At 67.0% G+C, this 53,581-nt stretch carries 57 protein-coding genes; 29 read left to right on the top strand and 28 right to left on the bottom strand.

The annotated features are described in order from the left end of the window. The 3 genes from VGI62_RS21315 to VGI62_RS21305 form a co-directional block, all read left to right on the top strand. Positions 1-136: YbjQ family protein (locus VGI62_RS21315; protein WP_331506592.1), on the top strand; the 136-nt coding region annotated here is incomplete at its 5' end. A 14-nt stretch (positions 137-150) separates the two neighbouring features. Next, the gene (locus VGI62_RS21310; RefSeq protein ID WP_414695718.1) at positions 151-555 is read left to right on the top strand and encodes a RusA family crossover junction endodeoxyribonuclease; all 405 of its coding nucleotides are present in this window, start codon (positions 151-153) and stop codon (positions 553-555) included. Further along, positions 552-761, top strand: a complete 210-nt coding sequence (locus VGI62_RS21305; RefSeq protein WP_331506589.1) for a DUF2007 domain-containing protein — start codon at positions 552-554, stop codon at positions 759-761. Before VGI62_RS21310 ends, VGI62_RS21305 begins: the two co-directional genes overlap by 4 nt. 71 nt (positions 762-832) lie before the next feature. On the opposite strand, the gene VGI62_RS21300 is transcribed toward VGI62_RS21305, so the two are convergent. The 4 genes from VGI62_RS21300 to VGI62_RS21285 all read right to left on the bottom strand — a co-directional run bounded on the left by VGI62_RS21300 (position 833) and on the right by VGI62_RS21285 (position 5,147). Next, a complete protein-coding gene (locus tag VGI62_RS21300; protein ID WP_324362073.1) occupies positions 833-1,120 on the bottom strand; it encodes a DUF1153 domain-containing protein in 288 nt (95 codons plus the stop codon). Between the two features lie 165 nt (positions 1,121-1,285). Continuing rightward, complete coding sequence (locus VGI62_RS21295; RefSeq protein WP_331506588.1) at positions 1,286-2,662, bottom strand: flagellar hook protein FlgE; 1,377 nt, start codon at positions 2,660-2,662, stop codon at positions 1,286-1,288. A 115-nt stretch (positions 2,663-2,777) separates the two neighbouring features. Next, the gene (locus VGI62_RS21290; RefSeq protein WP_331506587.1) at positions 2,778-3,458 is read right to left on the bottom strand and encodes a flagellar hook assembly protein FlgD; all 681 of its coding nucleotides are present in this window, start codon (positions 3,456-3,458) and stop codon (positions 2,778-2,780) included. 6 nt (positions 3,459-3,464) lie between these two features. Then, complete coding sequence (locus VGI62_RS21285) at positions 3,465-5,147, bottom strand: flagellar hook-length control protein FliK (protein ID WP_331506586.1); 1,683 nt, start codon at positions 5,145-5,147, stop codon at positions 3,465-3,467. Positions 5,148-5,564: 417 nt separating this feature from the next. Between VGI62_RS21285 and flgK the strand changes: the two genes are divergently transcribed. The 5 genes from flgK (at position 5,565) to VGI62_RS21260 (ending at position 11,342) form a co-directional block, all read left to right on the top strand. Next, complete coding sequence (flgK, locus tag VGI62_RS21280; protein WP_331506585.1) at positions 5,565-7,673, top strand: flagellar hook-associated protein FlgK; 2,109 nt, start codon at positions 5,565-5,567, stop codon at positions 7,671-7,673. A 28-nt stretch (positions 7,674-7,701) separates the two neighbouring features. Beyond that, a complete protein-coding gene (locus tag VGI62_RS21275; protein ID WP_331506584.1) occupies positions 7,702-8,631 on the top strand; it encodes a flagellin in 930 nt (309 codons plus the stop codon). Positions 8,632-8,692: 61 nt separating this feature from the next. Further along, positions 8,693-9,877: a tRNA 2-thiouridine(34) synthase MnmA gene (gene mnmA, locus VGI62_RS21270; RefSeq protein ID WP_331506583.1), complete on the top strand. Its 1,185-nt coding sequence runs from the start codon at positions 8,693-8,695 to the stop codon at positions 9,875-9,877. Positions 9,878-9,913: 36 nt separating this feature from the next. Beyond that, entirely contained in the window at positions 9,914-10,105 is a 192-nt protein-coding gene (locus VGI62_RS21265) for a hypothetical protein (protein ID WP_331506582.1), read from the top strand. Positions 10,106-10,148: 43 nt separating this feature from the next. Continuing rightward, positions 10,149-11,342 carry an acetyl-CoA C-acyltransferase gene (locus VGI62_RS21260; RefSeq protein WP_331506581.1) on the top strand — a complete coding sequence of 398 codons (1,194 nt, stop codon included), beginning with the start codon at positions 10,149-10,151 and terminating at the stop codon, positions 11,340-11,342. A 21-nt stretch (positions 11,343-11,363) separates the two neighbouring features. On the opposite strand, the gene VGI62_RS21255 is transcribed toward VGI62_RS21260, so the two are convergent. Further along, entirely contained in the window at positions 11,364-12,035 is a 672-nt protein-coding gene (locus tag VGI62_RS21255; RefSeq protein WP_331506580.1) for a DUF3617 domain-containing protein, read from the bottom strand. Between the two features lie 80 nt (positions 12,036-12,115). On the opposite strand from VGI62_RS21255, the gene VGI62_RS21250 reads away from it, so the two are divergent. After that, positions 12,116-12,382, top strand: a complete 267-nt coding sequence (locus tag VGI62_RS21250; protein WP_331506579.1) for a GNAT family N-acetyltransferase — start codon at positions 12,116-12,118, stop codon at positions 12,380-12,382. 185 nt (positions 12,383-12,567) lie between these two features. Here the strand turns inward: VGI62_RS21250 and VGI62_RS21245 are convergent, their stop codons facing one another. Beyond that, entirely contained in the window at positions 12,568-12,849 is a 282-nt protein-coding gene (locus tag VGI62_RS21245) for a hypothetical protein (protein ID WP_331506578.1), read from the bottom strand. Between the two features lie 302 nt (positions 12,850-13,151). Here VGI62_RS21245 and VGI62_RS21240 point away from each other — a divergent pair, with 302 nt between their 5' ends. Next, complete coding sequence (locus VGI62_RS21240) at positions 13,152-13,487, top strand: YidB family protein (protein WP_331506577.1); 336 nt, start codon at positions 13,152-13,154, stop codon at positions 13,485-13,487. A gap of 19 nt (positions 13,488-13,506) precedes the next feature. On the opposite strand, the gene uvrB is transcribed toward VGI62_RS21240, so the two are convergent. Continuing rightward, positions 13,507-15,756, bottom strand: coding sequence for an excinuclease ABC subunit UvrB (gene uvrB / locus VGI62_RS21235; protein WP_331506590.1), 2,250 nt, complete (start codon positions 15,754-15,756; stop codon positions 13,507-13,509). Between the two features lie 129 nt (positions 15,757-15,885). Between uvrB and VGI62_RS21230 the strand changes: the two genes are divergently transcribed. Then, positions 15,886-16,278 carry a hypothetical protein gene (locus VGI62_RS21230; protein ID WP_331506576.1) on the top strand — a complete coding sequence of 131 codons (393 nt, stop codon included), beginning with the start codon at positions 15,886-15,888 and terminating at the stop codon, positions 16,276-16,278. A gap of 23 nt (positions 16,279-16,301) precedes the next feature. On the opposite strand, the gene VGI62_RS21225 is transcribed toward VGI62_RS21230, so the two are convergent. Then, on the bottom strand, positions 16,302-17,228 hold the full coding sequence (locus VGI62_RS21225; RefSeq protein WP_331506575.1) for an alpha/beta hydrolase: 927 nt from the start codon (positions 17,226-17,228) through the stop codon (positions 16,302-16,304). Positions 17,229-17,288: 60 nt separating this feature from the next. Next, on the bottom strand, positions 17,289-17,453 hold the full coding sequence (locus tag VGI62_RS21220) for a hypothetical protein (RefSeq protein ID WP_331506574.1): 165 nt from the start codon (positions 17,451-17,453) through the stop codon (positions 17,289-17,291). A 45-nt stretch (positions 17,454-17,498) separates the two neighbouring features. On the opposite strand from VGI62_RS21220, the gene VGI62_RS21215 reads away from it, so the two are divergent. Beyond that, positions 17,499-17,837 (top strand): PadR family transcriptional regulator, encoded by a 339-nt coding sequence (locus tag VGI62_RS21215; RefSeq protein ID WP_331506573.1) that lies wholly within the window; start codon positions 17,499-17,501, stop codon positions 17,835-17,837. Then, on the top strand, positions 17,837-18,802 hold the full coding sequence (locus tag VGI62_RS21210) for a hypothetical protein (RefSeq protein ID WP_331506572.1): 966 nt from the start codon (positions 17,837-17,839) through the stop codon (positions 18,800-18,802). Before VGI62_RS21215 ends, VGI62_RS21210 begins: the two co-directional genes overlap by 1 nt. Before the next feature lie 30 nt (positions 18,803-18,832). On the opposite strand, the gene VGI62_RS21205 is transcribed toward VGI62_RS21210, so the two are convergent. Beyond that, entirely contained in the window at positions 18,833-19,027 is a 195-nt protein-coding gene (locus VGI62_RS21205; protein WP_331506571.1) for a hypothetical protein, read from the bottom strand. Positions 19,028-19,422: 395 nt separating this feature from the next. Here VGI62_RS21205 and VGI62_RS21200 point away from each other — a divergent pair, with 395 nt between their 5' ends. Then, positions 19,423-20,367 carry a cell wall hydrolase gene (locus VGI62_RS21200; protein WP_331506570.1) on the top strand — a complete coding sequence of 315 codons (945 nt, stop codon included), beginning with the start codon at positions 19,423-19,425 and terminating at the stop codon, positions 20,365-20,367. Positions 20,368-20,411: 44 nt separating this feature from the next. Here the strand turns inward: VGI62_RS21200 and VGI62_RS21195 are convergent, their stop codons facing one another. After that, positions 20,412-21,353, bottom strand: coding sequence for a GlxA family transcriptional regulator (locus VGI62_RS21195; protein ID WP_331506569.1), 942 nt, complete (start codon positions 21,351-21,353; stop codon positions 20,412-20,414). Positions 21,354-21,433: 80 nt separating this feature from the next. On the opposite strand from VGI62_RS21195, the gene VGI62_RS21190 reads away from it, so the two are divergent. The 6 genes from VGI62_RS21190 (at position 21,434) to VGI62_RS21165 (ending at position 28,069) form a co-directional block, all read left to right on the top strand. Then, entirely contained in the window at positions 21,434-22,132 is a 699-nt protein-coding gene (locus VGI62_RS21190; RefSeq protein WP_331506568.1) for a DJ-1/PfpI family protein, read from the top strand. Positions 22,133-22,144: 12 nt separating this feature from the next. After that, a complete protein-coding gene (locus VGI62_RS21185; RefSeq protein ID WP_331506567.1) occupies positions 22,145-22,729 on the top strand; it encodes an AAA family ATPase in 585 nt (194 codons plus the stop codon). 79 nt (positions 22,730-22,808) lie between these two features. Beyond that, positions 22,809-23,759 (top strand): aldo/keto reductase family protein, encoded by a 951-nt coding sequence (locus tag VGI62_RS21180; RefSeq protein ID WP_331506566.1) that lies wholly within the window; start codon positions 22,809-22,811, stop codon positions 23,757-23,759. Positions 23,760-23,956: 197 nt separating this feature from the next. After that, the gene (locus VGI62_RS21175; RefSeq protein WP_331506565.1) at positions 23,957-25,711 is read left to right on the top strand and encodes a c-type cytochrome; all 1,755 of its coding nucleotides are present in this window, start codon (positions 23,957-23,959) and stop codon (positions 25,709-25,711) included. A gap of 59 nt (positions 25,712-25,770) precedes the next feature. Next, the gene (locus tag VGI62_RS21170) at positions 25,771-26,418 is read left to right on the top strand and encodes a YbhB/YbcL family Raf kinase inhibitor-like protein (RefSeq protein ID WP_331506564.1); all 648 of its coding nucleotides are present in this window, start codon (positions 25,771-25,773) and stop codon (positions 26,416-26,418) included. A gap of 46 nt (positions 26,419-26,464) precedes the next feature. Continuing rightward, complete coding sequence (locus VGI62_RS21165; RefSeq protein WP_331506563.1) at positions 26,465-28,069, top strand: MDR family MFS transporter; 1,605 nt, start codon at positions 26,465-26,467, stop codon at positions 28,067-28,069. 11 nt (positions 28,070-28,080) lie between these two features. On the opposite strand, the gene VGI62_RS21160 is transcribed toward VGI62_RS21165, so the two are convergent. Continuing rightward, on the bottom strand, positions 28,081-29,538 hold the full coding sequence (locus VGI62_RS21160) for a coniferyl aldehyde dehydrogenase (protein WP_331506562.1): 1,458 nt from the start codon (positions 29,536-29,538) through the stop codon (positions 28,081-28,083). Positions 29,539-29,717: 179 nt separating this feature from the next. On the opposite strand from VGI62_RS21160, the gene VGI62_RS21155 reads away from it, so the two are divergent. Both VGI62_RS21155 and VGI62_RS21150 read left to right on the top strand, forming a co-directional pair. Continuing rightward, complete coding sequence (locus VGI62_RS21155; protein ID WP_331506561.1) at positions 29,718-30,074, top strand: UrcA family protein; 357 nt, start codon at positions 29,718-29,720, stop codon at positions 30,072-30,074. A 92-nt stretch (positions 30,075-30,166) separates the two neighbouring features. Further along, positions 30,167-31,312 (top strand): GlxA family transcriptional regulator, encoded by a 1,146-nt coding sequence (locus VGI62_RS21150; protein WP_331506559.1) that lies wholly within the window; start codon positions 30,167-30,169, stop codon positions 31,310-31,312. Positions 31,313-31,319: 7 nt separating this feature from the next. Here VGI62_RS21150 and nadC read toward each other — a convergent pair whose 3' ends face one another. The 4 genes from nadC to VGI62_RS21130 all read right to left on the bottom strand — a co-directional run bounded on the left by nadC (position 31,320) and on the right by VGI62_RS21130 (position 36,950). Further along, entirely contained in the window at positions 31,320-32,165 is an 846-nt protein-coding gene (nadC, locus tag VGI62_RS21145; RefSeq protein ID WP_331506558.1) for a carboxylating nicotinate-nucleotide diphosphorylase, read from the bottom strand. After that, positions 32,162-33,688, bottom strand: a complete 1,527-nt coding sequence (locus VGI62_RS21140; protein ID WP_331506557.1) for an L-aspartate oxidase — start codon at positions 33,686-33,688, stop codon at positions 32,162-32,164. Before VGI62_RS21140 ends, nadC begins: the two co-directional genes overlap by 4 nt. Next, positions 33,688-34,773: a quinolinate synthase NadA gene (gene nadA / locus VGI62_RS21135; RefSeq protein ID WP_331506556.1), complete on the bottom strand. Its 1,086-nt coding sequence runs from the start codon at positions 34,771-34,773 to the stop codon at positions 33,688-33,690. The genes VGI62_RS21140 and nadA overlap by 1 nt, the downstream gene beginning before the upstream one ends. A gap of 182 nt (positions 34,774-34,955) precedes the next feature. Then, on the bottom strand, positions 34,956-36,950 hold the full coding sequence (locus tag VGI62_RS21130) for an ATP-binding protein (protein WP_331506555.1): 1,995 nt from the start codon (positions 36,948-36,950) through the stop codon (positions 34,956-34,958). Between the two features lie 231 nt (positions 36,951-37,181). Here VGI62_RS21130 and VGI62_RS21125 point away from each other — a divergent pair, with 231 nt between their 5' ends. Beyond that, entirely contained in the window at positions 37,182-38,345 is a 1,164-nt protein-coding gene (locus VGI62_RS21125; protein ID WP_331506554.1) for a cell wall hydrolase, read from the top strand. Here the strand turns inward: VGI62_RS21125 and VGI62_RS21120 are convergent. Then, complete coding sequence (locus VGI62_RS21120) at positions 38,318-38,806, bottom strand: N-acetyltransferase (RefSeq protein WP_331506553.1); 489 nt, start codon at positions 38,804-38,806, stop codon at positions 38,318-38,320. The two genes, VGI62_RS21125 and VGI62_RS21120, sit on opposite strands and share 28 nt — an antisense overlap. A gap of 6 nt (positions 38,807-38,812) precedes the next feature. Beyond that, positions 38,813-39,826 (bottom strand): thioredoxin-disulfide reductase, encoded by a 1,014-nt coding sequence (trxB, locus tag VGI62_RS21115; RefSeq protein WP_331506552.1) that lies wholly within the window; start codon positions 39,824-39,826, stop codon positions 38,813-38,815. Positions 39,827-39,859: 33 nt separating this feature from the next. On the opposite strand from trxB, the gene VGI62_RS21110 reads away from it, so the two are divergent. The 4 genes from VGI62_RS21110 to VGI62_RS21095 are packed head-to-tail and all read left to right on the top strand — an operon-like array spanning position 39,860 to position 42,842. Further along, positions 39,860-40,057, top strand: a complete 198-nt coding sequence (locus VGI62_RS21110; protein WP_331506551.1) for a hypothetical protein — start codon at positions 39,860-39,862, stop codon at positions 40,055-40,057. A 50-nt stretch (positions 40,058-40,107) separates the two neighbouring features. Next, the gene (gene pseI, locus VGI62_RS21105) at positions 40,108-41,172 is read left to right on the top strand and encodes a pseudaminic acid synthase (protein ID WP_331506550.1); all 1,065 of its coding nucleotides are present in this window, start codon (positions 40,108-40,110) and stop codon (positions 41,170-41,172) included. Between the two features lie 4 nt (positions 41,173-41,176). After that, positions 41,177-41,857: a DNA alkylation repair protein gene (locus VGI62_RS21100; protein WP_331506549.1), complete on the top strand. Its 681-nt coding sequence runs from the start codon at positions 41,177-41,179 to the stop codon at positions 41,855-41,857. Between the two features lie 40 nt (positions 41,858-41,897). Continuing rightward, positions 41,898-42,842: a hypothetical protein gene (locus tag VGI62_RS21095; protein ID WP_331506548.1), complete on the top strand. Its 945-nt coding sequence runs from the start codon at positions 41,898-41,900 to the stop codon at positions 42,840-42,842. Here VGI62_RS21095 and pseG read toward each other — a convergent pair. The 4 genes from pseG to VGI62_RS21075 all read right to left on the bottom strand — a co-directional run bounded on the left by pseG (position 42,839) and on the right by VGI62_RS21075 (position 46,172). Then, complete coding sequence (pseG, locus tag VGI62_RS21090) at positions 42,839-43,873, bottom strand: UDP-2,4-diacetamido-2,4,6-trideoxy-beta-L-altropyranose hydrolase (RefSeq protein WP_331506547.1); 1,035 nt, start codon at positions 43,871-43,873, stop codon at positions 42,839-42,841. The genes VGI62_RS21095 and pseG overlap by 4 nt on opposite strands. A gap of 204 nt (positions 43,874-44,077) precedes the next feature. Next, on the bottom strand, positions 44,078-45,073 hold the full coding sequence (locus tag VGI62_RS21085; protein WP_331506546.1) for a mitochondrial fission ELM1 family protein: 996 nt from the start codon (positions 45,071-45,073) through the stop codon (positions 44,078-44,080). An 11-nt stretch (positions 45,074-45,084) separates the two neighbouring features. Continuing rightward, on the bottom strand, positions 45,085-45,558 hold the full coding sequence (greA, locus tag VGI62_RS21080) for a transcription elongation factor GreA (protein ID WP_331506545.1): 474 nt from the start codon (positions 45,556-45,558) through the stop codon (positions 45,085-45,087). Positions 45,559-45,791: 233 nt separating this feature from the next. Continuing rightward, positions 45,792-46,172: a nuclear transport factor 2 family protein gene (locus VGI62_RS21075; protein WP_331506544.1), complete on the bottom strand. Its 381-nt coding sequence runs from the start codon at positions 46,170-46,172 to the stop codon at positions 45,792-45,794. A gap of 72 nt (positions 46,173-46,244) precedes the next feature. Between VGI62_RS21075 and VGI62_RS21070 the strand changes: the two genes are divergently transcribed. Further along, on the top strand, positions 46,245-46,877 hold the full coding sequence (locus VGI62_RS21070; protein ID WP_331506543.1) for a glutathione S-transferase family protein: 633 nt from the start codon (positions 46,245-46,247) through the stop codon (positions 46,875-46,877). Between the two features lie 81 nt (positions 46,878-46,958). Here VGI62_RS21070 and VGI62_RS21065 read toward each other — a convergent pair whose 3' ends face one another. The 3 genes from VGI62_RS21065 to VGI62_RS21055 form a co-directional block, all read right to left on the bottom strand. Further along, the gene (locus VGI62_RS21065; protein WP_331506542.1) at positions 46,959-47,459 is read right to left on the bottom strand and encodes an ATP-binding protein; all 501 of its coding nucleotides are present in this window, start codon (positions 47,457-47,459) and stop codon (positions 46,959-46,961) included. Between the two features lie 9 nt (positions 47,460-47,468). Next, on the bottom strand, positions 47,469-48,257 hold the full coding sequence (locus VGI62_RS21060; protein WP_331506541.1) for a glucose 1-dehydrogenase: 789 nt from the start codon (positions 48,255-48,257) through the stop codon (positions 47,469-47,471). Positions 48,258-48,429: 172 nt separating this feature from the next. Continuing rightward, positions 48,430-48,594 (bottom strand): hypothetical protein, encoded by a 165-nt coding sequence (locus VGI62_RS21055; RefSeq protein ID WP_331506540.1) that lies wholly within the window; start codon positions 48,592-48,594, stop codon positions 48,430-48,432. A 237-nt stretch (positions 48,595-48,831) separates the two neighbouring features. Between VGI62_RS21055 and VGI62_RS21050 the strand changes: the two genes are divergently transcribed. After that, positions 48,832-49,080 (top strand): hypothetical protein, encoded by a 249-nt coding sequence (locus tag VGI62_RS21050; protein ID WP_331506539.1) that lies wholly within the window; start codon positions 48,832-48,834, stop codon positions 49,078-49,080. A gap of 141 nt (positions 49,081-49,221) precedes the next feature. Here the strand turns inward: VGI62_RS21050 and VGI62_RS21045 are convergent, their stop codons facing one another. From VGI62_RS21045 to VGI62_RS21035, 3 genes are all read right to left on the bottom strand, one after another. After that, a complete protein-coding gene (locus tag VGI62_RS21045; RefSeq protein ID WP_331506538.1) occupies positions 49,222-49,650 on the bottom strand; it encodes a hypothetical protein in 429 nt (142 codons plus the stop codon). Between the two features lie 88 nt (positions 49,651-49,738). Next, complete coding sequence (gene carB, locus VGI62_RS21040; RefSeq protein ID WP_331506537.1) at positions 49,739-53,029, bottom strand: carbamoyl-phosphate synthase large subunit; 3,291 nt, start codon at positions 53,027-53,029, stop codon at positions 49,739-49,741. Between the two features lie 269 nt (positions 53,030-53,298). Beyond that, positions 53,299-53,505: a cold-shock protein gene (locus tag VGI62_RS21035; protein ID WP_324947934.1), complete on the bottom strand. Its 207-nt coding sequence runs from the start codon at positions 53,503-53,505 to the stop codon at positions 53,299-53,301. Positions 53,506-53,581: the final 76 nt, after the last annotated feature.

Here is a 53,581-nt window from a genome sequence, read left to right as displayed (position 1 = left end):
TCAACTCATGGTGGATCACGCCCAGGCCGCCGGAGCAGACGCCGTGCTGGCCATGCGTTACGACGCCAACGACATCATGGACGGCATTACGGAGGTGCTGTGCTACGGCACTGCGGTGAAGGTCGAAAGGATCTAGGGCCGGGACCGGGCGTGGACGAGGCCTGGACCCAGCACGGAAAGGTGCGCGTCCGCGAGTCGGGCGGCGCCATGGAGGTGGTGGTCGATGGCCTCACCACCCAGGCGAAATACTATAAGCCATTGATCTACGAGTTCTTCCGCAAGGCTTGGCGGGGTTCGCGGCCGGCCTGGGGCGAGTTCGCGGTCGAAATCCGCATGGAATATGTCGGTGACCCGCCCTGGCTCGATCTCGACAACCTGGCCAAGGCGATCCTCGACGCCATCAAGGGCTACGCCTTTCACGACGACGCCCAGGTGGCCCGGCTGCTGGTCGAGCGCGCGCCCGGCGACCGCGAGCAGATCCTGGTCAACGTGCGCCGGCTGCCGGGGACCAGCCAGTCCGCCCCGCTCCACCCGCACGGGGAGTTCCGGCGATGATCGCGGTCCTGGAGACCCACGACGCCGTGCGGCTGCATTTCCTCAAGACCGTGCTGGAGGAAGCCGACCTCCACCCCTTCGTTTTTGGCGCCACGCCCTATCCGGGCGCTCTGCCGAGCCTGCTGATGGTGCCGGAAGGCGAGGTCGACATGGCAAGGCGCCTGATCGACGAGGTCGAGAAGTCCGCGCCGCCCGATCCCGAATAAGAAACGGCCGCGCCCTGGGAAGGGGCGCGGCCGCACTTGACGCGAACCTCTCTTGGGGGATCAGCGAGAGGTCAGCGGTACTGCTGAATCCGTGTCGTGCGAAGGCCTGCGAGGCCATGACGATCGATGGAACGCTGCCAGGCCAGGAACTCCTCCGAGGTCAGTCGGTAGCGTTCCAGGGCGTCCTCGAGCGAGAGCAGGCCGCCACGTACTGCGGCGACGACCTCGGCCTTGCGGCGGATCACCCAGCGCCCGGTGTCAGCAGGAGGCAGATCCCTCAGCGTCAACGGCGCGCCCGTGGGCCCAATCACGTAGGACTCCCCACGGCTGTTCGTGCGCGTCTGCTGTTGCTGCAACATGGCTTTACGTCTTTCCCACCATCACTGTTGACGCGCAGAATAGACCGCGGCTCCTAACAGCCGCTGAATCGTGATAGTGAACGAACTACAAATCATTTGGTTTCCCATGTACTAATTCGGCACAATGCTGATCTTAATCTAAGTTAACCGATATTAAGACTGTGGTTACCGGATGATGTTGATCAATTCGTCCAGCATCGTGTCGGCTGTGGTGATGATCTTCGACGAGGCCGAATAGGCCTTCTGGGTAGTGATCAGGCCCGTGAACTCGGCCGACAGGTCTACGGTCGAGGCTTCAAGGCTGGAGGGGGAGATCTTGCCTGCCCCGCCCGTGCCGGCGGCCTTCAGCGTCATCTGGCCGGAGGGCAGGGTGGCCATGTAGGCGTTACCGTTCGCCGCCTGCAGCCCGTCGCTGTTCGGAAAAGTGGCGACGGCGACCTGGGCGATCTTGCGGACCTGGCTGTTGTCGAACAAGGCCGACACGACGCCGTCGGCTCCGACCTGGACGCCCACGATGTTGCCGACGCCAGCCCCGTCCGAGCTCACCGAATTGACCGTCGAGGCCGAGGCGAGCTGGGTGAACTGGCTGAGGTCGACCTTCAGGGTCTGGCCGGCGATGCCCAGGCTGGTCGCCCAGGCCGGCGAGGTCCCCCCCGAGGCTCCGAGCGTGAGGGTCGGCGGAGACCCCGCCGGGCCGAACAGGGTGGTGTTCGCCGGATCGATGGACCCATTGGAGTCGAACGCCACCACGCCGGCCGCGATCTGGCCGTTCGGGCCGGCGCCGGAGACGTCGCCGGGGGTGACGGCGTAGATTTCGGCGTTCCAGGTGTTCGGTGTGGAGGTTTTTTCGAAAGCCAGCGCGAACTTGTGGGTCGCGCCCATGGAGTCCACCACGCTGAGCTCGATCGGCGCGGCGTCAGGGGGCGTACCAGTGCCGGTGGCGGCGAAGGCGGCCATGCTATTGGTGGCGGCGTTGTAAGTCGCTGCGGCCGCAGACACCGGCGTCGTCTGGTCGAGGTTGGCGCTGATGCCCAGCGAGGTTGTCGGCTGCACCGCAGCGCCGAGGTTCTTGACGTTGATTGCGCCCAGCTTCGACAGGTCGGACGGATCGACGCTGAAGCTCCCGTCCGCCTGCACCGGCCACCCCTGCAGGTAGAGACCCGCGTCGTTGACGAGATATCCGTTGGCGTCCGGCGCGAATGCTCCTGCGCGGGTGAACTCCCGAGGATCGGTGGCTGTAAGGCCCTCCCCCTTTGTGCTCACCACGAAAAATCCGTCGCCGGAAATCGCCAGGTCTGTCGCCGACGAGGCGGATTGGATCAGGCCCTGCTGGCTGATGAGCTGCTTGGAGACCCCCTGGACCCCGCCGGCGGAATATTCGCCCTTCACCGCCTGCGACGTCACCATGGTCGCGAAATCGACCTGGTTGCGCTTGTATGAGGTGGTGTTGACGTTGGCGATGTTGTCGGAGATCGCCGCCAGCGCCGAGGAGTTGGCCACCAGGCCCGAAACCCCGGCTAGCAATGCCGAATTGATGCTCATGGTTCGTTCCGTTCTTTCCTGGGAGCCGCTTGCTGCAGCCGCCCGGCGACGCCGAGACGGCGTCCGGGTTGATGGGATGTGCGTCCGCGGCTCATGAGCCGGTCGTTGGCGTGGTTCATGACGTCGCGGCCTGGTTGATGGCGGTGACCTTCGACCAGTCGACCGAGCCGCCGTTGACGGTGATCGAGGTCGCGCCGCTGTCTTGGAGGACGCCGGTGACGAGGCCTTGGACGTATGTGGTCGAAGCGATTGCGGCGCCGCCGGCGTCGGTGGCCGTCACCCGCAGCGTATAGGTCCCGCCATTCGGGAGCTGGTTTCCGTTGAGGTCCTGGCCGTTCCAGGTGAAAGCGTGGTCGCCGGCCTTCATGTCGCTCGGAGCCTCGGCGTGAACCAGCTTGCCGTTGGCGTCGAACACCTCGACTTTGAGGTCCGATGCGGCGGAGCCGAGGTTATACGTCCATTGCGCCTGGCCGCCGCTGAGGTTCGCCGTGTCGCTGACCGCGCGGACGTTCTTGCCGATCAGGCTGACCGCCGTGGAGACGCCGTTGGAGGTGTTGTTCACCAGCTTCTGGAGGAGGTCGTTGGCGTTGAGCTGCTGCTCGACGCTGGTCATCTGCACCAGCTGCTGGGTGAACTGGTTGGAATCCAGCGGCGCGGTTGGATCCTGGTTCTGCAGCTGCGTGGTGAGCAGGCTGAGGAAGGTGTTGAAATTGTCCGCAAGGCTCGCCTTGCCGAGCGCGGTCGTGTCCGCGGTCGTCGTGGGCGTCGCGGCCGGGTTTGGGGCGATGACGGTCATGGGTCCTCAGATCCTGATGTCCACGCCGGAGGCTGCGCTCCGGCTGGACAGGTACGGGCTGCTGGGCGCGGCGTCGGCCGTCGTGTCGAGCGCCGCCTGGAAGGCCCGGCCGCGGAAAGCCGCGCCGGTGTTGCTGTCAGAGTCCTGCTGGCCCGGCGCGCGGCCGCCCTGGCCTTGTCCCTGGTCGGCCGCCACATCGAACGAGAGCCCACCGGATAGGTCGAAGCCGGCCTGTTCGAGCGCGTGCTGCAGTTCGCCGGAGCGGGATTTCAATTCGGCAGCCGCCTGGGGGTTGTCGAAAGCCATGGCCGCGCTCATCCGGCCGTTAGCCCCGATCTCGACGCGAACGTCCACCTTGCCGAGGCCGGCCGGATCGAGCTGCACGTCGAAGCGAGTCGACCGGCCGTCGAGCTTCTTGGCGATCTGTGCGGCGAGGTTGGCGACTGTCTGCGGCGAGCCGCGTACGGCGATAGCGGCCGCGTGGATCAGGCTCGCGGGCGCAGTGTTCGCAGCTGTGTCGAGGGCAGCGGGGGCTTGCGGGGTCGACTCCGGGCCTGACTTGCCGTCGACGGCCGCAGCTTCGGGCTCGCGGGGCAGGGCGTCGTCCTTCGCCTGGCCGCCGACAGGGGCGCCGGACGCATTGGCCTCCTTCACCGGGGCGTTGGCGTTGGCGTTTAAAGTGGGCGCCGCGTCCGATTGGGCGCCCTGGACACGCGACGCCGCCTTGGGCGCTGGCGCCTTGTCCTTGCCGTCGGCAGGCGCTGTAGGTTCTGTCTTGACCTCGGCGCTCGCCGCGCGGGCGGGCGCAGCGGCGATGGCCGCGGCGGCGGTTGGAGAAGCGGCGAAAGGCAGATCCGGCGTGGCGGCCTGCGGCGTGGCCTGAGATGCAGGCTGTGACGAGGCCGGAGCGGCAGGTCGCGACGGGGCCGAAGCAGCAGGCTGCGGCCCCGGCAGGCCCGCGTTTGCAGCCGCGGCCTGAGCGACATCCGGCCTGGGAAGCGAGGGCGACACCCCTGGCGCCGTCACCGCAGCCTTCGCAGTGGCGCTGGCGTCAGTGGCGAATTCGCCGACGTTGGCCGCCTTTGGCTGGCTCACATCCGCGCTGGCCGGCGCAGTGACGCCGAGCAATTTGGCGAGGGTGGCGACGGCCGCCTGGCCGGGTGATTTCGTCCCACTGTCTCCCGGCGCCTCCGGGGCCTCTCCCCCAGTCTGCGGAGTGGAGGTCGCCGCCGCGGGAACGGCCGAAGCCTGAAGCATCAGGGCGAGGATCGCATCCGGCGTTGCAGCCGCGGCCGTGGTGGACGCCGCCTCAACGGTGGATGGAGCGGGCGCCGCATCAGCATCCTTGTCGTCTGTGGTCTTGGCCTCGCCTGTCGCCTTGGCGTCGCCACCGGCCTTTCCCTTACTGCCGTCAGCGGGGTCGGCCTTTCCCTTGCTGCCGTCAGCGGGGCCGGCCTTTCCGACGAGTTTGCTCAGCAGGGGGACGTTTCCAGCGCCCGCAGCGAGCACCCCGTCGGCTTTGGCGCCTTGCGTCCCGAAAAAGGCGCCCAGCAGCGCCTCGAAGCCGGTGAGCGGACCGTTTGCGTGTGCGCCCTGGACCCCCGCGCCCGCGCCAACACCCGGAGCCCCGCCGGAAGGGGACGCGCCGGGCGACGGCGGTGCGGCGGAATTGATCGCGGGAGCGGACATTCAGAACGGCAGCCTTGCGCGTCGGGGAAGATGACGATGGGCTGACGCGTGCTGCGTCGGGGATATTCGCAGGGCTCGGAGCAACCTTTGCGCCAACTGCGCAAGTCCTTGCTTTTACGAAAGTAACGACCTTCGGGGTCAGGAAGCGGCGCACCCGCTGGGCCGGAAATTGCCGGGCGGATTGCGGCCTGACGGGCGTTTCCTGCCGCCCTCAGAAAATTTTGTCGCCCGGCCGATCAAAGAGGGCCTTCTGATCTGGCGCCGGTCTTGCGCTCTATTGCGTGAGGTCATCGGACCTAGAGACCGACTATGTTGAAAATAAACGATATTTCGACCGATCTCACGCGGGCTCGCCTCAAAGGCTCGGCAGATTCCGCCGGGTCGGGCGTCAGCCTTTGCCGGGCGGAGGCTTAAGGCATGTCGCTGACCATCGCGCTCCAGACGGCCGCCTCGGGCCTCCAGGCAGCCCAGGCCAGCCTGCGCGCGGTTTCGGACAATATCGCCAACGTCAACACCCCCGGCTATGTCCGAAAGACTGTCGTCCAGCAGCAACTTGTCGTCGACGGCGCAGGGGCGGGCGTCGACATCAAGGGCGTCCAGCGCGTCACTGATCAGTATCTGCAGTCGGCTAGTATGACCGCAAACTCCGACGCCAGCCGCTACGACGCCGTTTCGCAGTACCTGGATAACGCCCAGAGCCTGTTCGGCGACCCGTCGGGCAGCGACTACTTCTTCAACCTTCCGGACGACATTGCCGCCAACTTCGCCAGCGCTGCGAACGATCCGTCATCCACGCTCTTGCGGACGCAGGCGCTGAACTCTGTCGGGAATTTCCTGAGCGAGGCCGACCGGATCAACGGACAGGTCGCCGCGCTCGGAAAGACAGTCGACACGCAGATCGCCGGCGACGTCACCCAGGTGAACACCCTCCTGGCGCAGATCGACAAGCTGAACACCGACATCGCCCGGGCGCGGGTCAGCGGCGGCGACTCCACCGGTTCGGAAAACCTCCAGAGCCAGGCGCTTGACCAGCTGACGGCCCTGATGAACGTCAAGGTGAGCCCGCGCGACCAGGGCGGCGTCACCGTCCGCTCGTCCGAGGGAGTGCTGCTGGCCGGCGATGGCGCCTCGACGCTGGCGTACAACACCAGCGGGACGACCCCGGGCTATGTCTCGGTCACGACCCCTGGAGCCTCCAGCGGCTCGCAACCGATCAACATCGCCAGCGGCGAGATTCGCGGCCTTCTGGACCTGCGCAACGACAAGCTTCCGGGCATCGCCGACGAGCTTGGCGAGTTCGTCTCGCGCACCGCCCAGCAGCTGAACGCCGCCCACAACGCCTCTACGGCGTACCCGCCGCCGACCACGCTCAACGGACGCAACACCGGCCTCGATCTACCCACCGCGGTCAGCGGCTTCAGCGGCCAGACCAGCGTTGCGATCACCAATTCGTCGGGCGTCGTGCAGCAGCAGGTGGCGATCGATTTCACCGCCGGCACGATGAGCGTCAACGGCGGGGCGGCCGTCGCCTTCACACCCGCAAGCTTCCTCACCACCCTAAACACGAGCCTGGGCGCGCAGGGGACCGCCACCTTCGCCAACGGCGCGTTATCGATTTCGGCCACAGGTTCGAACGGGGTGGCGATCGACGAGGGCACATCGCAGAAGGCCGCGCAGGGCTTCTCGCAGTTCTTCGGCCTCAACGACCTGATCACCGCAAGCGGCGTCTCGACCTACGACACGGGATTGTCGCTGAGCGATCCCAACGGCTTCACGCCCGGCGCTTCGATCACGCTGCGGCTTTCCACTCCGGACGGCAAACCGCTGCGCGATGTGACGGTGGCCGTCCCGCCGGCCGGGAACCCGACCATGGGCGACCTGGTCAATGCGCTGAACAACAACACGAGCGGTGTCGGCCTCTACGGGGCGTTCACCCTGGACGCGCAGGGAGGCCTGAGCTTCACCGGCAGTTCCCCGCAGAACGCCCAGCTCTCCGTCGTCCAGGACACGACCCAACGTGGCGTCGGCGGGCCCTCGATCAGCCAGTTGTTCGGTCTGGGCGCCGGGCCGCGTTCCACCCGGGCGGCCAGCTATTCGGTAAATCCGGCGCTGAGCGCCGACCCGACGAAGCTTGCATTCGGCGCCCTCGACCTCAGCGTGGCCGCGGGCCAGCCGGCGATTTCGCCCGGCGACGGGCAAGGCGCCCTGGCCCTTTCGCAAACCGGCCTCAGCCCCACCCTGTTCAAGGCGGCGGGCGACCAGAGCGCAGTCAGCATGACGCTCGCGTCGTACGCCGCACAACTCGGGGGAGCCATCGGCCGTGATGCCGCCACCGCGGACTCGCAGAAGACCAACGCCACGGCGGTCAAGAGCGAGGCCGACACCCGCCGCTCGTCCGTCGAGGGCGTGAACATCGACCAGGAGCTCGTCAGCCTCACCACCTACCAGCAGGCGTACAGCGCCAACGCCAGGATGATCCAGGCCACCAAGGATTTGTTCGATGTCCTGGCCGGCCTCATCACATGACCCGCCTTAAGCCCTGAGAGATCGGACCATGATCGATCGCGTTTCAACCGCCGGAAATTACTCAGCCATCCTTGCGAACCTGATGGCGGCCGAGAACCGTCAGACAGACGCGGAGAACCGCGTCTCCTCGCAGAAGAACGGCGACTCCCTGAAGGATTACGCCCCGCAGGTCGAGACCCTCACCGCGATGAAGTCGGTGGACGCCCGGATCACCAATTACCAGTCCGCGAACACCCAGATCGCCGCCAAGCTGACTACCCAGGACGGCGCATTGAGCGCCACCGCCGATGCCGCAACCGCAGTTCGCCAGGCGATCACCGAGGCCCTGGCAAACGACAACGCCGACGCTTTGATGCAGACGGTCCAGGGCCAGTTCCAGAGCGCGGTCACCAACCTCAACGCCCAATACGACGGCAAGTACCTTTTCGCGGGCGGCCAGGTCGCCACCAAGCCCGTCTCGGCAACCACACTCAGCGATCTTACGTCTGGCCCGCCAATCTCGAGCTTCTTCCAGAACGACAGCTTCAAGGTCCAGGCCAAGCTCGACGACTCCACCACCGTCACCACCGGTCAGCTGGCCAGCGACCTGGGAACCAACATGCTGACCTCGTTCCAGGCGTTACAGGCGTTCGACACCGGCGGGTCGGGGCCGCTTAGCGGCCAGCTCACTGCGTCCCAGCGCACCTTCCTTCAAAACCAGCTCGCCGGCTGGGACCAGATCGGCCAGGACTTGACCACCGCCACGGCGCAGAACGGTATCCTCCAGAACCAGGTCGACCAGGTGGCTACGAACCTGGTCAGCCAGAAGACCACGCTCACCGGAATGATCGGCGGGATCACCGATGCCGACATGGCCAAGGCCGCCACGGACCTCTCCAACGCTCAGCTCTCGGTCCAGGCGACAGCCCAGGTGTTGCAGGTCATGCAAGGCTCATCGCTCCTGAACTTGCTCAGGTAACCGCGCGGCGTTCTGTCTCCACACACTCCCCACAAGGGGGCGGGAACGCTATATGGGCGCCATGAACGCCCCCGTTCTCTCCGCTGGAACCCTTAGCGACGGCCTGATCGCCGCCGCGCGTGAGGCCGTGCGCCTGCCTGCCGGGACCCGCATCGTCGCGGCCATGTCCGGCGGGGTGGACTCGACCGTCACGGCAGCCTTGCTGGCCAAGGCGGGCTACGACGTGGTCGGCGTCACCCTGCAGCTCTATGACCACGGCGCCGCGATCCAGAAAAAAGGCGCGTGCTGCGCTGGCCAAGACATCCATGACGCGCGGACCGCGGCCGAGAGCCTGGGGATCGCGCACTACGTCCTCGACTATGAGAGCCGGTTCAGGGTCGAAGTCATCGAGGAGTTCGCCGACGCCTACCTGCGCGGCGAGACGCCGATCCCTTGCGTGCGTTGCAACCAGACTGTGAAGTTCCGCGATCTGCTCGACGTCGCCCGCGATCTCGGGGCTGAGGCGATGGCGACCGGCCACTACGTGCGCCGTGAGGTCGGTCCTGTGGGGCCGGAGCTGCACCGCGCCGTCGATCCGGCTCGCGACCAATCCTACTTCCTGTTCGCCACAACCGCAGAACAGCTCGAATACCTGCGCTTCCCACTGGGCGGTCTGCCGAAGCCGGCCGTCCGCGCCGCCGCCGCCGAATTGGGTCTGGCGGTTGCCGAAAAGCCGGACAGCCAGGACATCTGCTTCGTGCCTGAAGGCCGCTACACCACGGTCATCGACCGGCTGCGCCCTCATGGCGCCGAGCCCGGCGACATCGTGCATCTCGATGGCCGTACGCTTGGCCGCCACGAGGGCGTCACCCGCTACACCATCGGTCAGCGTCGCGGCCTGAACGTGGCCGTCGGCGACCCGCTATTTGTCGTCCGCATAGACGCCGACGCGCGTCAGGTGATCGTCGGCCCGCGCGAGGCGCTGCTCACGCACGCCCTGAGCCTGAAAGAAACCAACTGGATCGGTGAGGGAACGTCCATCGAGGCCGCCTGCGGCGTCGCACGTCGCGTGCTCGCCCGCGTTCGTTCGACCCGCGAACCGGCCCCCGGACGCCTCACTCTCGTGGATGGCCACCCCGGCGTGGTCTTCGACGCGCCGGAGGAGGGCGTCGCGCCTGGACAAGCCTGCGCACTTTACGCCCCGGAAGCCCAGTCCCGCGTCCTCGGGGGCGGCTTCATCGCCGGCACTGCGCGAGCGAACCTCTAAGACGCTCGGTCGTTCTCCCCGCAAAGGAGACACCCTATGGCCAGCACGAAGAAGTGGATCGCCGGCGCAACCAAGAAGAAGGGCGCCCTGCATGAGGCCTTGCATGTGCCCAAGGACGAGAAGATTCCCGCCGAAAAGCTGCACGCCGCGGCCAAGCGAGGCGGCAGGATCGGCAAGGAAGCACGCTTGGCCGAGACCCTGAAGGGGTTGAACCACAAACACGGCTAGCGGCGGGATGACGAAAAGGGAGGGGAGCGCTTATATCCGCTCCATGAGCAGCCCCGCCTCCGACCCCGTTGTCATCGCCGGCTACGCCCGCACGCCCATGGGCGGCTTCCAGGGCGTCTTTGCGCCTGTGAAGGCCACCGAACTGGGGGCGGCCGCGGTTCGGGCCGCAGTCGAGCGCGCGGGCGTCCAGCCCGGCGCCGTCGAGCAGATCGTCATGGGCTGCGTTCTTCCGGCAGGCCTTGGCCAGGCCCCGGCGCGGCAAGCGGCGATCGGGGCCGGCCTGCCGACCTCTGTCGAGGCGACCACCGTCAACAAGATGTGCGGCTCGGGCATGCAGGCCGCGATCATGGCGCATGATGCGCTGGCCGCCGGCTCCGTCGACGTCGTCGTGGCGGGCGGCATGGAGAGCATGACCAACGCGCCCTACCTTTCCAAGCAGCACCGCAGCGGCGCGCGCATCGGTCACGACACCCTCTACGACCACATGTACCTGGACGGTCTGGAGGACGCCTATGAGCCCGGGCGGCTGATGGGCTCCTTCGCCGAGGAGACCGCCCGACAGTACCAGTTCACCCGCGAGGCCATGGACGAGTTCGCGATCGGCTCGCTGACCCGCGCCAAGGCCGCTACCGAGAGCGGCGCATTCCGGCGCGAGATCGTCCCCTTCGAGGTGGTCACCCGCAAGGGCGCCATCCTGATCGAAGATGACGAGCAGCCGTCCAAGGCCGACCCAGCCAAGATCCCGACGCTCAAGCCCGCCTTCGCCAAGGACGGGACCATCACCGCGGCCAACGCGTCTTCGATCAGCGACGGCGCCGCGGCCTTGGTGATGACGCGGGAGTCTGTCGCGAAGAGACTCGGCATGACCATCGTCGCCCGCGTCGCGGGTCACGCCGCCCACGCTCACGAGCCCGGTCTCTTCACCACCGCGCCTGTGCCGGCGATCCAGAAATGCCTGAGGCGCGCCGGCTGGAGCGTGGCCGACGTCGACCTCTTCGAGGTCAACGAGGCCTTCGCTGTGGTCGCAATGATCGCCGAGCGGGACCTGGGCCTCGACCGCGCCAGGCTGAACGTCAACGGCGGGGCCTGCGCACTCGGCCACCCCATCGGCGCCTCGGGCGCCAGGATCCTTGCCACTCTGCTGAGCGCTCTGAAAGCACGGGGGGGCAAGCGCGGCGTGGCTTCGCTCTGCATCGGCGGCGGCGAAGCCACGGCGATGGCGGTGGAGCTGGCGTAAGCGCTGACGCGCCCCAGGCTATTACTGGGCCTGGTGCGTAGCGGCCTCCACCGCCTTTGCTTGCGCGCGAAGTTTGGCGATCTCGGCGGCGCTTGGCACGTGACCCTGAGGCATGCCGCTCGGGCCCTTGCCGGACATGGCGTCGTTCACGTTGATCCGCATGCCGCCGGGCATCTCCATGTCGCCGGGCTTCATGCCACTCGGGCAGGGCCCCTCCCAGGTGGCTTCGATGGCGATCTTGTGCGTCCCGTTGGCCTGCGGCATCGGACCGCCCGTGGTCACTGAGGTCGCCTCGACCTTGTAGTGCGAACCGAAGTCGCCGCGCGCCGTCCCGTCCGAGGTGGTCGTGCCGCTTGAAGGTGAGGCGCAGACCGAATGGAACGCCCAGCTGCCGCCCGCTTGTCGGCTGATCTTCTGCTCGGCGCAATTCGACTTGGCGGCCTGCGAACCCCACCAAGCCATCTGTCGTTCGGTCGCCGCGTCGAGGCACAGCTTTGTCGACTGCTGCATCTGGGCCGTCGAGACCGTCTGGGCCCAGAGCCCCGGCTTGCGGGCCGGGGGTGTCAGCGGGCCGGCCGATGTGGGCGCGCTCGCCTCGGCGGTCGGCTTGGTCACGCTCGTCGTCTCGGCTTTCTTCTGGCAAGCCGTCAAAGCCAGCAGCGCCACAACGGAAATCCCGATCGCATGTTTCATCTTGAACCTCCCGGCCCAATGCCCAGTTTGCAACGCTAGACGCGAACGATCCGCCCATCCAGCGCCAGGAGAAGAGAGTTATGCCCGAGCTTCGCGACACCGGCGCCCGCTACGAAATGGACGAGCAGGGCCTGACGTCCTGGGCCGATTATCGCCGTGCCGGCGAGCGACTCGTCATCGACCACGTGGAGAGCCCGCTTCCGTTGCGCGGCACGGGCGCCGCCGGGCGTCTGATGGCGGCGCTTGCCGCCGACGTTCGCGCTCGGAACCTGCGGATCACGCCCATCTGCGGGTACGCCGCGGCCTGGCTCAAGCGCAGCCACGAGTTCCGGGACTTGGTGGGTTAGCCGCTACGTGTGCGCGGACCGCGATCGGAATTTTGAACAATACGGTTAGCCGCGAATCCCGCCCCGTAGCATTGCTCGACGGTGCAGGGATCGACGCGCTCCCAAGCGACCAGATGGCCGGTACGCTCCAGGGGCCGCCAGCCGGAACGCCCCCGATCGGGACGAACCGGCTGCGCTAAGCACGCCTACTGTCGGCCGGAGATGGCTTCCAGGGTCTGGACGCGGGCATCGGCATCTTCCACGAACCGGCGAGCAAGGTCGCGGATGCCGGGCGGGTAGGCGTCGCCGCCTTCCGCGATCTCGGCCGCGATCTGCTCGGCGTGCAAGATTGCCGCTGACAGGGTGCGAACGTGGTCCTTGGCGAGCTGCTTAGCCTCCATCTGGAGGCGGCGCACGCGTTCGGCAACGGTTTCTTGTTTCGGTGAGTGGCGGTCGTTGTCGGCCACAACGCTCAGAGACGGGCTCATGCGGTAAGTCCTCATTTCCCCAACCCAGGTTCGCGACGTTCCGGGAGGATCACAATGATCCCCTAACCGGTGGCATCGGGCCCCTGACGCTGTCTCGGTTACGTACAAGAGACGTCACGGGTTCCCCTCCGCTGCATGAACGGCGCCGCTTAACTGGCTGGTGAAGCAAGAAAGCCACACCTTGGGGTTAACATCGGTGACCCCGGTCACTTGGGATCATCTCCGCGCGCCCTACCGCGCTGGCGGCAGAACAGCCTGCGAGGTATGACGCTAGCCGCGCAAGTCACAGGAGGCGAGGTCCCATGGGATTGTTCGACGGAGTGCTCGGCGGGGTGATCGGCGCCGGGATGGCGTCGGTGGTAAGCGACCTCATCGAGAAGCACGGCGGCGTGCAGGGGGTCGTTTCAGAGTTCCAGTCGAAGGGCCTGGGCGGCACGGTGCAGTCCTGGATTGGCACAGGCGAGAATCATCCGATTTCTGAGGATCAGGTGCACCAGGCTCTGGGTCCGGACACCATCGCCCAGCTCGCCGCCAAACTCGGCATGCCGCAGGATGAGCTGACAGCGAAGCTGTCGCAGGTCCTCCCGCAGGCGATCGACCACCTGACGCCCAATGGGGCCGTCCCGCCGACCGCGTAGGGCCTTTGCCGGAAGAGCCCTAACGCCGCCCTTTGCGAAAGCGCTCGGCGGCTTCCGCCCGCGCCTCGGCCTTCACCCGCTTCACCGCGCCGCGATCCACCGCCTCGCCGGGGGCGGTGAGCGCGTCGTTGGCGAATTCAAGGTCCAGCAGCTTCAGGCGCTTGATCTCGTCGCGCAGCCGGGCGGCGTCCTCGAACTCCAGGTTGGAGGCCGCCGCGCGCATACGGCCTTCCAGGTCGCGTAGCGTGGCCTTGAAGTTGTCGCCGAGGAACGGCTTGCCGGCTTCCTCCGCCACGCCCACCGGCACGGTGACGCGGTCCTTTTCGTAGGGCGAGGCCAGGATGTCCTTGATCCGGCTCTTGATGCTGGCCGGGGTGATGCCGTGGAGGGCGTTGTACTCTTCCTGCTTCTCGCGCCTGCGCTTGGTCTCGGCCATGGCCCGTTCCATCGAGCCGGTGACGCTATCGGCGTAGAGGATCACCCGGCCGTCGACGTTGCGCGCCGCGCGGCCGATGGTCTGGATCAAACTGGTTTCGGAACGCAGGAAGCCTTCCTTGTCGGCGTCCAGGATCGCGACCAGGCCGCATTCGGGGATATCCAGGCCCTCGCGCAGCAGGTTGATGCCGACCAGGGCGTCGAAGGCGCCAAGCCTCAGGTCTCGGATGATCTCGATGCGCTCGAGGGTATCGACGTCAGAGTGCATGTAGCGAACACGCAAGCCCTGCTCGTGCATGTATTCGCTCAGGTCCTCGGCCATCTTCTTGGTCAGCACAGTGATCAGCGAGCGATAACCCTGGGCGGCCACCTGGCGCACCTGGTCGATCACGTCGTCGACCTGGCTGAAGCCACCCTTCGACACGGGTTTGATCTCCACCGGCGGGTCGATGAGGCCGGTCGGGCGGATCACCTGCTCGGTGAAGACCCCGCCGGTGCGTTCAATCTCCCAGGGACCTGGGGTGGCCGAGACGTGCACGGTGTCCGGCCGCATTGCGTCCCACTCCTCAAACTTGAGTGGGCGGTTGTCGATCGCGCTGGGCAGGCGGAATCCGTACTCGGCGAGGGTAAACTTGCGGCGGTAGTCGCCGCGGTACATGCCGCCGATCTGCGGCACCGTCTGGTGGCTTTCATCGACGAACAACAGGCCGTTCTCAGGAATATATTCGAAGAAGGTCGGCGGCGGCTCGCCGGCGCGGCGGCCGGTTAGGTAGCGGCTGTAGTTCTCGATGCCGGCGCAGGAGCCGGTGGCCTGGATCATCTCCAGATCGAAGGTGGTGCGCTGTTCCAGCCGCTGTGCCTCCAGCAGCTTTCCGTTGGCCACCAACCAGTCGAGCCGTTCACGAAGCTCGTCCTTAATGTGGGTGATCGCTTGGTTGAGCGTCGGGCGAGGCGTCACGTAGTGGCTGTTGGCGTAGATCTTCACCCCCTTCAGGTCGGCGGTCTTCTTGCCGGTCAGCGGGTCGAACTCGGTGATCGCCTCGATCTCATCGCCGAACAGGCTGATCCGCCACGCTCGGTCCTCGTAGTGCGCCGGAAAGATCTCGATCGTATCGCCGCGCCGGCGGAAGGTCCCGCGCTCGAAAGCCTGATCGTTGCGCTTGTACTGTTGGGCCACCAGGTCGCCCATCAGCTTCTTTTCGTCGATCCGCTGGCCGGGCTCCAGCGTGAAGGTCATGGCCGTGTAGGTCTCGACCGAGCCGATGCCGTAGATGCAGGAAACCGAGGCAACCACGATCACGTCGTCCCGCTCGAGGATCGCCCGCGTCGCGGAGTGGCGCATCCGGTCGATCTGCTCGTTGATGGAGCTGTCCTTCTCGATATAGGTGTCGGTGCGCGGGACGTAGGCTTCCGGTTGGTAGTAGTCGTAATACGAGACGAAGAATTCGACCGCGTTCTCGGGGAAGAAGCTCTTGAATTCGCTGTAGAGCTGGGCGGCGAGCGTCTTGTTCGGCGCGAGGATCAGCGCCGGGCGCTGGGTTTCCTCGATGATCTTGGCCATGGTGAACGTCTTGCCGGAGCCGGTGACCCCCAGCAGCACCTGGTCATGCTCGCGCGCATTGACCCCTGTCACCAGCTCCGGGATGGCGGTCAGCTGGTCGCCGGCCGGCTGGTAGTCGCTGACCAGCTTGAACTTCCGCCCTCCCTCGGACTTGTCGGGCCGGGCCGGCCTGTGGGGCTTCCACAGCATCGGCATGGTGTTCTCGTCATAGTCGAACGTCGCCGTCACGTCGGCGACGCCGCCTGAAGCGGTCGGGGCGGGAGCACGGGCCATGCCCCGAACGTAGGTTTTCAGGCCTGCGAAAGCCACCCCGTCCCAGCGCGATGCTGACAGCAAGGTGGCAGTAGCGCGGCCCTCGAAAATCCCGCCATCGTGGTTAGGGTGACGTCAACGGAGAATCCCATGGCCGCAGACCATCTCAATGCCGAAGCTGTTCGCGCCGCGCAGGGCGTGCTCGACGCCTTCATGAAGGCCTTCAACGCCCGTGACATCCCGGCCTTCGAGGCGACGTTCAACTTCCCAAGCGTGCGACTTGCGTCGCAGGGCCTGGTCATCCTCAACGCCGGCGACATGAAGGCCGAGCGGTTCACCACCGGCGCGCTGGCCGAGTGGGACCATTCCGCCTGGGACCGCCGCGAAGTGATCCACGCGGGCCCCGACAAGGTGCACATCGACACCCGCTTCACACGCTACCGCAAGGACGGCTCCGTGATCGGCGGCTTCGACTCGATTTACGTCGTCACCCGCCAGGACGGACACTGGGGCGTGAAGATCAGGTCCAGCTTCGCGCCTTGACTTGATCCGGTGAACTGCGAGGCCTACCGCCGCTCGTCCAGCCAGTCCTTGATGGTGCGGTTGACCATGGCCTCGGCGTCGTGTTGTACGAAGTGGCCGGCGGTGGGGATCATCAGGATGGTGGTGTCGGCGGCGACGTGGTCCCACGTACCGTTATGCCCGGCGGCGTTGAGGGCGGTGTCCTTCATGCCGTGGATCACCAGCACCGGGACCTTGATGGGTGGGAAGGCTTGCGGCGGGCCGGCCGCCTCGCCGGTCCCCCTCGGATAATTCGCACGGTAGTAGTTCATCATGGCTGCGAAGTCGGAGCGCCTGAAGGCCTCGACGTAGCCGGGCTTTTCTGCGGGATCCTTCACCCAGCCTGCCAGGCCTTCGGCGCTCAGCATCTTCTCGGAGCCCTCTTTCTGGAAGTTGCGCGCGTAGTTGGAGCCCTCCTGCTGGGCCTTGTTTGTGGCGAGTTCGCGGGCCATCCCGGCCGGGTGCGGCACCGACAGGATGATCAGCCTGTTGACCACGTCGGGCCGGCTCATCGCGGCGTTCCAAGCAATGGCCGCGCCCCAGTCATGGCCGATGACGATCGCGTCCTTCTGTTTTTCGGCGGCAATGACGGCCGCCACGTCACCCACCAGATTGGCCATGGCGTAGGCGGCCTCGCCCTTGGGCTGGTCGGAAAGGTTGTAGCCGCGGTTGTCGAGCGCCACCGTCCGGTAACCGGCCGCGGAGAGTGTCGCCATCAGCGGTTTCCAGGTCGCCCAGTAGTCCGGGAACCCGTGGATCATCACGACGAGCGGCCCCTTGCCCTCGGCGACGTAATGGATCTTCACCGCCCCGTTCTGGGCATAGAGATCCTGAGGTTTCGCGGCCGGCGCGGCCGGCGCGGCCTGAGCCATGCTGACCATCAACAACGTCGCGGCGAGCGCACCGCTAAGCCTCGCAACCATTCGTCTCATCTCGATCCCCCAGGTTTCGGGGGAGCATAGCACGCCTGATCGATGGCGCAGGGGCGCTGGTCAGTAGAGGCCGTGGGCGCTGCTGAACGCCATGAACGCGGAGCCGGCGAGGCAGGCGATCGCCAGGATGAAATTGCGCACGAGGGTTCTCCTTCGACTTTCGGCGGAGGGAGATAGGCCGCTGACGCGCAGCTCGATGTGACCAGGGTCACCGGCTGCTCCCATACTATGCGCTAGACAGTGTGTGGCATACAGTATATGGCGCACAGCATGCCAGAAACCGATATCTTCGAATCTCTTCGGCTGGAGCTGCGCCGCGGCTCCCTGATCCTGGCGGTGCTCGGCCATCTGCGGCGTGAGCACTACGGCTACACCCTTCGCAAGGCGCTCTCGGAGGCCGGCGTCGAGATCGACGAAGGCGCGCTTTACCCCATGCTTCGGCGTCTGGAGACCCAGGGACTGCTGACCAGCGAGTGGCGCGAGGAGGAGAAGCGCAACAAGCGCTTCTACCGCCTTTCTGACGAGGGTGTCGGGGTGCTGGCGCGCCTGGCTGAGGAGTGGCGTTCGCTCAACGCCTCCGTGACCGACATCCTGAAAGGAAACTCCTGATGGACCTCATCGAACGCTATTTGGCGGCTGTTGGCCGGCAGCTGCCGGCCCGGCAGGCCGGCGACATCCAGGCCGAGCTGCGCGACGTGCTGATGACCCGCTGCGAGGAGCAGGAAGAACGCCTCGGCCGTCCGCTCACCCAGGCCGAAGTCGAGGCGATGCTCGTTGACTACGGCCACCCCCTGGTGGTCGCCGGGCGCTACCGAAAAATCCAGTACCTGCTGGGACCAGAGATCTTCCCGTTCTGGTGGGCGGCGCTCAAGGCGACGCTCGGCGCCACCGCCGGCGTCTTTCTGGTGCTGTGGGTGTTGGGTATCGCCGCCCAAAGCCCTGCGCAGGACTTCCACCGGTTCATACCCTCGCTGTGGTCGGCGCTCTGCATAGCCTTCACGGCCGTGACCCTGACCGCCATGGTCGTCGAACGCTACGTCTCGCCGCGCGTCCTGCAGAAGTGGCGGCCCTCAAGGCTTCCGCCTCCGCACCGCCGGGGCCCGTCGCCCTTCAACCGGATCACGGAGATCGGCATGGGCGTGATCTTTATCCTCTGGTGGCTGGGCGTGATCCACTTTCGCAACTGGGTCACATTTCCTTACTTCGTGCGTGTCGATCTGGCGCCGGTGTGGACCGAGTACAAGTGGTGGATCTTGGCCTACATGCTGGCGGAGATCTGCGCGAACCTCATCGCCCTGGCCCGGCCCGCCGCGCTGCGGCTGAACGGCTGGCTCGGGATCGCCCGCCACCTCTTCGGCGCCGCGATTCTGTGGCGTGTGCTGCAGGCGCGCCACTGGCTCGACGTGGGCGTCTCGACGATTCCAGCGCCTGCGCTCGCCATCGTCCGGCGAAACTTCGACCAGGGAATGTACGCCGGCATAGTCGCCACCATCGCCTTCATGTTGGCGCGAGCGGTGCTGGCGGGTTGGCGGATGTGGCGTGATACGCCGCGCCCCGAGCAGGCGGCGGTCTAGAGGGGCGGGGCCCCGGCGCCAGGGGTCAGGCTACTTGGGCGGGGGGTTTTCCTGGACATGGCCGGCCACCGCGCCGGCTGCGCCGCCCACCGCCGCGCCGACCGGGCCGGCGACCACAGCGCCGCCGACCGCCCCTGCGGCGGCCTTCTGTTCGGTGGTGGTGTTGCAGGCGGCGAGACCCGCCAGGGTCCCCAGCGCCCCGAGCAAACTCAGCGTCTTGCGCATCGTTGTTCTCCAAGCGGGAACAAGGTCGGCGAGACAAACGAAACGGCAGCGCCTCGGTTCCCGGAACAGTTGAAAGCTAGGTCGTGGTCCGCGCGCCGTATCCAGGCTGGCGTTAAGGTTAATAATTCCCCTGACGCTTGTATTTGCATGCTGCGACGCAATGTATCCTTGCCAGTCCCGCTGAATTTGTTCATACAGCCTTCACCATTTGCCGTCGTCCGCCCCTCTATCGAGTCCGGGGTTGGACCCAGCCAGCGATCACTGCCAGCACGAGCAGGGGCGATCGCGGCGACAATGTCGGGGGGCAGTTCGCCCTCGCCGTGTAGGACACGTTTATTTTGACATATGGAACGCAGGCGCGCGCCGATCGGCGCGGGCTGTTGAGCGCCGCTTTGATGGGTTCCAGCGTCGGTCTGGGCCTTGGCGTAACTTACCTGGCGGCCGGCATGGTGCACTTCGCCTCCGACCACTTCCGGGCCGAACGGATCGCGCAAGCAGCTTCCGGCAGCTTCTCGGAATCCATGTTGCAGCGCGAAGCCGATCGCATGGATCCAGCCGCCCTCCATTTGGCTCGCGCGCACGATTTGGTTAATGCCCAACCGACCCCTGCGGCCCCCTCGGCCGGCGAGACCTTGCCCACGCCGGGGGACAGCCGCATACCCGCTGGCCGCGCTGCCTCGGCGCTGGAAGGCGCGCGCGAGCTCGACTGCCTGACCTCGGCCGTCTATTTCGAAGCCCGTGGCGAGAGCCCGCGCGGGCAGGCCGCCGTTGCTCAGGTGGTGATGAACCGGGTGGCGAACCCGTCATTCCCGAAGAGCGTCTGCGCTGTCGTTTTCCAGGGCGCCGCGACCCATGGCTGCCAGTTCAGCTTCGCCTGTGACGGCTCGATGCGCCACGGCCGCGAGGCCGAAGCCTGGGACCGTGCGCGCCACGTGGCCCAGCGCGCGCTCTCCGGCATGGTGCTGGCCGAAGTCGGCCGCGCCACCCACTTCCATACCACGGCCGTGTCGCCGGACTGGGGTCCGCAGATGCTGCGCGTCGCCCAGGTCGGCCTGCACATCTTTTACCGTTGCGACCCTCACGCTCCGACGGCCCCACCGCGCGAGCGGGCTGTGTTCGTTAGCCTGCCCATGAGCCCGGCCTCGAATATCCGCCTGGCGACGGCGGTGCTTGAAAAGACCGCCGACGTGACCACGGCGGCCGCCAACGGGCTGACGGCGCAAGCCTCTTCGCCCGCCCCGGAGGCGCGAGCGACCAAGCCCTCCGAACCGGCGTTCAGCCTGAGCAAGAGTTCCGATTCCACCGTGTCAGCCGGGTCCAGCGACACGGCCGCCTCCTGAAGCAGGCGGAAACGCCCGCCGGCCAGAGGAGCAGCCGAAGAGGGCTAGGCTCGCGCGGCCCGGCGCAGGGCCTGGGGAGGCTGGCCGAATGCGCGCAGGAAGGCGCGTCGCATTCGCTCCGGGTCACGGAATCCCGCCGCCTCGGCCACGCGGTCGATCGGCTCATAGCCGGCCTCGACCCGCACTCGCGCCGCCTCCAGGCGCAGGCGTTCGACGGCCTTTGCCGGGGTGACTCCGGTCTCGGCGGTGAAGGCGCGGGCAAAGTGGCGCGGGCTCATCGCCGCCTGGTCGGCGAGGCGTTCGACGCCTAACGGTTCGGCGAGGCGCTCGCGCATCCAGTCCATGAGGGCCGAGAACCGGCCATGGGCGCCTCCCATGTCGAGGAGGGCGGAGAACTGGGACTGGCCGCCCGGGCGCCTTTGGTGCACCACCAGCTGCTGGGCGGTCCTGCGCGCGATCTCCCCGCCGAGATCGTCCTCGATCAGCGCCAGCGCCAGGTCGATCCCTGCGCTGATCCCCGCTGAGGTCCAGACATTGTCCTGCCGCACGAAGATCCTGTCGGGCTCGAGCCGCACCGTGGGGAAACGGCGCGAAAAGTCGTCCGATCGGCTCCAGTGGGTTGTCGCGCGCCTGCCGTCCAGCAAGCCTGCTTCGGCAAGGAGATAGGCGCCGGAACAGACGCTGGCGGTCCGTCGGACGCCCGCTGCGCGGCGCCGCAGCCACTCGATCGTGGGCGCCAGGTCGGCAAGTCGCCGCGTCCCGTTTCCGCCGGCGACCAGCAAGGTGTCATAGGCTGCTTCATCGAGCGGGCAGGCCATGATCCGCACGCCGGAGGAACTTTTCACCTCGCCGCCGCCCGCAGCCAGCACCTCCAGCGAGTAGCTGCCCGGTGCGATGCGGCCGGCGATTTCCAAGGCCGCAATCGGTCCCGCTGCGTCGAGTATCTGAAAGTCCGGGAAGATCACGATGCCGATCTTGCGGGTCATGGCAGGTTCCGAGGGAAAATTGTCGTTTCGGCCAGACGCTAGTCCACCGATCATGTGGCGGTCAAATCACGGAGGCCCCCATGGCCCAGCCCGACAGCAAGCTCCAGATCGTCATTCCTCTCTTTGAGAATGTGACTCATCTCGACTTCACGGCCCCGCACCAGGTGCTGAGCCGGGCGCCTCAGGCCCAGGTGGTCGTGGCCTCGATCGGTGGCCGTGACATCGCCGCAGAGGGCCTGGTGTTCGCAGGCCTTCAGGACCTCGCCAGGATCGAGCGGTGCGATCTGCTCTGCGTGCCCGGCGGCCTTGGCGCGACCGACGCGATCGAAGACGAGGCCTTCATGCACGAAATCCGTCGGCTGGGATCGGGCGCGAAATACCTGACTTCGGTTTGCACCGGCTCACTGGTTCTAGGCGCGGCGGGCTTCCTGACCGGACGGCGCGCTGCATGCCACTGGGCGTGGCGTGAGCTGCTGGAGCCCTTCGGCGCAATTGTCGACACCCGCCGAGTGGCGCGCGACGGGAACATCATCACCGGCGGCGGCGTCACCGCGGGCCTCGATTTCGCATTCACAGTCCTGGCCGAGATTGCGGGCGAGGAGTTCGCCCAGACGGTGCAGCTCGGGCTGGAATACGCCCCCGACCCGCCGTTCGACGCCGGCCGACCGGAGCTTGCGCCACCGCAGGTGCTGGAAGCCTACAACCGCCGGCTCGGCCCGTTGGTGGCCTCCCGCCGAGCCGCAGTGGCGCAAGCCGCGCGGCGCCTGCTGCCTGCCTGACGATAGGAAGCCATGGAGCCGGCGGCTATGCTTGGCGCCATGGCCGCTCGTCGCATCGTGATCGTCTCCGGCCCGCCCGGCGCCGGGAAAAGCACCATAGCCCGGCTCCTGGCGGAGGGTTCTGACGAGCCGCGCGCCGTCCATCTGCACACAGACGACTTCTTCGCCTACATCCGCAAGGGGTTCGTCAAACCCTGGCTGGCGCAGTCGCAGAGCCAGAATATCGTGGTCATGCAAGCCCTTGCCCAGGCCGCCGCGACCTATGCGCAAGGCGGCTACGAAGTGCTCGTCGACGGCATCGTCGGGCCTTGGTTCTTTGACCCCTGGCTCGCCGTAGCCCGCGAGCGCGACCTGGACCTTCGCTACATCCTCCTGATGCCTGATGAAGCGACGGCCGTCGCCCGGGCGGCCGCGCGCCGGGCGCCAGGCGCAATGACCGACCCCGAGGTCGTCCGCACCATGTGGCGCAACTTTCAGACCTTCGCCTCGCCGCCCGAGCACGTCCTCGACACCACCGGGCAAGCCGTCCGCGACACCCTTGCGATGGTCCGCGAGCAACTGGATGCAGGCCGACTTGCGCTTAGGCCGATGATCTGACCGCGACGCGCGCGCTGACTGGCCTATGCTGGCCAGATTGTCGCATCGTCCGTCATTCGAAATCCTGGAATTTGAAACCATGAAGTACCGCAAACTTGGCGCCAGCGACCTCGAGGTTTCCGAAATCTCCCTGGGTTCGTGGCTGACCTTCGGGGTCGGCGTGCAGGCCGAGGCGGCGCGCGCCTGCCTCGATCGGGCCTTCGACCTCGGCATCAACTTCATCGATACCGCCAATGTCTATGGCCGCGGGGCGGCTGAGAGCGTGCTGGGCGAGATGCTGAGCACCCGGGCGCGCGACAGCTACGTCCTGGCGACCAAGGTCTGGGGCCAGATGAGCGACACCGACCAGGGCCTGTCGCGCGTGCAGATCCTCAAGCAGATGGACGCGTCGCTGAAGCGCCTGAGGACCGACTTTGTCGATCTCTACCAGTGCCACCGCTACGACCCGAACACGCCACTGGAAGAGACTATGGAGGCGTTGAGCGAGGTGGTTCGCGCCGGCAAAGCCCGCTGGATCGGTTTTTCCGAGTGGTCGCCGGACCAGATCGAGGCGGCCTTCGCCATCCCGGGCGTCGAGCGCTTCGTCTCCAGCCAGCCGCAGTACTCGCTGCTTTTCCGTAGGCCTGAAAAAAAGGTGATCCCGATCTCTGCCGCCAACCATGTCTCCCAGATCGTCTGGTCGCCGCTGGCCCAGGGCGTGCTGTCAGGCAAGTACCGTCCAGGCGCACCGCCGCCTTCGGACTCCCGCGCCGCCAGCGATTCCATGAGTTCGCCGATCCAGTCATGGCTGTCGCGCGCCGTCTTGGAGGCCGTCCAGAAGCTCAAGCCCCTCGCCGAGGAGGCGGGCTGTTCGCTTTCGCAGTTCTCGCTCGCCTGGGTGCTGCGAGAACCTAATGTCGCCTCCGCCATCGTCGGCGCGAGCCGTCCCGAACAACTCGACGAGAACGCTGCGGCGTCCGGCCTGAAGGTCGACCCCGCACTCTTCGCCAAGGCCGAGGCGATCGTGGCCGAGGTCCGGGCCGCCGCCTGACTGAGCGGCAGTTTTCTGGAAGGGACGGTCGGTGCGGGTGAAGACGAATGGCGGCGCCCGCGGGGGGGCGTCAGGACTGGCGATGGACGGTGCGCCGCTTCATAGAACGAACCGCGGCGCGGCGGGTCTTTCAGGGCGGACTGCGAAGCGATAGGTAGTTGAGCTACATAACGACAAAAGAGCAGGGGGTTGAGCGCATGAGCCATGGAGCAGGCGAACGGAACTGGAGACTGCGGCCAGTCGCTATCGGCCTGGGGGCTGCGGCGCTGATGGCCGCCGGCGCCACGCTTGCCGTCCAGGCCCAGCCCAAGGCGCCGATGGCCAAGGCGGGCGCCTGCGCCGGCGGCGATACCGGCATCACCCTGCCGCCTGGGTTCTGCGCGACGGTGTTTGCGGACAACCTGGGCAACACGCGCCACCTTGCCGTCGCCGCCGATGGCGCCGTCTACGCCAACAGCTGGAACGGCTCGTCCTACTTCCCGCGCAGCGCCGCGCCCCCCGACGGGTTCCTCATCGCGCTGCAGGACACCAACAAGGACGGCAAGGCCGACAAGGTCACCCATTTCGGACTGACCCCTGCCGAAGGGTCGAAGGGCGGCACCGGAATCGGGCTCTACAAGGGCGCCGTCTATGCCGAGATGAACGATAAGATCGTCCGCTACGCATTACCGGCGGGCGGCGTTGTCCCCGCCGGCAAGCCACAGGTGGTGGTGGCGGGCATGCCGCTCGGCGGCGACCACCCGATGCATCCCTTCGTGATCAACGCAAAGGGCCAGTTGTTCGTGGACATGGGGACGGCGACCAACAGCTGTCAGCCCAGGAACCGGGTGGCCGGCGTTCCAGGCAATGACCCGTGCTCGGAGCTGACCACCCGCGGTGGGACCTGGCTCTATTCCGCCGACAAGGTCGACCAGGCCTTCTCGCCGGCCGAACGCTACGCGACCGGCATCCGCAACGGCATGGGCCTGTCCTTCGACACCTCCGGCCGGCTTTACGCCACTCAGCATGGGCGCGACCAACTGCTTCAGAACTGGGGCAAACTCTACACGGATGCGAAGGTGGCCACGGAGCTCCCCGCCGAGGAGCTGTTGCTGGTCAGGCAGGGTGGCGATTACGGCTGGCCCTTCTGCTATTACGACAACTTCCAGAAGAAGCTGGTGCTGGCCCCCGAGTACGGCGGCGACGGCGGCAAGGCCCAGGGCGTCTGCGCCCAGAAGCAGGCTCCCGTCGCGGCCTTCCCGGCCCACTGGGCGCCCAACGACCTGAAAATCTACAATGCCAAGGCCTTCCCGGCCGCCTACCAGGGTGGCGCGTTTATCGCTTTCCACGGTTCCTGGAACCGTGCGCCGGCCGCGCAGGACGGTTTCAACGTCGTCTTCCAGCCGCTGAAGGACGGCAAGGCCAGCGGGAACTACGTGGTCTTCGCCGACGGCTTCGCCGGCCCCAACAAGGCCTCCGGCAAAGCGATCTTCCGGCCCACCGGCCTGGCGGTCGGCCCAGACGGTGCTCTCTACATCTCCGATGACGTGAAGGGCCGCATCTGGAAGGTGACCTATCAAGGGCCGGCAGGCGCTCCGATCGCCGCTGCGCCGGCGCCCACCAATGTGGCCGAAGCGCCCAGCACTTCATCGGCTCCCACCCTGCCCACGCCCCCCGGCGCCACGGCCGAGCAGGTCGCCAAGGGCATGGGACTCTTCACGGGCGGTTCTTGCGCGGCCTGCCACGGCCAGGACGCTTCGGGCGGGGCCATCGGGCCGAACCTGACCACCGGCAGCCCGCTCTGGACCGATGGCAGCCTGGCCCAGATCACCGATGTCATCAGCAAAGGCGTGCCCGCACCCAAACAATATCGCAGCCCGATGCCGCCGATGGGAGGCGCCCAGCTTGCGCCCGACGACCTCGCGGCGATCTCGGCCTACGTCTGGGCGGTCGGCCACAAGGCCAAACCATAAACAAGAATGGGTCAGCGGATCCCGCTTCAAACGGGACCGCTTTTGGGAGGAACTCGCCGATGAATTCGCCAATCCGCGCGGTGGCGCTCTCAGCGCTGCTGGGGCTCGCCGCCATGCCTGCCTTCGCCCAGGTCGCACGCGCCACCCCGGGCCAGCCCGAAGCGCGCACCGCGCTCGATCTCATGCCCGCCAAGGCCAGGCTCACCGTCACCACGCCGGCCTTCAAGGATGGGGGCGACATCCCCTTCGAGAACACCCAGTACCGCAGCAACACTTTTCCGGGCCTCAGCTGGTCCAAGGGGCCGGCGGGGACCAAATCCTATGTTCTGATCATGCAGGACAACGATCTTCTGGTGCGCGGCGCGCCGGTTCTGCACTGGACGATGTTCAACATCCCGGCCCACGTGACCAAGCTCGATGTCGGTATGACAACACCGCCGGCCGGCTCCAGCTACGGCCCAAACTACATGGGCGCGGCCAAGCCCTATACTGGCCCGCGCACGCCGCCGGGCCCGAAGGACCACTACCATTTCGAGATCTTCGCGCTCGACACCACGGTTCCGGATGCCGCCGCCAACAGCTATGAGGCCCTGACTACGGCCATGGCCGGCCACGTGCTGGCGAGCGGCGAAGTCGTGGGTCTTGGCGAGAAGGATCCCAATGCGCCACCGCCGGCGCCGCGGCCTGCTGCGCCCCCGTCCAAATAAGGCTAAAGCCACCCCCCGACGACAAAGGGGGGAGCTTCGCGTTCGTATGGCTGAATTCACGGATCTGGAGAAAAGGGTCACGCTCTGGGGCGTGGCCATCGTCTTCCTGTTGTCGGCGCTGGACCAGACCATCGTCGCCACGGCGATGCCGCGGATCATCGCCGAGCTGAACGGCTTGGCGCTCTACTCCTGGGTGACCACCGCCTACCTGCTGTCGTCCACGGTGATGGTGCCGATCTGGGGGAAGCTGGGTGACCTCTACGGCCGCAAGCCGGTGCTGCTGGCGGGTATCACCATCTTCCTGGCGGGTTCGTGGCTCTCAGGCCTCTCCGGAGAGTTCGGTGACCTGCCGCTGATCGGTAGCGGTATGGTGCAACTGATCGTCTTCAGAGCCGTCCAGGGGATCGGCGGCGGGGCGCTCTTCACCACGGCTTTCGCCATCATCGGCGACCTCTACCCACCGCGCGAGCGGGGCAAGATCGGCGGCATGTTCGGGGCGGTCTTTGGCCTCTCCAGCACGCTTGGCCCGTTGATCGGCGGCTACTTTACCGACCACGGCACGGTGACGCTGGCGGGCCACCTGGTGGCCGGTTGGCGCTGGGTCTTCTACCTGAACCTGCCGCTGTCGCTGCTCTCGCTCTTCATGATCATCGTGAAGATGCCGAAGATGTCCCATCAGGCGAAGGGCAGGATCGACTTTGTGGGCGCGGCCCTGATCATCGCCACGGTCGTGCCGCTGCTGCTCGCGCTCACCTTTGGCGGCCACGAGTATCCCTGGACGTCGGCCATGGTGCTGGGCCTCTTCGCAGGCTCGGCCCTGGGCCTCGTGCTCTACGTCTTCGCAGAACGCTTCGCGGCGGATCCGATCCTGCCGCTCGAGCTTTTCAAGAACCGCGTCTTCACGACCGCCAACCTGGCAGGCTTCCTGGTCTCCATGTCGTTCATGAGCACCGTGGCGTTCCTGCCGCTCTTCCAGCAACTCGGCCAGGGGGTCGCCGCCACCACCAGCGGGCTTTCGCAGCTACCGTTGATGGCGGGTCTCTTTACCTCGTCGATCCTCTGTGGACGGATGGTCAGCCGGACGGGCAAGTACAAGGCCTTCATGATCGGCGGCATCGTCGTGACCTTCGCCGGCATATGGTTGCTCAGCCGCATGCACGCCGAGACCACCCGCCTCGACCTCGCCTGGCGCATGCTGGTGCTGGGAATTGGCCTTGGCCCGGGACAAAGCCTGTTCAGCATCGCTATCCAGAACGCCATGCCTGTCGAGCGTCTAGGGGTGGTCACCTCGTCCAGTCAGTTCTTCCGGCAGATCGGCTCAACCATGGGAGTCGCGATCTTCGGCACCTTCCTGACGGCCCATCTCAACGCCGGCCTTGGCAGGATCATGCCGGGCGTGGACGTGGGCAAGCTCAGGGCCATGGGCGGGGCGGCCCACGCGGGCGCCGCGCCGGTGCTGCCACACTTCATCAAGGACATCATTTCCCACGCCATCACCGGGGTCTTCGCCCTCGGTCTCTATGTCGTGGCGGCCGCTCTGCTGGTCACGCTCTTCGTCCCGCGGCTGCCCTTGCGCGACAGGAGCCCGATGGGCGCACAGGCCTCGGACAAGGACAACGAGACCGTCATCCCCGCCGAGGCGCACCTTTAGGCCAAAGGTCCCTACGGCTTCAGCTGGGCGGCGAGGAATTTCTTCACGCCCTCACCGTATGGCGGACGAAGCGCCTTCATGGGCCCAAGGTCCTTCTTGAGCTGATGATAGATAGACTTGCGGTGGCTGAATTCGCGGAAGCCGTCGACGCCATGATAGCTGCCCATGCCTGAAGGCCCGACGCCGCCGAACGGCAGGTCCTCCATGGCCACGTGAAAGATCACGTCGTTGACAGTCGCCCCGCCGGAGGTCGTCTTCGAAAGAACCTTCGCCTCCTCGGCGGCGTCATTGCCGAAGTAGTAGAGGCCGAGGGGCCGGTCGTGGGCGTTGACGTAGCCGATGGCCTCGTCGACCGAGCCGTAGGTCATCACCGGCAGCACCGGACCGAAGATCTCTTCCTGCATCACCTTCATGTCATCTGTGGGATTGATGATCAGGGTGGGCGGGATCTTGCGATGTTCCTGCTGGCTGAAGTCCTCGCCGGCGGGATTGATCTCCACGATCTCGGCGCCTTTGGCGCGGGCGTCCTCCACATAGCCCTTGATGCGCTCGTAGTGCCGCTCGGCGATCACGGAGGTGTAGTCCGGATTGTCCTTGATGGTCGGAAACATCGAGGCGACGGCGGAAGTGGCCTCCTTGACGAAGGCGCCCACCATGTCATGCGGAGCCAGCACGTAGTCGGGCGCAAGGCAGATCTGCCCGGCGTTGAGCGTCTTGCCGGCCATGATGCGGCCCGCGCTCGTCGCGTAGTCGGCGCTGCGGCCAAGGATCACCGGACTCTTTCCGCCAAGCTCGAGCGTCACGGGCACGAGGTTCGCCGCCGCGGCCTTCATGACGTGCCGGGCGATCGAAGTCGCTCCCGTGAACACGAGGTGGTCGAACGGGAGCTCCGAGAAGGCCTGACCGACATCCGGTCCACCCGGAAAGACCGCGATCTCCTCCTCGCCAAAGGCTTCCGAGAACATCTTCGCCATCAGGTCGGACGTGGCCGGGGTATATTCCGAGGGTTTGATCATCACCCGGTTGCCCGCCGCCAGCACACCGGCAAGCGGGGCGAAGGTCAGGTTCACGGGGAAGTTCCAGGGGCTGATAATCCCGACGACGCCCTTCGGCTGGAAGCGGATCTCCGCCTTTGCGCCGAGCATGCCGAGCAGCGCCGGGCTCGTCTTTCGCCTCTCCGGCCTCATCCAGGTCTTCAGGTTCGCCTTGGCGTGCTTCAGGGGCCCGACCGAGGCGCCGATGTCAGTGATGCCGCTCACGGCCGGGGCGCGGGACCCGAAGTCCTGCGTCAGGGCCTTAACGATAGCCTGGTCGTGCTTGATCAGGAGGCCGATGGCGCGGTCCAGTCGCCCGACCCGCACTTCGGCGCTCGGGGCGCCGTCCGCGATGTTGGCCGCCTTCTGGCGGCGCAGCACTTCGGCCATCCTTTGAAGTTCGCCAGTATTCTCGATCTTCGTCGCCGTACTCATGGTGGTTCTCCCCTGTGGCGGGCAACGTGGACCGGCCAATAGTCTTCGACAAGCTCGCCGAGACGGCGAAATCACACCCAACAGCCGCGATTGACCTTGCAGGTTGTCTCGATAGCCGCTCCCCGCTCGACGTTCGACTGGGCAGGTTCTCCTCCACGTAAGTTCAGAGGAGAAACGCTATGAGGTTCACCGCCATTGCATTTGTCGCCGCCGGTCTCAGCACTGGCGCGGCGAGCGCGCACACACCCTATCGCGCCGGCGACGACGGCAGCGTTCGCCACGTTGTCGTGCGCTACTCGGAGCTGGATCTGACGCACGAGGAAGGCGCCAGGGTCCTGCTTGGGCGAATCCACCAGGCCGCGCGCACCGTGTGCGGGCCCGAGCCCAGCGGGCTCAGCATTGACGAATATCAACGCTACACAGCCTGCATCAACGAAAGCACCGAGACGACCGTGCAACGGGTCCATGCCCCCATGGTGAGCGCAATCTACGCCAGCACGCCCAAGCCCCGGCTCTACGCCGAGCGCGCGCGATAGGAACAATCACCCCCGTTGGTTGTCCGTATCGCCTCTTCATCGCAGGCGGCCGGCGGGGCAGTTTCGCCGGCCACTGTTATGGGATCAGCGTTATGAGAGCATTTGCGACGGATTGCGAGAATTCGGCGGCAGAGTTGCTGGACCGTGATGACTGGAGGGGCGCCGGCCAGCAGCGGGCCTTCGCGCCTCCGTCGCCAGGGGCGAAGGACCTCGCCGGCCGGGGCCTGCGCGAGGCCGGGATCCTCGATGTGACGGTGTTGCTTTTCGACGATGGCCTTTCATCGACGGCGCTCCTGCCGGTCGAGATCTTTTTTGCCGCCGGCGCGCTGTGGAACAACCTGCATGGCCGCCCCGCCGAGCCTGCGTTCCGGGTCACCACCGCCTCGCTCGACGGACGAGCCGTGCGCAATCCGCAGGGCCTTTTGATCCAGCCGGAAACCTCGATCGAGGCAATCGAGCGGACCGACATCATCATTGTGCCGACCTCGGGGATGGAGCTGGACGTCAAGCTCGTGGAACACAGCGCCCTCCTGCCATGGCTGCGCCGTCACTACGCGGCCGGCGCCTACGTGGCTGGGGTTTGCATGGGCGCGGCCTACCTCGCCGAGGCCGGCCTGCTGGACGGTCGTATGGCCACGACCCATTGGGCGCTGGCGGGTGACTTTGCGCGTCGCTACCCGCGCGTGAACTGGCGCTCGGACCTCTTCGTCACCGAAGATCAGCGCGTGCTCTGCAGCGGCGGCGTCTATGCTTCCATCGACCTCAGCCTCTATCTGGTGGAGAAGCTCTGCTGCCATGAGATCGCAGTCCAGTGCGCTCGCGCGCTGCTCCTGCCCCGGCCGCGGATCCACCAGTCCGGCTACGCGATGCTGCCCCTCTCGCCGCCACACGGCGACGAGCGCATTCGGGCAGTTGAGACCTTCCTGCAAAAGAACTTCCGGGAGGACGTCTCTGTCGGGACCCTGGCCAAGAAGGCCGCCCTGGGCGCACGCACCCTGGCGCGTCGTTTCAAGGCGGCGACGGGACGTCACCCGTCTGCCTACCTGCAAGCCGTGCGGATCGAGACCGCAAAGGCCATGCTAGAGCAGGACACCGCCCCGATCCAATCGGTGAGTTGCGCGGTCGGGTACGACGACGTCGCCTTCTTCCGCAGCCTCTTCAAGCGCAACACCGGAATGACGCCGGCGGAGTATCGTGCGCAGTTTGCTCCGCTCAGCGTGCGAGTGGAGGCGGCCTGACCCGACGTCAGTCCGCGTCCAGGCCGATGTCCAGCACACCGGCCGAGTGGGTGAGGGCGCCGACGCTGATCACGTCCACGCCGGTCGCAGCGATGGCGCGGACGGTCTCGAGGCTGACGCCGCCCGAGGCTTCGAGGACCGCGCGGCCGGCCGCGCGGCGCACGGCCTCGCTCAGGTCATCCACGCTGAAATTGTCCAGCATGACGACGTCGGGGCCATATTTCAGCGCTTCTTCGAGCTGATCCAGGCGGTCGATTTCCACCTCCACCTTCGTAAGGTGACCGGCCGCCGCCTTGGCGCGGCGCACGGCCTCGCCGACCGAGCCACAGGCGGCGATGTGGTTGTCCTTGATCAGGATCGCATCATCCAGCCCAAAGCGATGGTTCGTCCCCCCGCCACAACGCACGGCGTATTTCTCGAGCGTACGCAGCCCTGGCGTGGTCTTGCGAGTGTCGACGATCACGGCCCCGGTCCCCTCGACCGCGTCGACATAGGCCCGGGTCAAGGTCGCGACGCCGGAGAGGCGGCCCATCAGGTTGAGGCCGGTGCGTTCGGCGGTGAGCAGGGCGCGGGCGTTGGCGTCCACCCAAGCAAGCTTCGCGCCTGCCCCGACCCGGTCTGCGTCCTCAACGACGGCCTTGAAGTCGGCGGATGGATCCAGCTCAGCGATCGCCAGCCGCGCGCAGGCGATGCCCGCAACCACGCCGGGCTTGCGCGCCACGAAGACAGCCCGCAGCCGGGCGTCGGCGGGAATACAGGCCTGGGAGGTGACGTCTCCTGCGCGCCCAAGGTCTTCGTCAAGCGCCGCGCGCACGACGGGCGCGATCAGCAAATCCGGCAGGGGCTCGGTCATTCGGCGGCGTGTTTCCAGGCGTTGGCGGAGATCAGGTCGCGCCACCGGACAAACGTGCGCCGGGGGGGTGCATCGGAGGTCGTGGCGTCGGCGCGGAAATGGGCGCCACGGCTCTCGGCGCGCACGAGCGCACAAGCCGCCACCAGCCTGGCGGCCGCCAGCGAAGCGGAACGCCCGTGCAGGGCCTCCAGGGCGTCGATTTCATCCAATAGCCGGGCGAGCCCGTCGGCCGAACGCACAACGCCGGCGTCACGGCTCATGGCGTTGCGCAGGGCCGCAAGCGCCGGCTTGGGCAGGCTGGGGGCCACCAGGCGGACCAGCCGCTCGGTTTCGCCGCCCGCCTCGCCGGCCGCCGCGCGCCCGGCGCGAGCGCCGAACACCGCAGCCTCCAAAAGGGAGTTCGAGGCCAGGCGGTTCGCGCCGTGTACGCCGCTCGAGGCGCACTCGCCCGCGGCGTAGAGACCGGCAAGCGAGGTCCTGCCATCGGCGTCAGTCGCGATGCCGCCCATGTGGTAGTGGCAGGCTGGCGCCACCGGGATCGGCTGGTTGCGCGGATCGATACCGCCGGCCATGCAGGCGGCGAAGACGGCAGGGAATTCCGTTGGAAAGTGCGCGCCCACCGCCGACCGCGCGTCCAGGAAGGCGCCGCGCCCGGCCTCGCGCTCGGCGTGGATGGCGCGGGCCACCACATCACGCGGAGCGAGCTCGGCGTCGGGATGATAGCGCGACATGAAACGCTCGCCATCGGTCCCGACCAGCACGGCGCCTTCGCCACGTAGGGCCTCGGTGGCTAGTGGCGCGGGATCGCGGCCGATGTCGATGGCTGTTGGGTGGAACTGCACGAATTCCGGATCGGAGATCACGGCGCCTGCCAGGGCCGCGAGCCCAAGGCCTTCGCCCGTCAGTTCCGGCGGGGTGGTGGTGACAGCATAGAGCCCGCCTACGCCGCCGGTGGCCAGGATGGTGGCCGGCGCAATGATCTCCACCAGCGCGCCCTTGTGCTCGGCTACGACGCCCTGCACCCGCCCCGAGGCGTCCTGCAGCAGGCCGCGAAGCCGGTGACCTGCCCATACGGCGACGTGCGGCGAGGCCAATACGGCCACCGCGACGGCCTGCATGATCGCAGCCCCTGCCTGGTCGCCTTTCACCCGCGCGACGCGGGGCCGCGAGTGGGCCGCCTCGAGGCTTTGGGCGAAGGCGCCGTCGCCTGTCCGGTCAAATGGGGCGCCGAGGCTCGCCAGCGCGCCGACTGCCGCCGGGCCTTCCTCGGTCAGGATACGCGCCATGGCCGGGTCGACGAGGCCCGCGCCGGCAGTGATCGTGTCCGCCGCGTGCGCCTCGGCGCTGTCGCCGTCGGAAAGCGCCGCGGCCATGCCGCCCTGCGCCCAGGCTGAGGAGCAGCCGTGGTTCAGCGGCGCATCGGTCAGCACCAGCACCTTGCGCGGCGCCGCGGCCAGGGCCGCCGACAGGCCTGCCAGGCCTGCGCCCACCACAAGCACCCCGTCATGGGTGATGCGGCGCATCAGATCAGCTCCACGTCGACGTGATGGCGGGCTTTGACAAGGTCGTAGCGGGCCGGCTTCGCCGGTGGCGGCAGGTCGACCATCCGCTGGACCGCCAGCCGCGCGCGCTCGGCGACATCGGCATCGACCGTCACTTCGTGGCGCCCGTGCAGCAGGGCCTCGTAGATATTGGCGAGCGTGATGCGCTGCATGTGCGGACACAGCACGCAAGGCCGGACGAACTCGGTGTCGGGCGCATCGGCCGCGACGTTGTCCGCCATCGAGCACTCGGTGATCAGCACGACGCGCTTGGGCTTTCGGGTGATGACGTAGTCGTTCATCGCCGCCGTCGAGCCGCTGAAGTCGGAGACCTCCAGCACCTCGGCCGGGCACTCGGGGTGGGCCAGCACCTCGGCGTCCGGGTAGGCCTGGCGGATCTCCAGGATGTCGGCGGCGGTGAAGCGCTCGTGCACCTCGCAGCGGCCCTTCCAGGCGATGATCTTGATGTCCGTCTGCCGCGCCACATTGCGGGCCAGGAACTCGTCGGGGATCAGGATCACCCGGTCGACACCCCACATCCGCGCGGCTTCCTCGACCACCTGCACAGCGTTGGCGCTGGTGCAGCAGATGTCGGTCTCGGCCTTAACCTCGGCGGTGGTGTTGACGTAGGTGACCACCGGCAGGCCGGGATAACGCTGCTTGATGAGCCGTACGTCGGCGCCGGTGATCGAAGCGGCCAGCGAGCATCCGGCCCGCAGGTCGGGGATCAGGACGGTCTTGTCGGGCGACAGGATTTTGGACGTCTCGGCCATGAAGTGAACGCCGGCTTGCACGATCACCTTGGCCTTCGAACGGGCCGCTTCCTTGGCCAGGCCCAGGCTGTCGCCGACATAGTCGCCAACCCCGTGGAAAATCTCCGACGTCATGTAGTTGTGCGCCAGGATGACCGCGTCCTTCTCAGCCTTAAGTTGGTTGATCGCTGCGATCAGCGGGGCCTGGGCGCGCCACTCCATAGGCGTTACGTGGCGCCGGACCTTCTCCCACACCGGAGCGGTCTGCGCCTCAACCTCGGCGGTGAATGCGAACTGGAAACCATCGGCGGCCATTCCAAGCTCCTTATGCTCAAAATGAGCATTACTTCGGCCTAAAAAGACGCCAGGCGAGGCTGTCCCCCTGGCGTTTCCCGCTCTTATGCTCAGTTCGAGCAAAAGCACTGGACCACATATAGCGCGATCGCGGACTTGTGCAAGTCACGGAAACGTCTCGCCGCCTGGGGGGATCCAGACTCCTAGACGGCCTGGGTCGCCCTGCCGGCGGTCACAGTTTCGATGACGGCGGCCAAGGTTTCGGCGAGGTAGGGCTTGGTCAGGAGCGGCCAGGGCGCCTGGGTGGCGGCCCCCAGGGTTTCGCCGGTATAGCCCGAGGTCAGCACGACCGGCAGGCCGGGCCTCAGTTCGACAGCCAGGTGGGCCAGTTCCACGCCGTTCGTGCCGCCCGGCATGATCAAGTCGGTGATCATCAGGTCGATCGGCAGACGGCGCCTCAGTATCTCCAGCGCCGGCGCCGCGGCGGCCGCGCGCACGACCTCATGGCCCAGTTCGGTCAACATCGCCTCGACCATTTCGCCGACGCCGGCGTCGTCCTCCACCAGAAGAACCCGCCGCCCAGGCCCCCGTCGGGAGGCCCGAACATCGGCCCGGGGCGCAATTTCGGCGGCGCCGGCCTGGGCCAGGGGCAGGTAGATCCGCACGCTCGCGCCTTGGCCAAGCACGCTTTCCACCGAGGCTGCGCCGCCGCTCTGCCGGGCAAAGCCGTAGACTTGGCTGAGCCCAAGCCCCGTCCCACGGCCCGGCTCCTTGGTGGTGAAGAAGGGCTCGAAGACCCGCGCGGCGGTCTGCACGTCCATCCCCTCGCCGGTGTCCTGCACCGAAACGCAGATGTATTCGCCGGCCGGCGATTCCTCGACGGCGCCATCCGTCAACCTGCAAAGCCGGGTCTCGACCCTTATGGCGCCGCCGGCCGGCGTGGCGTCGCGGGCGTTGACCACCAGGTTCATCACCGCGGCCTCGAGCTGGCTGGGATCGATGTGGCTCACCGCGCCCGGCGAACCCGGCGCAACGGCCAGGTTCACCGCTTCGCCAACTGCTCGGCGCAAGAGCGGTTCGCTCTCCGCCAGGACGTCGTCGACCCGCACCAATTGCGGCCTCAGCGCCTGGCGGCGCGAGAAGGCGAGAAGCTGCTGTGTCAACCGCTCGCCGCGCCTGGCTGCGCCCTGCGCCGCCTCGATCATCCGATCACGCATGACCTCGTCGGCCGGACGCCTCTGGATCAGGTCGAGCGCGCCGGTGATCACCGTCAGGAGATTGTTGAAGTCGTGCGCGACGCCACCGGTCAGCTGCCCGACAGCTTCCATCTTCTGCGCCTGGCGCAGCGCCGCCTCGGCTTCGTCGCGTTCGGCGAGCGCTGCCTGCACGCGCTCGGCCAAGAGGTCGTTGATCCGCCTCAGGTCGGCTTGCGCCCGCTTGGCGTCGGTGATGTCGTAGCCAACGCCGATGTAACCGGCGAGTTCGCCATTGGGCAGGTAGCGCCGCTGCGAGACCGAACGTATCCACGGATACTCCCCGTCGCTGCGGCGGTAGCGCGCCTCCCAGACGAAGTCGCCGCCGCTGGCCTCGGCGGACGCCTCTTGCAGGGCGATGCGGCCAAGGTCATCGGCGTGAATCATGCTGCGCCAGTCCAAACTCAGCGCCGTCTCGTAGTCGAGGCCGAGGAACTCCAGGTAGGCGCGGTTGGCGAATTCGCGCGTCCCATCGGGGTTTGAGACCCACATCAGCACAGGCGCGCTGTCGGCCAGCGTGCGGAACCGCGCCTCCGTGGCGGCCAGGTTGGCCTGGATCTTCGCCGCGGCGGCCGTGGCTTCGTCAAGGCGAAGCAAGGCCTCGCGAAGGCCGGCTGCGACCAGCACGGTGGCCGCGCCCGACAGGCCGAATTGAAGGATCACCGCATCGCGCGAAAGCGTCGAGGCGACCGTCGTGGCGCCGAAAAAGCCGATGACCATCGTGATGATCAGTGAGCCCCAGCCCCAGCGCGGGCCGGCGTAGAGGGTCGCGACGATGAGCGCCGGGAAGTAGGTGGCTGAGAGGCCGGTCGCGTTGTCGAACCCCAACAACAATCCGCGGATGAGCACCGCGCCTGCGAAGGCCGTCAGAGTGATCAAAGCGGCGCGCCACAGCGGTGCTGAGCGCCTCGGAATGAACCGCAGCGGCCATTCGGGCGGGGTCATATGCAGGGCCTCTCCGGCACGGATCTCTGCAACCTCAGCCTAGCGGCGCCAGAATGGGAGTGCTGGCGACAGGGCGCAACCGACGATATGAGCGTTGGCCGCATCGTTCAGGACAACGCCCTCAGGCTCCGCTTGTTCATCTTTTGGCCGGATTTCGGCCCAATCGGCGCCCGCCCTCGGACTTAACGGGGTAGCGGCGCATAAGGCAGGGAAGGCGACGGGATTCGCAGGGTGCTCGGTATAAGACGCCGCGCCGGCGTGGCGGCGGCCTTGGGGGCCGCCGCGCTCAGCGGGTGCGCGCCGGCGGCGAATCACTCCCAGGCGGTTGACGCACGCCTCCTGGCGACCCGAGGGTATTCAGATCCAGCCTTGCTCTCGGCGACCGCCACGCTCGATCCGGCGGCCCGCGAGCTTGCCCAGCGTCACGTCCCGCGCCTGCCGCATCCCGACGCCTGGGGACGCCCGGTGGGCTGGGCCAACCTGGACTTGCGCCAGGTTCCTGATCTGGGATTTGCGGCGCAGGAAGGCGAGGGGGCCGTCGAGGTGAACAACCTTCGGCCGTTCGCCGGCCTGCCGATCCGCCCCATGCGCCCGTTTGTGCTCAAGGCCGACGCCGATGACAGCGCGCGTGCGCTCCACTGCATGACCCAGGCGGTCTACTACGAGGCGGCCCGCGAGCCGGTCCGCGGCCAACAGGCGGTCGCGCAAGTGGTGCTGAACCGCGTGCGCCACCCGGCCTATCCGAAATCCGTGTGCGGGGTCGTCTTCCAGGGTTCGGCCCGGCCCACCGGCTGCCAGTTCACCTTCACCTGCGATGGCGCCCTGAGATGGAGCCCGCAACCGGCTCTGTGGCGCCAGGCGCAGGACGTGGCCAGGCGGGCGCTGGCGGGCTTCGTTGACAAGGACGTGGGCACCGCCACCCACTATCACGCCGCCTACGTGGTGCCGTATTGGGCTCCGACGCTCGTCAAGATGACCCAGGTGGGACAGCACATCTTCTATCGCTGGACCGGTCCCTGGGGGGAGCCGCCCGCTTTCAACGGCCACTACGAGGGGCGCGAGGCGGACCTTTCGCCGGCGCTGCTGGCCAGCCTTGACGCCCGAACCCAAGGCCAGGGCCTGGCGCCGCTGCGCCAGATCACGCTGGCGGTCGCGGGCGAGGTGCGCACCTACAACGTCGCCGACCCCAAGGCGCCTGGGGGCGAACGTACGCGGGTCATGGGTACGCTCAACGCCTCACGTCGTCAGCCGACGCCTGCAGAGGTCCGGCGCATCAACGAGAGCCTCGCGGCGATGGAAAAGGGTATGGACGCCCAGCCCGCGCCAGAGCCCACCGCGGCCAAACCACCAGCTCCCAGGGCGGAGTCTCAGGCGGCGGCGAACGCGTCTGGATAGCTGACGCTGAGGGCGGCGTCGAAGGCGCGATCTTCCAGCGCGAGCGCCTGGAAAGCGGCCATTCCGCGGAAAGGGGCGCTGACCTGGCGCGCGGCGTCCGCCGAAAAGCCGAACCGGCCATAATAGGCTGGATCTCCCAGCACCAGCACGCCATGGCACCCGAATTCGCGGCAGTTCTCCAGGCCCACACGGACGAGCGCCGAGCCCAGCCCGCTCTTCTGTCGGTCGGGCCGCACCGCAAGCGGCGCCAGGGCCGCGTAGAGCTCACGCCGGTCGGCCCAAAGGCGGCTGAAGAGAAGGTGGCCGACAACGTCTCCCTCCTCTTCGGCGACCAGTTCAAACACCACGTCACCGTCGGTTCGCAGACGGCTCACCAGATCGGCCTCGTCGGTCCGCCCGAAGGCCGCCGCTACGACGGCCTCGATGGCGGGGTGATCGGCTATGCGGGCGTGACGGATCATCACCGCTTACCAGGCCCCGATCTTCTCGGCCTCGTGGTGGCTGATCGGATGGTGCGCTTTGCGGTGGTCCTCTTCGGCCAGGAAGCGCACGGCCTCCAGCGCGGCCATGCAGCCCATGCCGGCGGCGGTCACCGCCTGGCGGTAGATGTCGTCGGTGACGTCACCGGCCGCATAGACCCCTTCGATCGCGGTTGAGGCCGTGCCGGCTTTCACCTGCAGGTACCCGGAGGCGTCCATCTCCAACTGGCCCCTGAAAAGCTCCGAGGCCGGCGCATGGCCGATGGCGATGAAGACGCCGTCGCACGCGACGAGTTGCGTTTGCCCCGTCTGGACGTCCTTCAGCCGGACACCGGTGACGCCCCTGGGATCCTCGGCGCCCACCACCTCCTCGATCGCGTTGTTCCAGATCACCTCGATCTTGGGATTATGGAACAGCCGCTCCTGCAGGATTTTCTCGGCGCGGAACTCGTCGCGCCGGTGCACGACCGTGACCTTCGAGGCGAAGCTGGTGAGGAACAGCGCTTCCTCCACGGCCGTGTTGCCGCCGCCGACCACGACCACCTGCTTGTTGCGGTAGAAGAAGCCGTCGCAAGTGGCGCAGGCCGAGACACCGAAACCCTGGAACTTCTGCTCGGAAGGCAGGTTCAGCCATTTGGCCTGTGCGCCGGTGGCGATGATCAAGGTCTCGGCGAGCCACACCTGGCCGGAATCCGTTGTCAGCCGGAACGGCCGCCGCGACAGGTCGGCGGAGAGCACGATGTCGTTCACGATCTCGGTCCCGACATGCTCAGCCTGGGCTTGCATCTGTTCCATCAGCCAGGGACCCTGGATTACGTCGGCGAAGCCTGGGTAGTTCTCGACGTCAGTGGTGATGGTCAGCTGACCGCCGGGCTGGATGCCCTGGATCAGCACGGGATTCAAAAGGGCGCGCGCGGCGTAGACCGCGGCGGTGTAACCTGCCGGGCCTGATCCTACGATCAGGCAGCGGACGGAGCGGGGATCGGAACGATCGTCAGACATTGCCCTTATGTAGGCGAGATTCTGGAGCGGCGCATGCAAGACGAACTGAAGACCGCGAGCCTGGTCGCCCTGGTGGGCGCCGCGGTCGGGGCCGGCGTCGCGATCGGCGTCGGCGTGCGCCTCTTCTCGGCAGTGGCGATGGTGGGCCTGGGCGCTGGGATCGCACTCGGTCTGGTGGTCGGAACCAGGCCCGCGTCACCATCCCTCGAGCCGCCGCCATCGCTGCTCTGAGCCGCGCTTAGTTAACGCGCGTTTCAGCGGCGGGGACTAGACTGAGCGCGATGGACTCCGCCGCTTCTGCTCCCGAAATCGAGATCGCCGGTCGAAGGATCGGGGCGAGCCATCCCCCCTACGTCATCTGCGAACTGTCCGGGAACCATAACGGCAGCCTGGAGCGGGCCCTGGCCATGGTCGATGCGGCCGCAGCCACCTGCTGCGACGCGATCAAGATCCAGACCTATACCGCCGACACGATCACACTCGACGTCGACCGGCCGGAGTTCCGGATCACGGGCGGTCTTTGGGACGGCCGCAGCCTGCATGAACTCTATCGCGAAGCGCAGACGCCTTATGAGTGGCACGCCGCGCTCTTCGCCCGCGCGGCCCAGCACGGGGTCACCCTGTTCTCCAGTCCCTTCGACGAGACGGCGGTCGACCTGCTCGAGGGGCTCGGCGCACCGGCCTACAAGATCGCGTCCTTCGAGGCCGTGGACCTGCCGCTGATCCGCTACGCCGCGACCAAGGGCAAGCCGCTGATCATCTCGACCGGAATGGCCAATCTCACGGAGATCGAGGCTGCCCGCACCGCTGCCCTGGAGGCCGGGGCGGCCGGCGTCGCGCTGCTGCATTGCGTTTCCAGCTATCCGGCGGACCTCGCCGACGCCAACGTCCGCACGGTCGCCGACATGGCCGGCCGGTTCGCCTCGCCCATCGGGCTTTCCGACCATACCCATGGCGCGGCGGCATCGATCGCGGCCATCGCCATGGGCGCCGGCATTATTGAGAAGCACTTCACCCTTGCCCGCGCCGATGGCGGTCCGGACGCGGCCTTCAGTTTGGAGCCGGCGGAGTTCGCCGGCCTGGTGCGCGACTGCAAGAACGCCTGGACCGCGCTCGGCCGCGCTCACTACGACGTCCTGGGATCGGAACGCGGCTCGCTGCAGTTCCGCCGCTCTCTCTATGTCACCGCCAACGTGAAGGCCGGTGAGGCTCTGACCCGCGCCAACGTCCGCTCTGTCAGACCCGGCAACGGCCTGCCGCCCGTCCACCTCTCCGAGGTGCTGGGCCGCCTCGCCGTGCGCGATCTCCAGCGCGGCGAGCCGCTGGCCTGGGACATGCTGGGCTAGGCCGTTGGACGCCGCGGTCGCCATCGCCCGCGAGATCGAAAATCTGCCGCGCCGCGACACGGCTTCGGTCCGCGCGGTGCGCAGGCGCTGGTCGAGGAAACTGCGGTCCGCTTCGGCTGAAGAGGTTCTGACGCTCGCTGTGGAGTTCGAGGCCCAGGCGGGGCAGGGCGGCAAGTGGGTCGCCTACGAACTCATCCGTCACCACGCGGCCGCTTTTGCGGCCGTCAGCGAGCAGCAGGTCGCCGATTTCGCGAGCCGCGCCCAGTCCTGGTATGCGGTCGATGCGCTGGGCACGATCCTGACTGGCGCGTTATGGGCGCGGGGGCGGATGTCAGACAGCCTCATTGAGGTTTGGTCGAAGTCTCATGACCGCTGGCGCCGCCGCTCGGCCCTGGTCGCCACCGTTGGCTTCAATGCACGCGACTCCGTGGGCGGCCCAGGCGCCGCCCGCACGCTCGCCATTTGCCGCCGCCTTGTCGCGGACCGCGACGACATGGTCGAAAAAGCGCTGTCCTGGGCGCTGCGCGTCCTTTCGCAGCGCGATCGACCAGCGGTCGAGAGTTTCATGGCCGAGATGGGCGATCGATTGCCGGCGCGTGTGCGACGCGAGGTCAAGAACAAGCTTTCGACCGGCCTGAAGACGCCACGAGCGAGGCCTGGAGGCCCTAAGGTAACGGCGGGTTAAACCAAATCGCGGCCTGCTGAGGGCAGGCAGGAGACACCCGATGAACGCCATGCCAAAGCCGCGCGAACTCGAACCCTCGCTCGCCGAGACCGTGGTCGAGGATTTCATCCGCGATGGCGCACATCTCTTCGCTGAACCGGTGAACCCAGCGGCCTGCGCGGAGCTCTTGGCCCAAATCCGGGCCACCCGCGACTTCGGCTCGACGCTCTTTCTCTCCGAGCAGGAGTTCGATGCCGACCCGCAATATACGGGCGTCAATCCGCGGCCCGGCCGCAATCTGCTGGAGCGTTTCGAGGATCGGCTTGGTTTCGTCGAGAAGGCGCCGCAGCTGGTGGAGGCCATCACCGCGCTTCTCGGCCCCGACTACGAGATCCTCAACAAGAAGGTGGTCTGCGGCATGCCCGCCGCCTCTGTCCCGTCATGGCTGAAGACGCGCGTCCTGGGCAATCCGGTGAACAACCTCGGCGCCTATGTCCGGCCACAGTACCGGGACGTGACTTATTTCTACGGCATCGACTTCCATCAGGACCTGATCGACTACAAGCAGCGTGAAGCCGACTTCCTGACCCTTTATGTCTACCTGCACCCGGTGGCCCGCGCCGACGCGCCGCTCTACCTGCTGGAGGGCAGCCATGCGCTCGGAGGCTCGGTGTTTCCACACACCTTGACCCGCATCGGTGACGCCGACTGGCTCTACCGCAACGCCGAGCACGGCGAAGTGGTGGCCCGCCAGCGCATCCTGACCGGCGATACCGGCTTCGCCGCGATCTGGCACGCCTGCACGCTGCACGGCACTCAGCCGGACGCCGCCGACCACGAACGCATATCGCTGCGCTACCTGGTCGCGCGCCGGCACGAGGGCCGCACCGGCCTCGACGACGTCAATGCCGTCATCAGTGGGCCTCTGCGCCTTTCCGACACCCGGGCTGACCTTGCCGTCGACGGCTCGGCGATCCTCCGGCGCAATACCGTCAACCAGGCCTAACTCACTCGAAGGGCGATCAGCTTCAGCAAGGCCTCGGCGACCCGGGGCCCGCCCTGTCCATCGCACAGCGCCGCGCTTTGGGTCGCAAGGTCGCGACGCAGAGCCGCGTCTGTGAACAGCCGCATCAGGGCTCGATCGAAGACAGTCTCGAAGTCCGCCGCGCGCGCGTCGGCCACCAACGCCGCCTCGCGTTCCGCCAGCGCCTCGGCGGACGCCCGCTGGTTCTCAGCCAGCACCAACATCAGCGTCGGCAGGCCGAGCGTACAGCGCTCCCAGGTGGAGGAGCCCGCCGCCCCTACGGCGATGTCTGCCTCTGCGGTCAGCCTGGCCATGTGCGGGCTGTCGACGTGCAGGGTGATGCGCGTGTCGCGCCTGGCGATCTTGGCCAGGCTGGCCAGGCTGGGCGCATCGCCGCCGAGCACCACATCCAGACCGGCTTCGCCGATGCGCGGCCGCAGGCGGTCGACCACGCGGGCCGTTATCGCGTCAACGTCGGTCAGGCCAAGAGACACCAGCACCCGGCCGACCGGCTCGCCCCGCCAGGCAAGCGCCGTGTCCCGCAGCGCCGCGAAGTCGGCCCGCACCGGCGCATAGTGGGGACCCAGCAACAGGCGCGCGTCGGCATCGACGAGACCGTTGTAGTCCTCGGCGTGGCGGGCCGGTCCGGAGTCCAGGATGATGTCGCCGCCCAGCGGCCGGTCGGCCAGGTCGTCGATGACCAGCGTGGGATGTCCTTGGCCCATGGTCCGGTGGTGGGCCGCCGAGAGGCCGTAGTGATCGAACACCACCGCGTCATAGCGCTCGCCGGCCACGGCCTCGGCGAGGTCGCGGGAGGAGGTGGAGAGAGCCTCGGCTTGCGGCATCTGCGGCGCGAAGGCCGCAAGGATCGCCCCAACGGGCGGCGGCGCCACAAAGCGGCAATTCGCACCATGCGCCGCCAGGACGCCAGCCAGCGTCAGCGAGCGCATGACATGGCCGCCGCCCACGGCGGGGCCGGCGTCTGCGACGAATAGGATACTCGGACTGCTCACCAACGCTCTGATCTCCGGAAGGTGCGAACCCTGCCCGCGTCAGCTTCAAATGCAAAGGGCCACCCCGACGAGCGGCCCGGCTGCTCGACATTGTGATGGGGCGCCAGATGACAGCAGCTCAGAGATCTGGGTCAGCGAGGGGGCGTCCGAATGACCGCATCGTCGCCGAAAGGGCGTCATGGCCTATCGCCTTCGCCAGAGGCCCTACGAGCGAAGGGTCTTTCGGCCTTCGTCGAACCGCCGCAGCAGTTCAGCCGCGACGCGATTGGTTTCGTCCAGCGGCGGATAGCTCCAGGTCGCAAGGCTTCCGGTGAACGGGCGCGCGACGCCACGGCCCCTCAGGTCCTGATGGAAGCGATCGAATTTTCGCGCGCCGCCGGCCATGGCCAGGACGTGGATCGGCTTTCCCGTGGTCGCAGCATCGGTCGCCAGGTTCGTGGAGTCCTCGGTCACGAGGATGATGTCGGCGGCGGCCAGAAAGGCCATGTAGGGATTGTCGCCGTGTCCATCCCAGATCCAACCCGGCACGTGCGCCAGGCTCTCGGTCAGGACGTCCCGCGCGCCCTGCGGCGTGCGGCGGGTGAAGCTGAGCAGCAGCGAGCCGCCGATGGCCTGGATGGCGGCCGCCACCTCCTCGCCCATGGCCCTGGCGCGCTCCGGCGGCAGGTCGTGGGACTTGGACTTGCCGCCGACGATCATCGCCACTCTCGGCTTTGGCAGGGGCTCGATCCGCGGCCGGAACCGGGCCAGGTCGCGGGCGAAGCCTTCGGCGCTCATCCGGTTGGGCGCGCCGACAATCGGAAAGACGTTTGGGCCGGCCACTTCGTCGTGAACCGGCGGAATTACGAGGTCGAAGGCCGTCATGGCGCGACGCGGGTCCTGAGTCTGGACCACGAAGGTGCGGCCCCTCGACCAGCTGCGGATGCGGCGCGACAGCGGCACGCTCGCACGGCCCGACCCGATCCAGATATCGGGCCAGGGCGGGCCGATGGTGCTGTCGACAATCAGGGTCAGGCGAGGAAAGGGCAGCAAGGCCAGGGGCGTGCGCCCGAGCGCCGGGCGCCAGCCAACCCGCTTGACGATGACCGTCGACGGCCGGCGGCGCGCGACAGCCTCTGCAAGCCCCAAAACCTGGGCCTCGATGCCGACGCGGCCGTCCGATACGGCCCAGATGGTCAGGGGAGCAGAGGTTTCGGCCATTCGGGAGTGGGCTAGACCCACTCCACCTTGGTGATCTCGTAGGCCTTGACGCCGCCGGGGGTGTTCACCTCGACGGTCTCGCCGCTTTCCTTGCCGATCATGGCGCGCGCGATGGGAGACGTGATCGAGACGCGGCCCTTCTTAACGTCGGCCTCATGCTCGCCAACGATCTGGTAGCGCGCCTTCTCCTCGGTGTCCTCGTCGATCACCGAGACGGTGGCGCCGAACTTAACCTGGGTTCCCGAGAGCTTCGAAACGTCGATGACCTGGGCTCGGGCCATCTTGTCCTCGATCTCGGCGATCTGACCCTCGATCCAACCCTGGCGGTCCTTCGCGGCATGGTATTCGGCGTTTTCGGAGAGGTCGCCGTGCAGACGCGCCTCTCCGATCGCGGCGATCACGGCAGGCCGCTCCACAGTCTTCAAACGCTTCAGCTCTTCGTCGAGGGCGTGATAGCCCTCGGCGGTCATCGGGACTTTTTCCATGGGTGGTGGTGACTCGGGTTCGCCCTAGTTAGGAGTTCGCAGTTTCCGGCCGCGGGCGCAGGCGTCCGGGGGGAAAGAGGATAGGTTTGTGCGCCGCAAAATGCAAGTTGACCAGACCGGCGCTACGCGAGTCCTCCGTGACGTCAGCCTAGGCGGCTGCGGCGAGCTCTTACGATAGAAGCCGTTCTTTGCGACTTCATCATGACCTTCCAGTTAACGCCAGGGCGCCTTCGTCAACCTGAGGCGGCAGGCGGGCGGGTCTGGCGCGGGTCGTAGAAAAACCTTTCCTCGGCGATGCGCTCGCCGTCCCATCGCTGCAGGGCGATCTCCTCCATCACCACCGGCGCCCCGTCAGCCGGGCTGAAGACGAACTTCCAGCGGATCATCACCTTGTCGCCATCTATCAGGAGGTCGGTGACGGGCTCCGTCCTCATCGTTTGGAAGCGGGCCATTGTCGCCCGCTCATCGGCGATCAGCCGCTCGAGGCCGCGCCGAGGCTCCTGTTGGTTGTCCTGCATTGAGGCCTGCGGATGATAGAACTGCTCCAGCGCCTCGACATACTCCGCCTGTTCCACCATGGCGACGAAGGCCAGGACACGCTCGCGGCTGGGCATCGGCATCCTCCACAACTGGCGGCGGAGGCCGGCCCACCCTAGCTTATGCTCCGCCCCAGGAGACCTTTCGCCATGGCCACGCCGCGCCGCATCGTTCTCTACCACTCACCTGCCAGCCGCGCCTTTACAGCTTACTGGATGCTGGAAGAACTTGGCGTGCCGTTCACCGTCGAAACCGTCGACATACGAAAGGGCGATCAGAAAAAGCCCGCCTATCTTAAGCTCAACCCCGCCGGCAAGGTGCCCACGCTCACCGACGGCGAGGCGGTGGTGAGCGAAAACCCGGCAATCGCAATCTACCTGGCGGATCGCTACGGCTACGGAACCCTGGCGCCGAAGATCGACGATATCGAACGCGGCCCGTACCTGAAGTGGATGGTCTATTCGAGCGCCGTGGTCGATCCCGTCGCTACGCTGCATGAGCAGAAGATCGACCTGCCCGGATACAGCTTCAGCTTCGGCGCCTTTGACGACATGGTCCGCGTGCTGAGCGGCGTCCTGAAGGATCGGAAGTACCTGTTGGGCGCTCGGTTTTCCGCGGCCGACGTGGTGCTGGGCGGCACACTCTCACGGCTGCTCTACCAGAAGGTGTTGCCTAAGGACCCGGTGCTGCTGGACTACAATTCGCGCCTCACCGAGCGACCAGCCTTCCAGCGCGCCTCCGACGCCACCTGGCCCGCCCACCTTTTCCCGACGCCGGCCTAGACCCGAAAATCCAGGTCGATGCTCTGAACGTCCTAAGTGCGCGACTTTGCGGCCGTGGAGGCTCTGCCTGACCCTTCGTGGCTAGTCGCTCTCGCTGACCACCGCGCCGGCCAGTTCAGCGGGCTCCGGGGCCTCATAAACCCCCTCGATGAAGTCGAAGAGGTCCGGGGTCACCTCGATGGCGAACCCCTCGCCGCGCACCTTGTTGCGGTCCAGGACGCGGGCGCGTCGGGCCTCCTTGGGGGCGTTGACGAAGTGGAACTGCAACGGCAGGCCCGTAGCCTCGGCGATTTCGCGCACCCGCCCCCGGTCGGCCCGGCGCATCAGGCCAATGTCCAGGATGACCGACGTACCGGTCGCCAGCACCGCGGCCGCGGTCGCCCAGATCTGCGCCTCGCATCGGCCGACGCGCTCGACCATCCAGTCGTACTGAAGAGGCTCGGGCATGTCCGGGCCGAACATCTGGGCCATCCAGGCGTCGAGGATGAACGCGACCGCCCTTTCTCGTCGAGCAAAGGCGTTCGCGTAGGTGGTTTTGCCCGCGCCGCAGGGCCCGAAGATCACGTTCAAGGTCGCCGTCATGGCGACCTGCTAGCGGACGGAAAGGCCGCCGTCGATGACCAGTTCAGCTCCGGTCACATAGCGGCTCTCCTCGGATGCGAGCCACAGGACGCCGTTCGCAATGTCTTCGGGATATCCTTTTACGCCAAGCGGCACGGCCGTGGTCGACATCGCGTCGAGGTCCGGAGGCGCGTTCGTGCCGGGGTCTCCAGGCGTGAGGATCGACAGCCAGATCGGCGTCTCGATGATGCCGGGATGCACCGAGTTGACCCGAATGCCGTCCTTGGCGTTCGAGCACTCCATGGCCACTGCCTTCGTGAAGAGTCTGACGCCGCCCTTGGTCGCGCAATAGCCCGCCAGGATCGCCGAGCCCTTCAGTCCGGCGACTGAAGACATGTTGACGATCGATCCGCCGTCGCCGGACTGGCGCATCAGGGGGATGGAATGCTTGGTCCCGAGGAACACCCCATCCAGGTTGACCGCCGTCTGCTTGCGCCAGTCGGCGAGCGACATCTCGGTCACCGAGCCGGGAATTGCGATGCCGGCGTTGTTGACCAGGATGTCCAGCCGGCCATGGCGCGCCTTGATCTGACCGATCACGCTCTCCCAGTCAGCCTCGCTGGTCGCGTCGTGACGCAGAAACTCTGACTTTCCACCGGCCTTTTCGATGGCCGCGACGGTCTCCGCGCCCTTGGCGTCCTGCAGGTCGGTGATCACGACGATCGCACCCTCGGCAGCCAGTTTCTCGGCGCAGCCGCGCCCAATGCCACTCGCTCCGCCGGTGACCAGCGCAACCTTGCCCGCGACCCGACCGCCCATGACGCACGCTCCCGTTCTGGCCGCTTAAGGCCGCCGGCGGCGCAGCGAGCGCCGCACTCTTTTGCAGTTCATACGACAGGAATGAGGGCGCAAGCCACCAGTCCCGCCAAAAGCAGGACAAGTTGGGGGCGCGGTGGCCGCCGGCGCGTGCGGCGCCGGCGCCTGGTAGGCGTCAGCGCATCCAGCTCGGCGTGGAGTCGCTGGTCATGATCCCGTAGGCCATGCCGATCGCAAGCAGCACTATCGCCACAATCATCAACGTGCCGAGAAGGCCTTCGAAGCGCTCGGCAAGATGCCGGTTTTTGTGGTGGTGGGCTTCCTGATGGTCAGAGTGCATACGGCTTACTCCCAATCTGCTGGGGTCTTCCCCGCCAGACTGCGGCAGACGCCAATCGGCGTCGTTCCGGCCGGTCAAAATGGGCTGCCGGAGCGAGCCCGCGCGCCTGCATCAATCAGGCTATGAGGGGAATCTGCGCCCGGAAATAACCTCGGTCAATCAGAAGCTTGGGTTTCGCCTTCGCCTGCTGTGCGAACGTGGCCTTGGTGCAACAAAGTTACCATGGTACCAAGGTGGATGAAAACGATTGAACGGGTGCAAACCGGCGTCCGCATAGAGCGGCGGCTCTTGAAGGTGTTGAAGGCTCTGGCCGAGCATCTGGACATGTCGCTCGGCGACCTTCTCGAAGGCATCGCGCTGCACGCCTTCGAGGGCAAACAGGCCTTCTCGCCGGCGACGTTGGAGAAGATCGCGGCCCTCAGGGGCGTCTACGACCTTGACCTTTCCGCGGCCGATTCCCACCAGCTTTCCGAAGACGGGCAATGAGCCCGGACCGGCGCATTACCTCTGGCGCACAGCATCGTGGCCTTCGTGGTTCGGGCGAGCGCCAAGCCCCTTTTCGACGGCAGGCCTGTCCTCCGCGGCCAGGCGTATGTGCGGCAGGCGTCCGGCGCCCGTCCTGAGGAGCTAGTTGAAGGCGAAAACGGCGCAAAGGATTACGCCGCCCATAATGGCTCCGATGAGGGGCCCGGCGGCATGCAGCACCCGACCCGCGCCTTCATCGCCACGCCGGAACCGCGCCTTGGCCCCTTCCATGACCCCGATAGCGACAACGCCGGCGGCGACGAGGACCATCTTGGCCCAAAACCAGCCGCCGAGGCCGGCCGGGCCGTTGAACTTGAGCCACAGTATCAAGGGGCCGCTGACCAGGAGGAGCATCAGGCCGATGAGCGAGATGCGCGTGAGCGCGGTGGCCAGCGGCCACCAAATATCACGCTGCTCGGCCGGCGCGGCGACCAGCCTGGGGCCCACCTGGGACATAGCGATGCCACCCCCGACGCCCATGGCGGCCGCAAAGAGGTGCACGAATAGCAGGCCGTTGACGACGGTGTTCATGGCTGGGCGCGCCCCCCGGTGCGATTTCGGGAAGTCTAGCACCGCCCAGGCGCGGGGAAAGACGTCACTATCGGGCCGAAGGGACGTCCTACGCGTAGCTTTGCAGCGGCCGCACTTCGAGGGTGTCCTCCACCGTCGCCACGATCGCCTGGGCCGCCGCCAGGGCGCCCGCAGCCGTCGTGTAGTAGGGGGTCTTCATCATCAGCGCTGTGCGCCGCAGCTCGAAGCTGTCGGCCAGGGACTGGCGACCCTCGGTGGTGTTGAAGACCAACTGCACCTCGCCGTTCTTCATCGCGTCGACGATATGCGGGCGGCCCTCCAGAACCTTCTTGATCGGCTCGACCGGTAGACCCGCCGCGGCCAGGTAGCTCGCCGTACCGCTGGTCGCCCGGACGCGGAAACCCAGACCGATCAGGAGCCGAACCGGCTCCAGGACCCAGGGCTTGTCGGCGTCCTTCACGGAGACGAAGACGCTGCCCTTCTTCGGGAGCACCGTGCCGCCGCCAAGTTGACTCTTGGCGAAGGCGCGAGCGAAGGCCGGCGCCAAGCTCTCGCCTGGGCGGACCCAGTCCAGCCCCATGACCTCGCCCGTCGAACGCATCTCCGGCCCCAACACCGTATCGACGCCCGGGAAGCGGGCGAAGGGGAACACCGCTTCCTTCACAGCGACGTGGTCGTAGGGCGTTTCGGTCAGGTCGAAATCCGCGAGCTTCTTGCCCGCCATCACCTTGGCCGCAATCGCCGCCAGCGGGCGGCCGATCGTCTTGGCGACGAAGGGCACTGTACGGCTGGCCCGAGGATTGACCTCCAGAACGAAGATGCGGGGCTCCTCGGAGTGGGGCTCCTCGATGGCGAACTGTACGTTCATCAGACCGCGCACCTCGAGCGCGCGCGCCATCGCCTCGGTCTGCCGCTTCAGTTCGGCGACGGTCTCGGGCTTGAGGGAGTAGGGCGGCAGTGAGCAGGCGGAATCGCCGGAGTGCACGCCAGCTTCCTCGATGTGCTCCATGACGCCCGCGACGAACACCGCGCCATCGGCGTCGCACAACGCGTCGACGTCCACTTCGGTAGCCCGGGAAAGGTACTGGTCGATCAGGACGGGGCTATCGCCCGACACCTGCACGGCGTGGCGGATGTAGCGGTCGAGCTGTTCGTCGTCGCGAACGATCTCCATCGCCCGTCCGCCGAGCACATAGGAGGGTCGGATCACGACCGGGTAGCCAACCTTGTGCGCGCCTGCGAAGGCCTCATCGCGACTGCGGGCGATGGCGTTCACCGGTTGGGCGATCTTCAGCCGGTGTAGAAGTTGCTGGAACCGCTCGCGGTCTTCGGCCAGGTCGATGGCGTCGGGCGTGGTCCCGAGGATCGGGATGCCCGCGTCCTCCAGCGGCTTGGCCAGTTTGAGCGGCGTCTGGCCGCCGAACTGGACGATGACACCCAGCAGGGTGCCCTTCGACTGCTCCACGTGGATCAGTTCGAGGACGTCCTCCGCGGTCAGCGGCTCGAAGTACAGGCGATCGGAGGTGTCGTAGTCGGTCGACACCGTCTCCGGGTTGCAGTTCACCATGATCGACTCGATGCCGATCTCGTCCAGCGCAAAGGCCGCGTGGCAGCAACAATAGTCGAACTCGATTCCCTGACCGATGCGGTTGGGGCCGCCCCCCAGGATGATCGCCTTCCGGGCGTCCGACGGCTCGCTCTCGCAGTCGGGCGCCTGGCCCAGCGCGCCGGTCTCGTAGGTCGAGTACATGTAGGGCGTTTCGGCCCGGAACTCGCCGGCGCAGGTGTCGATGCGCTTGAACACCGGCCGCACGCCCAGCACCCGCCGCTCGGCCCGCACCAGGGCCTCGGTTGAACCGGTCAGATCAGCGAGCCTGGCGTCGGAGAACCCCTGCGCCTTCAGCGCCCGGAAGCCGTGCGCCGTCGCGGGCAGTCCCTCGGCCCGCACCCGGGCTTCCTCGGCCACGAGCGCCTGGATCTGCCGTAGGAACCAGGGCTCGTAGGAGCACGCCGCATGGACGTCCTCGACGGAGAGCCCGTGACGGAAGGCCTGGGCGATCACGAGGAGCCGGTCGGGGGTCGGCTGGCCGAGCGCGCGGAGCACGGAGGCGTGCCCCATCTCGGGATCCTCGGCGTTTTCAATCGTCACCTCGTCGAGGCCGGAAAGGCCGGTTTCCAGCCCACGCAGGGCCTTCTGAAGGCTCTCGGCGAAGGTGCGGCCGATCGCCATCACCTCGCCGACCGACTTCATCGATGTGGTCAGGTATGGCTCCGATCCCGGGTACTTCTCGAAAGCGAAGCGCGGGATCTTGGTGACGACGTAGTCGATGGAGGGCTCGAACGAGGCCGGCGTGGCGCCGGTTATGTCGTTCATCAGTTCGTCGAGCGTGTAGCCGACGGCAAGCCGCGCGGCGACTTTGGCGATCGGAAAGCCGGTGGCCTTGGAGGCCAGCGCCGAGGACCGCGACACCCGCGGGTTCATCTCGATCACCACCATCCGGCCGTCGGCCGGATTGACCGCGAACTGCACGTTGGAGCCGCCTGTCTCGACGCCGATCTCGCGCAGGACAGCGATCGAGGCCGCCCGCATCCGTTGGTATTCCTTGTCGGTCAGGGTCAGCGCCGGAGCGACGGTGATGCTGTCGCCGGTGTGCACGCCCATCGGATCGATATTCTCGATCGAGCAGACAATGATGCAGTTGTCCGCTTTGTCGCGGACGACCTCCATCTCGTACTCCTTCCAGCCCAGCACGCTCTCTTCAATGAGCACCTCGGTGGTGGGTGAAAGGTCGAGCCCGCGCTCGACGATCTCGCGAAATTCCTGCGCGTTGTATGCGATGCCGCCGCCGGTGCCGGCCAGCGTGAAGGATGGCCGCACGATCGCGGGCAGGCCAACGAACTCCAAGCCTTCGAGGGCTTCGTCCATCGTGTGCGCGGCCTTGGACTTCGGACTCTCAAGGCCAAGCTTGTCCATCGCATCGCGGAATTTCTGACGATCCTCAGCCTTGTCGATGACCTCAGCGTTGGCGCCGATCATCTCGACGCCGTACTTCGCCAGTACGCCCGAGGCGTCGAGCGCCAGCGCGGTGTTGAGCGCCGTCTGGCCGCCCATCGTGGGGAGGAGCGCGTCAGGGCGTTCCTTGGCGATGATCTTCTCGACCATCGCCGGCGTGATCGGCTCGATGTAGGTGGCGTCGGCGACGTCCGGATCGGTCATGATCGTCGCCGGGTTGGAGTTCACCAAAACGATCCGATAGCCCTCGGCCCGGAGCGCCTTACACGCCTGGACGCCGGAATAGTCGAACTCGCAGGCCTGGCCGATTACGATCGGGCCAGCGCCGATGATCAGGATCGAGGTGATGTCGGTCCGTTTGGGCATGTCTCTTCGCGCGCAAGGACGCGCGGCTGTTACGCCGACGTCCGGTCATGACTGCAGGTTAAGCCGCCCGTTTAGAGACGGAGTCGATAGGGCGCAACCCACCCCTGTTCGCGGGAAGGCGCGCGCAGGGGAAATAAGAGATGTTCTTGGAGTTTTCGGGCGAATTCGGGTGGTGTCAGCTTGGCCAAAGCGCCCAAACAAAATGGGCCGGTGCGGACACCGGCCCATCGCTGTGGCTTGGCGGGGATTTACCCCCGCAAATCTGTAGCCTAGGCCTGAAGTTGGCCTGCCGCGGACTTGCCGCTGCGCGGATCCTTCTCGAGCTCGTAGGTGATCTTCTGGCCTTCGTTAAGGCCGCGCAGGCCCGCGCGTTCGACCGCGGAGATGTGCACGAAGACGTCAGGACCGCCCTCATCCGGTTGGATGAAGCCGAAGCCCTTGGCGCCATTGAACCATTTGACGGTGCCGGTAGCCATGTAAATTCAAGTCCTTCGATAGGTTATTGCCGACCGGCCCAAGCATTTGCGCCGACGATCAAAGTTCGAAATGGGT

The sequence above is a fragment of the Phenylobacterium sp. genome (assembly GCF_036495085.1).
Classification (GTDB): Bacteria; Pseudomonadota; Alphaproteobacteria; order Caulobacterales; family Caulobacteraceae; genus Phenylobacterium.
Note: the sequence above shows the minus strand (reverse complement) of the source record. Positions and strands in the feature narration are given on the sequence as shown.

Bases quoted from the DNA above. Each gene is read 5' to 3' on its own strand.
- VGI62_RS21120 (WP_331506553.1), bottom strand. From the start codon at position 38,806: ATGATCCGTCACGCCCGCATAGCCGATCACCCCGCCATCGAGGCCGTC.
- VGI62_RS21045 (WP_331506538.1), bottom strand. From the start codon at position 49,650: ATGAACACCGTCGTCAACGGCCTGCTATTCGTGCACCTCTTTGCGGCC.
- VGI62_RS21265 (WP_331506582.1), top strand. From the start codon at position 9,914: ATGGCCAGCACGAAGAAGTGGATCGCCGGCGCAACCAAGAAGAAGGGC.
- nadA (WP_331506556.1), bottom strand. From the start codon at position 34,773: ATGGCCGCCGATGGTTTCCAGTTCGCATTCACCGCCGAGGTTGAGGCG.
- VGI62_RS21050 (WP_331506539.1), top strand. From the start codon at position 48,832: ATGAAAACGATTGAACGGGTGCAAACCGGCGTCCGCATAGAGCGGCGG.
- VGI62_RS21075 (WP_331506544.1), bottom strand. From the start codon at position 46,172: ATGCCCAGCCGCGAGCGTGTCCTGGCCTTCGTCGCCATGGTGGAACAG.
- VGI62_RS21260 (WP_331506581.1), top strand. From the start codon at position 10,149: ATGAGCAGCCCCGCCTCCGACCCCGTTGTCATCGCCGGCTACGCCCGC.
- VGI62_RS21190 (WP_331506568.1), top strand. From the start codon at position 21,434: ATGGCCCAGCCCGACAGCAAGCTCCAGATCGTCATTCCTCTCTTTGAG.
- VGI62_RS21070 (WP_331506543.1), top strand. From the start codon at position 46,245: ATGGCCACGCCGCGCCGCATCGTTCTCTACCACTCACCTGCCAGCCGC.
- VGI62_RS21275 (WP_331506584.1), top strand. From the start codon at position 7,702: ATGATCGATCGCGTTTCAACCGCCGGAAATTACTCAGCCATCCTTGCG.
- VGI62_RS21230 (WP_331506576.1), top strand. From the start codon at position 15,886: ATGGCCGCAGACCATCTCAATGCCGAAGCTGTTCGCGCCGCGCAGGGC.
- VGI62_RS21210 (WP_331506572.1), top strand. From the start codon at position 17,837: ATGGACCTCATCGAACGCTATTTGGCGGCTGTTGGCCGGCAGCTGCCG.
- greA (WP_331506545.1), bottom strand. From the start codon at position 45,558: ATGGAAAAAGTCCCGATGACCGCCGAGGGCTATCACGCCCTCGACGAA.
- flgK (WP_331506585.1), top strand. From the start codon at position 5,565: ATGTCGCTGACCATCGCGCTCCAGACGGCCGCCTCGGGCCTCCAGGCA.
- VGI62_RS21195 (WP_331506569.1), bottom strand. From the start codon at position 21,353: ATGACCCGCAAGATCGGCATCGTGATCTTCCCGGACTTTCAGATACTC.
- VGI62_RS21150 (WP_331506559.1), top strand. From the start codon at position 30,167: ATGAGAGCATTTGCGACGGATTGCGAGAATTCGGCGGCAGAGTTGCTG.
- VGI62_RS21305 (WP_331506589.1), top strand. From the start codon at position 552: ATGATCGCGGTCCTGGAGACCCACGACGCCGTGCGGCTGCATTTCCTC.
- VGI62_RS21160 (WP_331506562.1), bottom strand. From the start codon at position 29,538: ATGAGTACGGCGACGAAGATCGAGAATACTGGCGAACTTCAAAGGATG.
- VGI62_RS21295 (WP_331506588.1), bottom strand. From the start codon at position 2,662: ATGAGCATCAATTCGGCATTGCTAGCCGGGGTTTCGGGCCTGGTGGCC.
- VGI62_RS21110 (WP_331506551.1), top strand. From the start codon at position 39,860: ATGCAAGACGAACTGAAGACCGCGAGCCTGGTCGCCCTGGTGGGCGCC.
- VGI62_RS21250 (WP_331506579.1), top strand. From the start codon at position 12,116: ATGCCCGAGCTTCGCGACACCGGCGCCCGCTACGAAATGGACGAGCAG.
- VGI62_RS21285 (WP_331506586.1), bottom strand. From the start codon at position 5,147: ATGTCCGCTCCCGCGATCAATTCCGCCGCACCGCCGTCGCCCGGCGCG.
- pseI (WP_331506550.1), top strand. From the start codon at position 40,108: ATGGACTCCGCCGCTTCTGCTCCCGAAATCGAGATCGCCGGTCGAAGG.
- VGI62_RS21180 (WP_331506566.1), top strand. From the start codon at position 22,809: ATGAAGTACCGCAAACTTGGCGCCAGCGACCTCGAGGTTTCCGAAATC.
- VGI62_RS21185 (WP_331506567.1), top strand. From the start codon at position 22,145: ATGGAGCCGGCGGCTATGCTTGGCGCCATGGCCGCTCGTCGCATCGTG.
- VGI62_RS21205 (WP_331506571.1), bottom strand. From the start codon at position 19,027: ATGCGCAAGACGCTGAGTTTGCTCGGGGCGCTGGGGACCCTGGCGGGT.
- VGI62_RS21240 (WP_331506577.1), top strand. From the start codon at position 13,152: ATGGGATTGTTCGACGGAGTGCTCGGCGGGGTGATCGGCGCCGGGATG.
- VGI62_RS21130 (WP_331506555.1), bottom strand. From the start codon at position 36,950: ATGACCCCGCCCGAATGGCCGCTGCGGTTCATTCCGAGGCGCTCAGCA.
- VGI62_RS21215 (WP_331506573.1), top strand. From the start codon at position 17,499: ATGCCAGAAACCGATATCTTCGAATCTCTTCGGCTGGAGCTGCGCCGC.
- VGI62_RS21165 (WP_331506563.1), top strand. From the start codon at position 26,465: ATGGCTGAATTCACGGATCTGGAGAAAAGGGTCACGCTCTGGGGCGTG.
- VGI62_RS21170 (WP_331506564.1), top strand. From the start codon at position 25,771: ATGAATTCGCCAATCCGCGCGGTGGCGCTCTCAGCGCTGCTGGGGCTC.
- VGI62_RS21175 (WP_331506565.1), top strand. From the start codon at position 23,957: ATGAGCCATGGAGCAGGCGAACGGAACTGGAGACTGCGGCCAGTCGCT.
- VGI62_RS21065 (WP_331506542.1), bottom strand. From the start codon at position 47,459: ATGACGGCGACCTTGAACGTGATCTTCGGGCCCTGCGGCGCGGGCAAA.
- uvrB (WP_331506590.1), bottom strand. From the start codon at position 15,756: ATGGCCCGTGCTCCCGCCCCGACCGCTTCAGGCGGCGTCGCCGACGTG.
- VGI62_RS21085 (WP_331506546.1), bottom strand. From the start codon at position 45,073: ATGGCCGAAACCTCTGCTCCCCTGACCATCTGGGCCGTATCGGACGGC.
- VGI62_RS21035 (WP_324947934.1), bottom strand. From the start codon at position 53,505: ATGGCTACCGGCACCGTCAAATGGTTCAATGGCGCCAAGGGCTTCGGC.
- VGI62_RS21095 (WP_331506548.1), top strand. From the start codon at position 41,898: ATGAACGCCATGCCAAAGCCGCGCGAACTCGAACCCTCGCTCGCCGAG.
- VGI62_RS21155 (WP_331506561.1), top strand. From the start codon at position 29,718: ATGAGGTTCACCGCCATTGCATTTGTCGCCGCCGGTCTCAGCACTGGC.
- VGI62_RS21245 (WP_331506578.1), bottom strand. From the start codon at position 12,849: ATGAGCCCGTCTCTGAGCGTTGTGGCCGACAACGACCGCCACTCACCG.
- mnmA (WP_331506583.1), top strand. From the start codon at position 8,693: ATGAACGCCCCCGTTCTCTCCGCTGGAACCCTTAGCGACGGCCTGATC.
- VGI62_RS21200 (WP_331506570.1), top strand. From the start codon at position 19,423: ATGGGTTCCAGCGTCGGTCTGGGCCTTGGCGTAACTTACCTGGCGGCC.
- VGI62_RS21255 (WP_331506580.1), bottom strand. From the start codon at position 12,035: ATGAAACATGCGATCGGGATTTCCGTTGTGGCGCTGCTGGCTTTGACG.
- nadC (WP_331506558.1), bottom strand. From the start codon at position 32,165: ATGACCGAGCCCCTGCCGGATTTGCTGATCGCGCCCGTCGTGCGCGCG.
- VGI62_RS21055 (WP_331506540.1), bottom strand. From the start codon at position 48,594: ATGCACTCTGACCATCAGGAAGCCCACCACCACAAAAACCGGCATCTT.
- VGI62_RS21225 (WP_331506575.1), bottom strand. From the start codon at position 17,228: ATGAGACGAATGGTTGCGAGGCTTAGCGGTGCGCTCGCCGCGACGTTG.
- VGI62_RS21290 (WP_331506587.1), bottom strand. From the start codon at position 3,458: ATGACCGTCATCGCCCCAAACCCGGCCGCGACGCCCACGACGACCGCG.
- VGI62_RS21060 (WP_331506541.1), bottom strand. From the start codon at position 48,257: ATGGGCGGTCGGGTCGCGGGCAAGGTTGCGCTGGTCACCGGCGGAGCG.
- VGI62_RS21220 (WP_331506574.1), bottom strand. From the start codon at position 17,453: ATGGGAGCAGCCGGTGACCCTGGTCACATCGAGCTGCGCGTCAGCGGC.
- VGI62_RS21300 (WP_324362073.1), bottom strand. From the start codon at position 1,120: ATGTTGCAGCAACAGCAGACGCGCACGAACAGCCGTGGGGAGTCCTAC.
- VGI62_RS21140 (WP_331506557.1), bottom strand. From the start codon at position 33,688: ATGCGCCGCATCACCCATGACGGGGTGCTTGTGGTGGGCGCAGGCCTG.
- carB (WP_331506537.1), bottom strand. From the start codon at position 53,029: ATGCCCAAACGGACCGACATCACCTCGATCCTGATCATCGGCGCTGGC.
- trxB (WP_331506552.1), bottom strand. From the start codon at position 39,826: ATGTCTGACGATCGTTCCGATCCCCGCTCCGTCCGCTGCCTGATCGTA.